The 54,661-nt window shown below is 74.0% G+C and carries 50 protein-coding genes and 1 riboswitch (1 of these 51 cut by a window edge); of the genes, 25 read left to right on the top strand and 25 right to left on the bottom strand.

Annotation, left to right across the window (positions count from 1 at the left end):
* Together ACIQVZ_RS12455 and ACIQVZ_RS12450 are read right to left on the bottom strand one after the other, a co-directional pair.
* Positions 1 to 158, bottom strand: partial view of an FMN-binding negative transcriptional regulator gene (locus tag ACIQVZ_RS12455; RefSeq protein WP_402449250.1) — the start only. It extends 496 nt beyond the left edge of the window; the window shows 158 of its 654 coding nt (coding positions 1-158); its start codon is at positions 156 to 158; its stop codon lies beyond the left edge, outside the window.
* A 14-nt stretch (positions 159 to 172) separates the two neighbouring features.
* The gene (locus tag ACIQVZ_RS12450; protein WP_350879037.1) at positions 173 to 844 is read right to left on the bottom strand and encodes a pyridoxamine 5'-phosphate oxidase family protein; all 672 of its coding nucleotides are present in this window, start codon (positions 842 to 844) and stop codon (positions 173 to 175) included.
* A 34-nt stretch (positions 845 to 878) separates the two neighbouring features.
* Between ACIQVZ_RS12450 and ACIQVZ_RS12445 the strand changes: the two genes are divergently transcribed.
* Positions 879 to 2,216 (top strand): aminotransferase class I/II-fold pyridoxal phosphate-dependent enzyme, encoded by a 1,338-nt coding sequence (locus ACIQVZ_RS12445; RefSeq protein WP_402449248.1) that lies wholly within the window; start codon positions 879 to 881, stop codon positions 2,214 to 2,216.
* A gap of 225 nt (positions 2,217 to 2,441) precedes the next feature.
* A complete protein-coding gene (locus tag ACIQVZ_RS12440; RefSeq protein ID WP_402449246.1) occupies positions 2,442 to 3,659 on the top strand; it encodes a GDSL-type esterase/lipase family protein in 1,218 nt (405 codons plus the stop codon).
* Between the two features lie 126 nt (positions 3,660 to 3,785).
* Here ACIQVZ_RS12440 and ACIQVZ_RS12435 read toward each other — a convergent pair whose 3' ends face one another.
* A complete protein-coding gene (locus ACIQVZ_RS12435; RefSeq protein WP_402449244.1) occupies positions 3,786 to 5,144 on the bottom strand; it encodes an NAD(P)/FAD-dependent oxidoreductase in 1,359 nt (452 codons plus the stop codon).
* Between the two features lie 169 nt (positions 5,145 to 5,313).
* Here ACIQVZ_RS12435 and ACIQVZ_RS12430 point away from each other — a divergent pair, with 169 nt between their 5' ends.
* The 4 genes from ACIQVZ_RS12430 to purB all read left to right on the top strand — a co-directional run bounded on the left by ACIQVZ_RS12430 (position 5,314) and on the right by purB (position 8,622).
* A complete protein-coding gene (locus ACIQVZ_RS12430; protein ID WP_402449241.1) occupies positions 5,314 to 6,069 on the top strand; it encodes a HipA family kinase in 756 nt (251 codons plus the stop codon).
* Positions 6,066 to 6,482, top strand: a complete 417-nt coding sequence (locus tag ACIQVZ_RS12425; protein WP_363585292.1) for a DUF3037 domain-containing protein — start codon at positions 6,066 to 6,068, stop codon at positions 6,480 to 6,482. Before ACIQVZ_RS12430 ends, ACIQVZ_RS12425 begins: the two co-directional genes overlap by 4 nt.
* Positions 6,483 to 6,601: 119 nt before the next feature.
* Positions 6,602 to 7,054: a MarR family transcriptional regulator gene (locus ACIQVZ_RS12420; RefSeq protein WP_350879043.1), complete on the top strand. Its 453-nt coding sequence runs from the start codon at positions 6,602 to 6,604 to the stop codon at positions 7,052 to 7,054.
* Positions 7,055 to 7,191: 137 nt separating this feature from the next.
* Positions 7,192 to 8,622: an adenylosuccinate lyase gene (gene purB / locus ACIQVZ_RS12415; protein WP_350879044.1), complete on the top strand. Its 1,431-nt coding sequence runs from the start codon at positions 7,192 to 7,194 to the stop codon at positions 8,620 to 8,622.
* Positions 8,623 to 8,629: 7 nt separating this feature from the next.
* On the opposite strand, the gene ACIQVZ_RS12410 is transcribed toward purB, so the two are convergent.
* On the bottom strand, positions 8,630 to 10,162 hold the full coding sequence (locus ACIQVZ_RS12410; protein ID WP_402449238.1) for an MFS transporter: 1,533 nt from the start codon (positions 10,160 to 10,162) through the stop codon (positions 8,630 to 8,632).
* A gap of 312 nt (positions 10,163 to 10,474) precedes the next feature.
* Positions 10,475 to 10,657: riboswitch (cyclic di-AMP (ydaO/yuaA leader) on the top strand.
* Positions 10,658 to 10,659: 2 nt separating this feature from the next.
* Here ACIQVZ_RS12410 and ACIQVZ_RS12405 point away from each other — a divergent pair.
* Positions 10,660 to 11,619, top strand: a complete 960-nt coding sequence (locus tag ACIQVZ_RS12405) for a LysM peptidoglycan-binding domain-containing M23 family metallopeptidase (protein ID WP_350879046.1) — start codon at positions 10,660 to 10,662, stop codon at positions 11,617 to 11,619.
* Positions 11,620 to 11,883: 264 nt separating this feature from the next.
* On the opposite strand, the gene ACIQVZ_RS12400 is transcribed toward ACIQVZ_RS12405, so the two are convergent.
* Positions 11,884 to 12,603: a DUF2470 domain-containing protein gene (locus tag ACIQVZ_RS12400; protein WP_350879047.1), complete on the bottom strand. Its 720-nt coding sequence runs from the start codon at positions 12,601 to 12,603 to the stop codon at positions 11,884 to 11,886.
* 179 nt (positions 12,604 to 12,782) lie between these two features.
* On the opposite strand from ACIQVZ_RS12400, the gene ACIQVZ_RS12395 reads away from it, so the two are divergent.
* Positions 12,783 to 13,997, top strand: coding sequence for an MFS transporter (locus tag ACIQVZ_RS12395; protein ID WP_350879048.1), 1,215 nt, complete (start codon positions 12,783 to 12,785; stop codon positions 13,995 to 13,997).
* A 78-nt stretch (positions 13,998 to 14,075) separates the two neighbouring features.
* Here the strand turns inward: ACIQVZ_RS12395 and ACIQVZ_RS12390 are convergent, their stop codons facing one another.
* Genes ACIQVZ_RS12390 through ACIQVZ_RS12380 form a run of 3 tightly spaced genes read right to left on the bottom strand, consistent with a single transcriptional unit; the run spans position 14,076 to position 16,418 of the window.
* Positions 14,076 to 14,501, bottom strand: coding sequence for a RidA family protein (locus ACIQVZ_RS12390; protein ID WP_350879049.1), 426 nt, complete (start codon positions 14,499 to 14,501; stop codon positions 14,076 to 14,078).
* Positions 14,502 to 14,527: 26 nt separating this feature from the next.
* On the bottom strand, positions 14,528 to 15,277 hold the full coding sequence (locus ACIQVZ_RS12385) for an IclR family transcriptional regulator (protein ID WP_350879050.1): 750 nt from the start codon (positions 15,275 to 15,277) through the stop codon (positions 14,528 to 14,530).
* Between the two features lie 37 nt (positions 15,278 to 15,314).
* The gene (locus tag ACIQVZ_RS12380; RefSeq protein ID WP_402449236.1) at positions 15,315 to 16,418 is read right to left on the bottom strand and encodes a sugar kinase; all 1,104 of its coding nucleotides are present in this window, start codon (positions 16,416 to 16,418) and stop codon (positions 15,315 to 15,317) included.
* A gap of 126 nt (positions 16,419 to 16,544) precedes the next feature.
* On the opposite strand from ACIQVZ_RS12380, the gene ACIQVZ_RS12375 reads away from it, so the two are divergent.
* From ACIQVZ_RS12375 to ACIQVZ_RS12355, 5 genes are all read left to right on the top strand, one after another.
* The gene (locus ACIQVZ_RS12375) at positions 16,545 to 17,846 is read left to right on the top strand and encodes an amino acid deaminase (protein WP_402449234.1); all 1,302 of its coding nucleotides are present in this window, start codon (positions 16,545 to 16,547) and stop codon (positions 17,844 to 17,846) included.
* Positions 17,846 to 19,465 (top strand): amidohydrolase family protein, encoded by a 1,620-nt coding sequence (locus ACIQVZ_RS12370; protein WP_402449232.1) that lies wholly within the window; start codon positions 17,846 to 17,848, stop codon positions 19,463 to 19,465. Before ACIQVZ_RS12375 ends, ACIQVZ_RS12370 begins: the two co-directional genes overlap by 1 nt.
* Entirely contained in the window at positions 19,462 to 20,103 is a 642-nt protein-coding gene (locus ACIQVZ_RS12365; RefSeq protein WP_208869124.1) for a bifunctional 4-hydroxy-2-oxoglutarate aldolase/2-dehydro-3-deoxy-phosphogluconate aldolase, read from the top strand. The genes ACIQVZ_RS12370 and ACIQVZ_RS12365 overlap by 4 nt, the downstream gene beginning before the upstream one ends.
* A 174-nt stretch (positions 20,104 to 20,277) precedes the next feature.
* On the top strand, positions 20,278 to 21,858 hold the full coding sequence (locus ACIQVZ_RS12360) for an alpha-amylase family glycosyl hydrolase (RefSeq protein WP_402449230.1): 1,581 nt from the start codon (positions 20,278 to 20,280) through the stop codon (positions 21,856 to 21,858).
* Positions 21,859 to 22,031: 173 nt separating this feature from the next.
* Positions 22,032 to 23,084 carry a hypothetical protein gene (locus tag ACIQVZ_RS12355; protein ID WP_402449227.1) on the top strand — a complete coding sequence of 351 codons (1,053 nt, stop codon included), beginning with the start codon at positions 22,032 to 22,034 and terminating at the stop codon, positions 23,082 to 23,084.
* A 290-nt stretch (positions 23,085 to 23,374) separates the two neighbouring features.
* Here the strand turns inward: ACIQVZ_RS12355 and ACIQVZ_RS12350 are convergent, their stop codons facing one another.
* On the bottom strand, positions 23,375 to 24,907 hold the full coding sequence (locus tag ACIQVZ_RS12350; protein ID WP_402449224.1) for an APC family permease: 1,533 nt from the start codon (positions 24,905 to 24,907) through the stop codon (positions 23,375 to 23,377).
* Positions 24,908 to 25,085: 178 nt separating this feature from the next.
* On the opposite strand from ACIQVZ_RS12350, the gene ACIQVZ_RS12345 reads away from it, so the two are divergent.
* The gene (locus tag ACIQVZ_RS12345) at positions 25,086 to 25,868 is read left to right on the top strand and encodes a FadR/GntR family transcriptional regulator (protein ID WP_402449223.1); all 783 of its coding nucleotides are present in this window, start codon (positions 25,086 to 25,088) and stop codon (positions 25,866 to 25,868) included.
* Between the two features lie 43 nt (positions 25,869 to 25,911).
* Here the strand turns inward: ACIQVZ_RS12345 and ACIQVZ_RS12340 are convergent, their stop codons facing one another.
* From ACIQVZ_RS12340 to ACIQVZ_RS12325, 4 genes are all read right to left on the bottom strand, one after another.
* Positions 25,912 to 26,688: a (2Fe-2S)-binding protein gene (locus tag ACIQVZ_RS12340; protein ID WP_402449464.1), complete on the bottom strand. Its 777-nt coding sequence runs from the start codon at positions 26,686 to 26,688 to the stop codon at positions 25,912 to 25,914.
* Positions 26,689 to 26,831: 143 nt separating this feature from the next.
* A complete protein-coding gene (locus ACIQVZ_RS12335) occupies positions 26,832 to 28,415 on the bottom strand; it encodes a metallophosphoesterase family protein (protein WP_350879062.1) in 1,584 nt (527 codons plus the stop codon).
* 502 nt (positions 28,416 to 28,917) lie between these two features.
* A complete protein-coding gene (locus ACIQVZ_RS12330) occupies positions 28,918 to 30,582 on the bottom strand; it encodes a peptide-N4-asparagine amidase (RefSeq protein ID WP_402449221.1) in 1,665 nt (554 codons plus the stop codon).
* Positions 30,583 to 30,772: 190 nt separating this feature from the next.
* Positions 30,773 to 31,675, bottom strand: coding sequence for a LysR family transcriptional regulator (locus tag ACIQVZ_RS12325; protein WP_350879065.1), 903 nt, complete (start codon positions 31,673 to 31,675; stop codon positions 30,773 to 30,775).
* A gap of 137 nt (positions 31,676 to 31,812) precedes the next feature.
* Between ACIQVZ_RS12325 and ACIQVZ_RS12320 the strand changes: the two genes are divergently transcribed.
* Together ACIQVZ_RS12320 and ACIQVZ_RS12315 are read left to right on the top strand one after the other, a co-directional pair.
* Positions 31,813 to 32,796 (top strand): pseudouridine-5'-phosphate glycosidase, encoded by a 984-nt coding sequence (locus ACIQVZ_RS12320; protein WP_402449218.1) that lies wholly within the window; start codon positions 31,813 to 31,815, stop codon positions 32,794 to 32,796.
* Positions 32,797 to 32,799: 3 nt separating this feature from the next.
* Positions 32,800 to 33,678, top strand: a complete 879-nt coding sequence (locus tag ACIQVZ_RS12315; RefSeq protein WP_350879067.1) for a PfkB family carbohydrate kinase — start codon at positions 32,800 to 32,802, stop codon at positions 33,676 to 33,678.
* Positions 33,679 to 33,779: 101 nt separating this feature from the next.
* Here the strand turns inward: ACIQVZ_RS12315 and polX are convergent, their stop codons facing one another.
* A complete protein-coding gene (gene polX / locus ACIQVZ_RS12310; protein ID WP_402449215.1) occupies positions 33,780 to 35,549 on the bottom strand; it encodes a DNA polymerase/3'-5' exonuclease PolX in 1,770 nt (589 codons plus the stop codon).
* A gap of 317 nt (positions 35,550 to 35,866) precedes the next feature.
* Between polX and ACIQVZ_RS12305 the strand changes: the two genes are divergently transcribed.
* The 3 genes from ACIQVZ_RS12305 to ACIQVZ_RS12295 all read left to right on the top strand — a co-directional run bounded on the left by ACIQVZ_RS12305 (position 35,867) and on the right by ACIQVZ_RS12295 (position 38,720).
* On the top strand, positions 35,867 to 36,571 hold the full coding sequence (locus tag ACIQVZ_RS12305) for a hypothetical protein (protein ID WP_402449213.1): 705 nt from the start codon (positions 35,867 to 35,869) through the stop codon (positions 36,569 to 36,571).
* Positions 36,572 to 36,684: 113 nt separating this feature from the next.
* Entirely contained in the window at positions 36,685 to 37,338 is a 654-nt protein-coding gene (locus ACIQVZ_RS12300) for an ArsR/SmtB family transcription factor (RefSeq protein WP_402449212.1), read from the top strand.
* Entirely contained in the window at positions 37,335 to 38,720 is a 1,386-nt protein-coding gene (locus ACIQVZ_RS12295) for an MFS transporter (protein WP_402449210.1), read from the top strand. The genes ACIQVZ_RS12300 and ACIQVZ_RS12295 overlap by 4 nt, the downstream gene beginning before the upstream one ends.
* Positions 38,721 to 38,797: 77 nt before the next feature.
* Here the strand turns inward: ACIQVZ_RS12295 and ACIQVZ_RS12290 are convergent, their stop codons facing one another.
* Positions 38,798 to 40,027, bottom strand: coding sequence for a GNAT family N-acetyltransferase (locus ACIQVZ_RS12290; protein WP_402449208.1), 1,230 nt, complete (start codon positions 40,025 to 40,027; stop codon positions 38,798 to 38,800).
* 110 nt (positions 40,028 to 40,137) lie between these two features.
* Entirely contained in the window at positions 40,138 to 41,076 is a 939-nt protein-coding gene (locus ACIQVZ_RS12285) for a DMT family transporter (RefSeq protein ID WP_402449206.1), read from the bottom strand.
* Between the two features lie 304 nt (positions 41,077 to 41,380).
* Here ACIQVZ_RS12285 and ACIQVZ_RS12280 point away from each other — a divergent pair, with 304 nt between their 5' ends.
* Positions 41,381 to 41,644 carry a dsRBD fold-containing protein gene (locus ACIQVZ_RS12280; protein WP_350879075.1) on the top strand — a complete coding sequence of 88 codons (264 nt, stop codon included), beginning with the start codon at positions 41,381 to 41,383 and terminating at the stop codon, positions 41,642 to 41,644.
* Positions 41,645 to 41,702: 58 nt separating this feature from the next.
* On the opposite strand, the gene ACIQVZ_RS12275 is transcribed toward ACIQVZ_RS12280, so the two are convergent.
* Together ACIQVZ_RS12275 and ACIQVZ_RS12270 are read right to left on the bottom strand one after the other, a co-directional pair.
* Positions 41,703 to 42,050: a hypothetical protein gene (locus ACIQVZ_RS12275; protein ID WP_350879076.1), complete on the bottom strand. Its 348-nt coding sequence runs from the start codon at positions 42,048 to 42,050 to the stop codon at positions 41,703 to 41,705.
* Between the two features lie 119 nt (positions 42,051 to 42,169).
* Positions 42,170 to 43,093: an AEC family transporter gene (locus ACIQVZ_RS12270; protein ID WP_402449204.1), complete on the bottom strand. Its 924-nt coding sequence runs from the start codon at positions 43,091 to 43,093 to the stop codon at positions 42,170 to 42,172.
* 108 nt (positions 43,094 to 43,201) lie between these two features.
* On the opposite strand from ACIQVZ_RS12270, the gene ACIQVZ_RS12265 reads away from it, so the two are divergent.
* On the top strand, positions 43,202 to 43,681 hold the full coding sequence (locus ACIQVZ_RS12265) for an HD domain-containing protein (protein WP_402449202.1): 480 nt from the start codon (positions 43,202 to 43,204) through the stop codon (positions 43,679 to 43,681).
* A gap of 202 nt (positions 43,682 to 43,883) precedes the next feature.
* Here the strand turns inward: ACIQVZ_RS12265 and ACIQVZ_RS12260 are convergent, their stop codons facing one another.
* Complete coding sequence (locus ACIQVZ_RS12260; RefSeq protein ID WP_350879079.1) at positions 43,884 to 44,258, bottom strand: transglycosylase SLT domain-containing protein; 375 nt, start codon at positions 44,256 to 44,258, stop codon at positions 43,884 to 43,886.
* A gap of 531 nt (positions 44,259 to 44,789) precedes the next feature.
* A complete protein-coding gene (locus ACIQVZ_RS12255) occupies positions 44,790 to 46,376 on the bottom strand; it encodes a carboxyl transferase domain-containing protein (protein ID WP_402449200.1) in 1,587 nt (528 codons plus the stop codon).
* Between the two features lie 291 nt (positions 46,377 to 46,667).
* Here ACIQVZ_RS12255 and ACIQVZ_RS12250 point away from each other — a divergent pair, with 291 nt between their 5' ends.
* Entirely contained in the window at positions 46,668 to 47,060 is a 393-nt protein-coding gene (locus tag ACIQVZ_RS12250) for a ribonuclease (protein WP_402449198.1), read from the top strand.
* Positions 47,061 to 47,198: 138 nt separating this feature from the next.
* Here the strand turns inward: ACIQVZ_RS12250 and ACIQVZ_RS12245 are convergent, their stop codons facing one another.
* Positions 47,199 to 48,017 carry an MOSC N-terminal beta barrel domain-containing protein gene (locus tag ACIQVZ_RS12245; protein WP_350879081.1) on the bottom strand — a complete coding sequence of 273 codons (819 nt, stop codon included), beginning with the start codon at positions 48,015 to 48,017 and terminating at the stop codon, positions 47,199 to 47,201.
* A gap of 124 nt (positions 48,018 to 48,141) precedes the next feature.
* Here ACIQVZ_RS12245 and ACIQVZ_RS12240 point away from each other — a divergent pair, with 124 nt between their 5' ends.
* Positions 48,142 to 48,813, top strand: a complete 672-nt coding sequence (locus ACIQVZ_RS12240; RefSeq protein WP_402449195.1) for a TetR/AcrR family transcriptional regulator — start codon at positions 48,142 to 48,144, stop codon at positions 48,811 to 48,813.
* Between the two features lie 232 nt (positions 48,814 to 49,045).
* On the opposite strand, the gene ACIQVZ_RS12235 is transcribed toward ACIQVZ_RS12240, so the two are convergent.
* Positions 49,046 to 49,729 carry a response regulator transcription factor gene (locus tag ACIQVZ_RS12235; protein WP_350879083.1) on the bottom strand — a complete coding sequence of 228 codons (684 nt, stop codon included), beginning with the start codon at positions 49,727 to 49,729 and terminating at the stop codon, positions 49,046 to 49,048.
* The gene (locus tag ACIQVZ_RS12230) at positions 49,726 to 50,925 is read right to left on the bottom strand and encodes a sensor histidine kinase (protein ID WP_402449192.1); all 1,200 of its coding nucleotides are present in this window, start codon (positions 50,923 to 50,925) and stop codon (positions 49,726 to 49,728) included. The genes ACIQVZ_RS12235 and ACIQVZ_RS12230 overlap by 4 nt, the downstream gene beginning before the upstream one ends.
* A gap of 254 nt (positions 50,926 to 51,179) precedes the next feature.
* On the opposite strand from ACIQVZ_RS12230, the gene ACIQVZ_RS12225 reads away from it, so the two are divergent.
* Positions 51,180 to 51,575 (top strand): helix-turn-helix domain-containing protein, encoded by a 396-nt coding sequence (locus tag ACIQVZ_RS12225; protein WP_402449190.1) that lies wholly within the window; start codon positions 51,180 to 51,182, stop codon positions 51,573 to 51,575.
* A 28-nt stretch (positions 51,576 to 51,603) separates the two neighbouring features.
* Here the strand turns inward: ACIQVZ_RS12225 and ACIQVZ_RS12220 are convergent, their stop codons facing one another.
* Entirely contained in the window at positions 51,604 to 52,815 is a 1,212-nt protein-coding gene (locus ACIQVZ_RS12220) for an alpha/beta hydrolase family protein (protein ID WP_402449188.1), read from the bottom strand.
* Between the two features lie 385 nt (positions 52,816 to 53,200).
* Here ACIQVZ_RS12220 and ACIQVZ_RS12215 point away from each other — a divergent pair, with 385 nt between their 5' ends.
* Positions 53,201 to 53,758: a universal stress protein gene (locus ACIQVZ_RS12215; RefSeq protein ID WP_350879087.1), complete on the top strand. Its 558-nt coding sequence runs from the start codon at positions 53,201 to 53,203 to the stop codon at positions 53,756 to 53,758.
* A gap of 30 nt (positions 53,759 to 53,788) precedes the next feature.
* On the opposite strand, the gene ACIQVZ_RS12210 is transcribed toward ACIQVZ_RS12215, so the two are convergent.
* On the bottom strand, positions 53,789 to 54,511 hold the full coding sequence (locus tag ACIQVZ_RS12210) for an alpha/beta hydrolase family protein (RefSeq protein ID WP_402449185.1): 723 nt from the start codon (positions 54,509 to 54,511) through the stop codon (positions 53,789 to 53,791).
* Positions 54,512 to 54,661: the final 150 nt, after the last annotated feature.

Below are 54,661 nucleotides of genomic sequence, written 5' to 3'. Positions count from 1 at the left end.
ATCTCGCCGCGTTCGGCGTCCAGCAGGAAGTGCGTCGGGACGAGCACCGGGCCCTCGCCCGGTCCGCCGTTGGCGGCGAGCAGGCCGAAGTCGCGGCCCTCGGCCAGCCAGGCGCGCCACTCCTGTTCGTCGCCGCGGTCCCAGGATCTGATCAGCATCGGCCGGCCCTCCGTCAGCGGGGGTAGCCGCGCAGGTGCGCGGGCAGCGGGACGGTGGTGGAGGCGGCCGGCTCGGGGGTGCCGTGCACGGTGGTGACCGGGATCAGGCCGGACCAGTGGGGCAGGTCGAGGTCCTCCGGGTCGTCGTCGGCGCCGTCCGCGCGGGTCTTGGCCGAGACCTCGTCCAGGTCGAGCCGGAGGACGGCGGTGGCGGCGAGTTCCTTGGCGTTGGCCGGGCGGACCTCGGTGGAGCGGCCGGGGATCGCGTGGTCGACCAGCGCGGCCAGCGCGACGTCCAGTTCCTCGGGGTCGGTGACCTGGTGGGCGGTGCCGTGCGCGATGACCGAGCGGAAGTTGACCGAGTGGTTGAACGCGGACTTGGTCAGCACCAGCGCGTCGACCAGGGTGACGGTGAGGCAGACCGGCAGGCCCTGGTCGGCGGAGGCGTTGCGTAGCGGACGGCTGCCGGTCGAGCCGTGGACGTACAGCCGGCCGCCGACGCGGGCGTAGATGGTCGGCAGGACGACGGGGGCGCCGTCGGCGACGAAGCCGAGGTGGCAGATGTAGGCGTGGTCGAGGATGTCGTGGATCGTCTCCTGCTCCCAGGTGGCGCGGTCCTTGTAGCGGGTGGGGGTGGTGCGGGGGGTGCGGGAGTAGCTGGCGGAGCCTTCTGAAGGAGCCGACATGACAACCTCTATGTACTAGTGCATAATTTGCTTTGTGCTAGGAGACTATCCGCTGAAAGGGCGACGCGCCAGCGAAATCGCGTCCCACATCGAACAGGGCGTGAGCACCGGGCGCCTCGCCCCCGGAACCGCGCTGCCCCCGCTGCGCGACCTCGCCGCCGAACTCGGCGTCAACCCCAACACCGTCGCCGCCGCCTACCGGCTGCTCCGCGACCGCGGGGTGATCGAGACCGCCGGCCGCAAGGGCAGCCGGATCCTCCCCAGGCCCGCACTCACCCCGCGCGACCAGATCCGCGTCCCCGTCCCCCCGCACGCCCGCGACCTGTCCGGCGGCAACCCCGACCCGGCGCTGCTGCCCGACCTCGCCCCGGCCCTCGCGGCCGCCGCCGGGGCCGCCCACGCCGAGCCCGTCCTGTACGGGCACCCGGCCATCGACCCCGGGCTGCTCGCGCTCGCCCGCGCCTCCTTCGAGGCCGACGGCCTGCCCGGCGGCCCGATCGCCGTCGCCTCCGGCTCGCTCGACACCATCGAGCGCATCCTCGCCACCCGGCTGCGCCCCGGCGACGCCGTCGCCGTCGAGGACCCGGGCTGGGGCAGCCTGCTCGACCTGCTGCCCGCGCTCGGCCTGCGGCCCGCGCCCGTCCGGCTGGACGACGAGGGCCCGCTGCCCGACTCGCTCGCCGCCGCGCTGGCCGACGGCGCCCGCGCGGTGGTGGTCACCAGCCGGGCGCAGAACCCGACCGGCGCCGCGCTCACCGCCCGCCGGGCCGAGGAACTGCGGGCCGTCCTGGCCGAGCACCCCGGCGTACTGCTGATCGAGGACGACCACGGGCACGGCATGGTCGACCAGCCCTACCACTCGCTGGTGGGCGCCGGTGCGCGGCACTGGGCCGTGGTGCGCTCGGCGGCCAAGGCGTACGGCCCGGACCTGCGGCTCTCGGTGGCCGTCGGCGACCAGGACACCATCGGACGGGTCGCCGGACGGCTGCGCCTGGGCGCCGGCTGGGTCAGCCACCTGCTCCAGCGCGCCGTCGCCGAACTGTGGCGCACCGACGCGGTGCCGGTCGCCCGGGTGGCCGGCGTCTACCGGGCCCGCCGGGACGCGCTGCTCGGCGAACTCGCCGCGCGCGGCATCGAGGCGCACGGCGAGAGCGGGCTGAACGTGTGGGTGCCGGTGCCGGACGAGACCTCCGCGTTGGTGGCGCTGGTGCAGCGCGGCTGGGTCGCGGCGCCCGGCGCGCGCTACCGCGTCCAGTCCCCGCCCGGGCTGCGGCTCACCGTGGCCCAGTTGGAACCGGCGGACGCGCGGCGGCTGGCCGAGGACCTGGCGGCCGTGCTGGGGGCGGGCGGGACCGGTTCGCGGCTGGTGTGAACCGGGCCGCGCCGGTCCGGTTCGACCCCCGCGCCGCGCCGGTCTGAACCCGGTGCTCCGCTGGTCTGAACCCGGCGGTAACAAAGCGGGAAACCTGATGCAGATACCTAGCGGTAACCAGTGCGCGCATGTCATGTTCATCGCGCCACCGGCCGGCGGCCCACCCTCACCTAGGCGTCTCCCCGTCCCCACCGCACGGGGAGACCGAGCCGCAGGAGTTCCGCCGTGCCCGAAAACAGTTCGAGCATCACCCGCAGCGCCCCTCGACTCCGCCGACGGCTGCTCACCGCGGCCCTCGCCCTCCCGCTGGCCGCCGGCGGCCTGATGGCCGGCGGCCTCGCCACCGCCGCGTCGGCCGCAGCGGCCCCCTCCGTACCCCTCGCCGCGCCGGCCGGCCCCACCGCCAGCGTCACGCTCGGCGACAGCTACATCTCCGGCGAGGCCGGCCGCTGGATGGGCAACGCCGCCGGCACCAGCGGCAGCCGGGCCGGTACCGACCGCGCCTGGAACGGCAGTTCCGCCGACGCCTCCCGGATCTACGGCCCCACGGCCGCGAGCGGCTGCGACCGCTCCGACGTCGCCGAGGTGCTCAGCGCCTCCACCGGCGCGCAGAACGAGATCAACCTGGCCTGCTCCGGCGCCGTCACCGCGAACATCTTCCGTGCCGCCAGCGGCGGCCAGACGCTCAAGGGCGAGGCCCCGCAGGCCGACCAACTCGCCACCGTGGCACGGCAGAACAACGTCAAGCTGATCACGCTGTCGATCGGCGGCAACGACCTCGGCTTCGGCGGCATCATCTCCAACTGCGTCCAGGACTACCTCATCTGGTACTCCTACTGCCACGACTCCGCGCAGTCCTCGATCGACTCGAAGATGCCCACGGCGATGGCCGGGGTCGGCAAGGCGATCGACGAGATCCGCGCGGTGATGGCCGGGGCCGGCTACGCGCAGGGGGACTACCGCCTCGTCCTGCAGTCCTACCCCTCGCCGATCCCGCGCAGCGCCGAGATGCGCTACCCGGAGAGCGGCTGGACCCGCTCGAACACCGGCGGCTGCCCGTTCTGGGACGGCGACGCCGACTGGGCGCGCGACTCGATGGTGCCGCAGATCTCCAAGTCGCTGGCCGGGGTCGCGGCGTCCAAGGGCGCCCAGTTCCTCGACCTCTCCGACATGCTGCAGGGCCGCGAGGTCTGCTCGACGGCCACCCGGCAGCCGACCGCCACCGCCGGACCGTCCGCGACCACCAGCGAATGGGCGCGCTTCCTGGACGGCGGCCTCAACTCCACGCAGGGCGTGCTGCAGGAGTCGATGCACCCCAACTACTACGGGCAGCAGGCGCTCGGGCGCTGCCTGACCCTGCTGTGGGGGCAGAGCAGCGGCGACTACGCGTGCCGCAACACGGCGGGGCAGGACGCGAGCGGGATGTACCTGGCGGCGCGGTGACGCCGTGACGTCGTGGCGCTCGGCTGTCGTGACGCCGTGACGCCGTGACGCCGTGACGTTGTGGCGCCGTGACGCGATGCCCGGCGCCCGTTTCCGGACCGGTTCCGGAGGCGGGCGCCGGGTGGCTCAGCCCTTGGCGAGCAGGGCCTGGGCGTGCGCCCGCACCTGATCCTTCGTCAAGTACGAGTCGGTGTACTCGAAATCGCGCATCCGGGCGGGCTGTCGGGCGAGGAATCCGGTCCGGACGAAGTCGTCCCCGGCGGTCGCGTTGAGCAGCCAGTTGGCGCTTACCCGGAACTTGGCCGCGTTGGTGCGCATCGCCATCAGGTGGTAGCCGCGGGCCACCAGCTGGGCCGGCACCCCGTGCAGCTCCACGCCGAGCGGCTTGGACACCGCGTCCTTGCCGCCCAGGTCGACCACCAGGCCCAAGTCCTTGTGGTAGTAGGGCTCCAGGGGCTGGTTGCGGAGCGCGGCGATCACGTTGCCGGCCACCACGCGGCCCTGCCGGGCGGAGTGCTGGGCGGTCGGCGGGCAGACAGCGCCGTCGCCCTTGGCGAGGTCCGGCACGGCGGCCGCGTCGCCCAGCGCGAACACGCTCTCGAACTGCGGCACCCGCATCTCCGCCGTCACCGCGAGCCGGCCGCGGACCGTCTCCGCGTCCAGCGTGCCGATCAGCGGGCTCGCGGTCACCCCGGCGGTCCAGATCAGCGTGCGGCAGGGCAGCACCCGGCCGTCGGTGAACTTGACCGACTCGGCGCCGACTTCGGCCACCGAGACGCCCAGCGACACCTCGATCCCGCGGCCGCGCAGCACCTCCAGAGCGGCCAGGCCCAGCGCGTCGCCCAGCTCCGGCATCAGCTTCGGGGCGATGTCGATCAGATGCCACTTGATCTGCCGGGTGTCCAGGCGCGGATAGCGGTGGGACGCGGCGGTGGTCAGGCGTTGCAGGCAGGCGGCCGTCTCGGTGCCCGCGTAGCCGCCGCCGACGACCACGAACTGGAGCCGGGACTCGCGCTCCCGCTGGTCCAGGGTGGCCGAGGCGAGGTCGAGTTGGGCGATCACGTGGTCGCGGACGTAGGCCGCCTCGGCGAGCGTCTTCATCCCGCGGGCGTAGTCGGTCAGGCCGGGGATGTCGAAGGTGCGGGTGACGCTGCCGGGGGCGAGGACCAGGTAGTCGTACTTCTGCGCCACCACCTCGTCGGTGATCTTGCGGACCACGCACACCTTGGAGGCCGGGTCCACGCCGATCGCGCCGCCCGGAACGATGTGGGTGCGGCGCAGCGTGCGGCGCAGGGAGACCGCGACCGACTGCGGGGTCAGCACGCCGGCCGCGACGTGCGGCAGCAGGGGCAGGTAGAGCTGGTAGCTGAACGGTGTGACCAGCGAGATCTCGGCCTCCGACGGCGCGAGCTTGCGTTCGAGTCGGCGTGCGCACTCCAGGCCGGCGAAGCCACCGCCCACGATCAGGATCCGAGGTCGTTCCATCGCTCATCCCTTTGCCGTGCAGGTCGTAACCGCGAAGGCCCCCATTGCTGTCCGCCACACTCGCACGGAGCAGCGGGGGCTGCCACCGGGGTGGGGCGGATGGTGGAGGGGCGGACGAGGGAGTACGGAGGGGAGGAGGTGACGGGTCGGCACCGATAGGCTGTCGTGCGTGCTCCCCGAGGTGACGGCGGTCCGTTATGTGACGCCACTGCGAGAAGGCGGCTCGATGCCGGGCCTGGTCGAGGCCGACGACCGGCGGCTGTACGCGCTGAAATGGGTCGGCGCGGCGCAGGGCCGGAAGGCGTTGGTGGCGGAGGTGCTGGCCGGGGAGTTGGGCCGGCGGCTCGGGCTGCCGGTGCCGGAGCTGGTGACGGTCGACCTGGATCCGGTGCTGGCCCGCAGCGAGCCTGACCAGCAGGTCCAGGACCAGATGCGGGCCAGTGGCGGGACCAACCTCGGGATGGCCTTCGTCAGCGGCGCGCTCAACTTCGACCCGCTCTGCTTCGAGGTGGATCCGGAGCTGGCCGGCCAGGTGCTCTGGTTCGACGCGCTGATCGGCAACGTCGACCGCTCCTGGCGCAACCCCAACCTGCTGGTGGCGACCGGCGGGCTGCGGCTGATCGACCACGGCGCGAGCCTGATCTTCCACCACCACTGGGCGGGCGCCGCCGCCTGGGTGCGCCGCCCGTACGACGCCTCCGACCACGCGCTGCTGCGGGCCCGGCCGGACCTGACGGCCGCCGACAAGGCGCTCGCGCCGCTCGCGGAGGCCGCGATCGAGGGCGCGGTGGCGAGGATCCCGGAGGTCTGGCTGCTGGACGAGCCCGGCTTCGACTCGCCCGAGGCGCTGCGCGCCGCGTACCGCGCCCAGCTGACCGGCCGGTTGGCCGGTCCGCGCGACTGGCTGCCGGAGGTGCCCGCATGACCGAGCCGAGGACGCCCGCGCTGCCGGCCGCCGTCGAGTTGCACGACTACGAGTACGCCGTGATCCGCGCGGTGCCGCGGGTGGAACGCGGCGAGTGCGTCAACGTCGGGGTGCTGCTGTACTGCCGGCAGAACGGGTACCTGGCCGCGCGCACGCACCTGGACCAGGCCCGGCTGCTGGCGCTCGACCCGGTGGCGGACGTGAACGGGGTGCGGCGGGCGCTGCACGGGATCGAGGCGGTCTGCGCCGGGGGGCCGGAGGCCGGCCCGGCGGCGGGGGACAGTCCGGGGCAGCGGTTCCGCTGGCTGACCGCTCCGCGCAGCGCGATCGTCCAGCCGGGGCCGGTGCACACCGGGCTGACCGCGGACCCGGACCCGGAGCTGCGGCACCTGTTCGATCAGCTGGTGCTCTAAGCTCTGTCGACCGGCCGGAGGCTTCGTCGACCGGCCGGCGCTGCAGTTCCGGTCAAGCCGTCGACGGTTGCCGTGGTCAAAGCTTGAGTTGCTGAAGCACTTGGCCGTACGCTGAGCCCATGGGTTCGACAGCGACGACGACCGTACCGACCAACGCCGAGTTGATGGAAGCGTTGGCCGCCGTCGGCGCCGCGTATTTCCAGGACTTCGCGGCGGCCGCGGCCCGGCACGGGCTCTCCTCCTCGCAGGCCAAGGCGCTCGGCGCGGTACAGGAGCCGGTGCCGATGCGGGCGCTGGCCGGACGGCTGGGCTGCGACGCGTCCAACGTCACCGGGATCGTGGACCGGCTGGAGACGCTGCGCCTGGCCCACCGGGAGGCCGCCGCGGGCGACCGCCGGGTGAAGATCGTCGTGATCACGGACGAGGGCCGGGAGATCTTGAACCGCATCCGCGGCGAGATGGCCCGCACCCACCAGGCGTTCGAGGCGATGACCGACGAGCAGCGGATCGCGCTGCACTCGATCTGCGCGCAGGTCCTGCCGGTACTGGCCGGCCGGGCCGCCGCCCAGTGAGCCGACCGGCAACGGACCGCGCCGCGCCCGGCGGGAACCGTCGGGCGGGCCCGGTCGGAGCCGTCCGCTCCGGCCCGGGCCGGAGCCGCCCGATGCGCCGACGTTCCGGCTGACCTCGGCTGTTAGGCTTGCGAAGCGTGAGCGCGAAGCCCCAGATCCCCAATGTCCTGGCCTCCCGGTACGCCTCGGCGACCCTGGCCCAGCTGTGGTCCCCCGAGCACAAGGTGGTCCTTGAGCGCCACCTGTGGCTCGCCGTCCTGAAGGCCCAGCAGGACCTCGGTGTCGAGGTACCGGCGAACGCCGTCGCCGACTACGAGCGGGTGATCGACCAGGTCGACCTCGGCTCGATCGCCGCCCGTGAGCGGGTCACCCGCCACGACGTGAAGGCCCGGATCGAGGAGTTCAGCGAGCTCGCCGGCCACGAGCAGATCCACAAGGGCATGACCTCCCGGGATCTGACCGAGAACGTCGAGCAGCTGCAGATCCGCCAGTCGCTGGAGCACGTGCGCGACCGCACGGTGGCCGTGCTGGTCCGGCTGGCCCGCCTGGCCGCCCAGCACTCCGAGCTGGTCATGGCCGGCCGCTCGCACAACGTGGCCGCGCAGGCCACCACCCTGGGCAAGCGCTTCGCGTCGATCACCGACGAGTTGCTGGTCGCCTTCCGGCGCCTGGAGGAGCTGATCGCCCGCTACCCGCTGCGCGGGATCAAGGGCCCGGTCGGCACCGCCCAGGACATGCTGGACCTGCTCGGCGGCGACACCGACAAGCTCGCCGAGCTGGAGCGCCGGGTCGCCGGGCACCTCGGCTTCGACAACGTGCTGATCAGCGTCGGCCAGGTCTACCCGCGCTCGCTGGACTTCGAGGTGCTCACCGCCCTCGTCCAGCTGGCCGCCGCGCCGTCCAGCCTGGCCAAGACCATCCGTCTGATGGCCGGCCACGAGCTGGTCACGGAGGGCTTCAAGGAGGGCCAGGTCGGCTCCTCGGCGATGCCGCACAAGATGAACACCCGCTCCTGCGAGCGCGTCAACGGCCTGGCCGTCATCCTGCGCGGCTACGCCTCGATGACCGGCGAGCTGGCCGGCGACCAGTGGAACGAGGGCGACGTCTCCTGCTCGGTGGTGCGCCGGGTCGCGCTGCCGGACGCCTTCTTCGCCTTCGACGGCCTGCTGGAGACCTTCCTGACCGTCCTCGACGAGTTCGGCGCCTTCCCCGCCGTGATCGAGACCGAGCTGGACCGCTACCTGCCGTTCCTCGCCACCACCAAGGTGCTGATGGGCGCGGTGCGCGCGGGCGTCGGCCGGGAGACCGGGCACGAGGTCATCAAGGAGCACGCCGTCGCCTCCGCGCTGGCGATGCGTGCGGGCGCCCGCGAGAACGAGCTGCTGGACCGGCTGGCCGCCGACGAGCGGATCCCGCTGGACCGGGCCGGGCTGGACGCGCTGCTGGCCGACCGGCTCTCCTTCACCGGTGCGGCCGGCGCCCAGGTCGCCGAGGTGGTCCGCCAGGTGGAGGCCGTTGCCGCCGCCTACCCGGAGGCCGCCAAGTACGCGCCGGCCGACATCCTCTGACGGCACGTCAACTGACTGAGGGCCCTGCCGCCGATCCGGTGGCAGGGCCCTCGTCCGTGTGGACGTGGCCCGGGTCGAGCGGCGGGGTGGTGCCGCAGGCCCACTCGCAGTCCGGCTCGGCCACCGGACGGTCCACCGGCGCGAGCACGTTGCCGCGGACGGTGGCGAAGGCCGTCAGCCCGCCGGCGACGAGCAGCCCGGCGCAGATCAGCATCGCGGTGCGGAAGGCGGAGTCCACCGCGGACGGCACCCGGTAGGCGTCGCCGCTCAGCCCGGCGAGCGCGGGCAGCGCGGCGACCGCGAGCAGCCCGGCCGCGCGGGCGGCGGCGTTGTTGACGCCGCTGGCGATGCCCGCGTGCCGGACCTCGACGGCGGCCAGCACCGTCGCCGTCAGCGGCGCGACCAGCAGGGTCATCCCACTGCCCATGACCGTGACGGCGGGCAGCACGTCCGCCCAGTAGGAGGAGCCGGGGCCGGTGCGCAGCATCAGCAGCACCCCGGCGGCGCACAGCAGCGGACCGACGGTGAGCGGGATCCGGGGGCCGATCCGCTTGCCGAGCCGCCCGGCGCGCGCCGACAGGGTCAGCATCAGCACGGTGATCGGGACCAGGGCGAGGCCGGAGACCAGCGGGGAGAAGCCGGAGACGATCTGCAACTGCACGACCAGCAGGAAGAACACCCCGCTGAACGCCGCGTAGACGCAGAGGGTGACCAGGTTGACGGCGGTGAACAGCCGGGAGGAGAAGAGGCCGAGCGGCAGCATCGGCTCGGCGGCGCGGCGCTCGACCGCGATGAAGGCCGCGCCGAGCAGCAGGCCGGCCGCGCCGGTGAGCCAGACCGCGGGGGACAGGCCCTCCCCGGCGGCGGTCAGCGCGTAGGTGATCGCGCCGAGGGCGAGCGCGGCGAGCAGTGCGCCGGGGACGTCGAAGCGGCCGACGGCGCTCTCGTTCCGGCTCTCGGGGACGAAGCGGGAGGTGACCGCGATCACGGCGGCCGCGAGCGGCAGGTTCAGCAGGAAGATCCACCGCCAGCCGGGGCCGTCCACCAGCCAGCCGCCGAGGAAGGGGCCGACCGCGGCCGACACCCCGCCGAGGCCCGACCACAGGCCGACCGCCGCCGAGCGGTCGTCCGGGTGGAAGACGGCCTGCAGGATGGCGAGCGAACCGGGGGTGAGCAGCGCCCCGCCGATGCCCTGGACGGCGCGGGCGGCGATCAGCACGTGGATGGTGGGGGCGGCGGCGCAGGCCGCGGAGGCGGCGGCGAACCAGAGCACGCCGATCAGGAAGACCCGGCGCCGGCCGTACCGGTCGCCGAGCGCGCCGCCGAGCAGGATCAGCCCGGCCAGGGTGAGCAGGTAGGCGTTGAGCGTCCACTGCAGGGACGCGAGGGAGGCGCCGAGATCGGCGCCGATGCGGGGCAGCGCGACGTTCACCACGGTGCCGTCGAGCAGCGCCATGCTGGAGCCGAGCACTGTCGCGAGGAGGACCCAGCGTCCCCGTGAGGTGCCCAGGCGCAGTGTTCCTGCTTCGGAGGTGGCCACGGGCCGATCCTGCGCCCGCGGGGCGTACGTGACAAGGGTCACCGGGGGGTGTGTCGGTGGGTGCGCGGTGCGTGAGCGGGTGGGTGCGCAGCGGTGGCGGAGTCGGCGCAGCGTCGTGGATCAGTGGCGCCGGGTAAATGGATTGTGTACGTACGGTGCAGCCGATCATTCGGAGGGTCACCGCAGCTCGGGGGGTCGTTGCCGGTTCAAGTGATCGACATTGCTTCACCCGAACGGATGGGTTTTAGTTCAGCGACCGCCCGGCCAGTCCGGACGGATCCACCGGGTGGAACGCCGAATCCTGCCGCTGCCCGGTGGCTCGCACCGAACTCTGTACGGCAGGAGCGGGGGACCCACAGGTAAGTCGCCGGACCGGAATCGGCACGCTTTCGCGTACCCGGATCCAGGGCCGGCTAGGGGTGAAGCCGCATGTGCGGCCGGGCAACTCCAGCCCGAACCCGACAGCTCACCTCGCAGGCGTCGGAGAGGAAAATTCCATGCCTGCACAGGCTCGTCGTATCGCCCTGCCCCGCGCCGCCCGCATCGGGATCGCCACCGCCGTCACCGGTGTCTCCTTCGCCCTGCCGCTCGTCACCGCGATGAGCGCCCAGGCCCACCCCGCGCCGGCCGCCGCGGTCACCGCCGCCCCGGCCGCCGCCTCCGCCGACCAGGCCCAGGCCCCGTCGCAGGAGAGCTACCGCGTCGTCAGCGGCGACACCCTGTCCCGGATCGCCGACGCCCAGCACGTCGACGGCGGCTGGCAGGCGCTGTACGACCACAACCGCGAGGTCGTCGGCGGCAACCCGGACCTGATCTTCCCCGGTCAGCAGCTCGTGATCGCCGGCCAGGCCGCCCCGGCCAAGCCCGCTGCCCCGGCGAAGCCCGCCCAGCCGTCCGCCCAGGACGCCGCGCCGGCCACCACCGCCGCCAAGCCGCAGGCCCAGCTGGAGGTCAGGACCGAGACGGCCAAGCCGTCCGCCCAGCTCCAGACCCAGCTGCAGACCGCCGCGCCGACCACCGCGGTCACCGCCGTGCCGGTCGCCGCCGCCTCGGCCTTCGTCGCCCCGCTGGCCAACCCGAAGCTGGGCACCGCGTACGGCGTGGCCGGCTCGATGTGGGCCTCCGGCCACCACACCGGCCAGGACTTCGTCGCCTCCACCGGCACCCCGCTGCGCGCCGTCGGCAACGGCGTCGTGGTGAAGGCCGGCAACGGCGGCGCCTACGGCAACGAGGTCGAGATCAAGCTCGCCGACGGCCACTACGCCGAGTACGCGCACCTGTCCTCGATCGGCGTGAAGATCGGTCAGGCCGTCAAGGCCGGACAGCAGATCGGCCTCTCCGGCGCGACCGGCAACGTGACCGGCCCGCACCTGCACTTCGAGATCCGCAACGGCTCGGAGTACGGCTCGGACATCAACCCGGTCGCCTACCTGCGGGCCCACGGCGTCGCGCTCTGACCCGTGCCGGATGTGCCGGACGCGCCGGGTGTACCGGATGTGCCGGATGAGGAACCACCGCTGCTACGAGGCGAATCGACCGCCCGGGATGGTCATGTCGGGTGACCGCTCGACCGGGTGATCGCCGCAGCAGTGGACATGGGCGCGGGACACGCCCAGGCCGGCCCGGCTCGCGAGACTTCTCTCGCGAGCCGGGCCGGCCGCTGTCGTTTCCGGGCCTTCTCGGGCGCGACCGGGGCGAGTCGACGGCTTCGGTGGGCCGGTTCAGAGTCGGTGGGCGGGCAGCCCGTGCTGGGCGGCGGTCAGCAGCTCGTGCATCCGCTGCCCGAAGTCCTCGGTGTCGGCGGCCGGTTCGGGGAAGACCAGGCGGACGTCGCGGTGGCCGTGCGGGTGGTCCAGGCGCAGGACCAGGCCGTGGCGGTCCAGGGCGAGCGGGCGGACCTCCGGGTGCTGGGCGAGCAGGTCCGGGTCGAGCAGCCGGGTGAGGAGGGCGAGGGCGTCGGCGTGGTCGTCGGCGAGGTGGGTGAGCATGGCGGCCTCGTAGCGGGCCAGCGGGTCGGGCGTGGCGAGGGCGAGGTCGTCGGCGGTGAGCGCGCCGGTGCCGTACGGGGTGGAGAGGACGGCGTGGGCGACGTCCACGCGCAGGTGGACGCTGAGGCCGTCGTCGGCGAGGTGGGCCAGGTGCAGTCGGCCGGCCAGGGTGAGGCGGGCGCGGATCCGGTCGCGGACGGCGACGGGGGAGATGTCGGTGACGTCCAGGACGACGGCGAGTCCGTCGGTGGCGCGGGCGGCGGCGGAGGCGAGCGGGTCGCCCAGCGGGGCTCGCAGGCGCAGTCGGGAGCCGTGGACGGAGACCGGGGTGTCGAGGTCGTGGTGCTCGCCGCAGGCGCGGACGGTGAGCGAGGAGGTCGCGCTGAGCAGGCTCTGGACGCGCTCGGCGGTGGTGGGTTCGGGCACCTCGGCGTCGCCGGCGGGCAGGCTCATGACGGACCTCCAGTTAGTTAGGTGAGCCTAACCTAATATCCGCTTGAGGGTGTGGCAAGTGGCGTGGCCAGGGTTGCTGCCGCCAGGGATAGGCGGCGCTTGCAAGTATCTGTGGATGTCTCGTATTGTCGACGCCGGTAGTTGCATGCACAACGGTTCTCTCCGGAAAGCGGTCCCTCATGCCCCTCGCGCTCCTGGCGCTGGCGATCAGCGCCTTCGGTATCGGCACCACCGAGTTCGTGATCATGGGCCTGCTGCCCGAGGTCGCCGGCGACTTCTCGGTCTCCATCCCCACCGCCGGTCTGCTGATCTCCGGCTACGCGCTCGGCGTCGTGGTCGGCGGCCCGCTGCTCACCGTCCTCGGCACCCGGGCCCCCCGTAAGGGCATGCTGCTGACGCTGATGGGCCTGTTCGTGCTGGGCAACCTGATCGCGGCCGTGGCTCCCGCCTTCGGGCTGCTGATGGTCGGGCGGATCGTCAGCGCGTTCGCGCACGGCGCGTTCTTCGGCATCGGCTCGGTCGTCGCCGCCGACCTGGTCGCCCCGCACAAGCGGGCCGGCGCCATCGCCCTGATGTTCACCGGCCTCACCGCCGCCAACGTGCTGGGCGTCCCGATGGGCACCCTGCTCGGCCAGCACTTCGGCTGGCGCTCCACGTTCTACGTCGTCGCCGGGCTCGGCCTGCTCGGCCTCGCCGGAATCGCGGCGCTGGTGCCCGTCCAGCCGCGGGCCGGCGCCGCCCGGCTCGGCCCCGAACTCGCCGCCTTCCGGACCCTGCGGCTCTGGCTCGCGCTCGCCATGACCGTGCTCGGCTGGGGCGGCATCTTCGCGATGTTCACCTACATCACGCCGATGATGACCGAACTGGCAGGCTTCGCCCCGAGCAGCGTCACCTGGCTGCTCTTCCTGTTCGGCGTCGGCCTGTTCGTCGGCAACCTGCTGGGCGGGTGGTTCGCCGACCGCGCGCTGATGCGCAGCCTCACCGTGATCCTCGCGGTGCTCGCGGTGCTGCTGTTCGCCTTCACCTTCGCCGCGCACAGCAAGCCGGCCGCGATCGTCCTCATCCCGCTGATCGGGCTGTTCGGCTTCGCGACCGTCGCGCCGCTGCAGAAGCGGGTCATGGACCAGGCGGCGGGCGCGCCGACGCTGGCCTCGGCCGCCAACATCGCCGCGTTCAACCTGGGCAACGCGCTGGCCGCCTGGCTCGGCGGGCTGGTCATCTCCGGCGGTCTCGGCTACGACGCGCCGAACTGGGTGGGCGGGCTGCTCACCGCGGTCGCCCTCGGTGTGACGGTGTTCGCGGCGGCGCTGGACCGGCGCGGCGCGGCGGGCGAGGGACGGGTCGTGGCGCGCTCGGGCGCCCCGGCCGAGCGGGGCGTGCCCGCGGGGAGGTGAGCGAGGGGGGACGGCGCAGGGCCCGGACGCCTGGTGCGCGTCCGGGCCCCCGCGGTGGTCGGGCTGCTCGACGGTGTCTCAGGCGACGACGGCCTGGGCGTCGATCTCGACCAGCATCGGCTCCTGCGGCAGCTCGACGAAGATCGTGGTGCGGCAGGGCTTCACGCCGCCGGGCTTGATGTTCTCGTCGATGAACTCGGCGTACACCTCGTTCATCAGCGGGAAGTCCGCCCGCTTGGTGAGGTAGACCCGGAACATCACCACGTCCTCGATGGTGGCCCCGCCGGCCTCGACGATCGCCTTGACGTTCTCCAGCGTGCGCCGGGTCTGCGCCTTCACGTCGCCGTGGTACAGGTACTCGCCGGTCGCCGGGTCCTGCGGGCCCTGGCCGGAGACCTGGAGGATCGGGCCCTTGCGGACGCCCTGGGAGAACATCCAGGCGGGGGCGGGGGCGCCGTCGGTGCGGATCTCGGTCTTGTCGCTGGTCGGGTGCTGCTCGTTCATGGGGTTCCTCACGGTCTGACGGTTGATCAGTTGTGGTCCGGGCGGCCGCAGTCGGCCGAGATGGCGCGGGTGGTGGCGAGCAGCTGCGGGAGGAGGTCCAGCACCTGCTCGTAGGGGAGGACGACGTCCGGCACCGAGATGGACGCGGCGGCGACGACCTGGCCGCTGGCGTCCCGGATCGGGGCGGCCACGCAGTTGATGAACGCCTCGTGCTCGGCGTGGTCCTGCGCCCAGCCCTGGACGGCGACCTTCTCCAGCTCGGCGAGCAGCGCCTCGGGCGTGCCGAGGGTGCGCGGGGTGTGCGGGGTGAAGTCGATCCCGGCGACCACCCGGCGGCGTTCGGGCAGCGGCAGGTCGGCCAGCAGCACCTTGGAGACGGCGGCGCTGTGCAGGGCGGCGCGCAGGCCGATCCGGGAGTACATCCTGACCGGGTGCCGGGAGTCGAACTTGTCGATGTAGACGACCTCGCCGCCCTCGTAGGCGGCCAGGTGCACGGTCTGGCCGGTGGTGGCGTTCAGCTCGGCCAGGTGCGGGGCGGCGATCCGGCGGACGCCGCGCTGTTCCAGGGCGAGGCCGGAGAGGGCGAAAAGGCCGGCGCCCAGGTGGTAGCGGTAGGCGGCGTCACGGTAGACGAACCGTTCCTCCTCCAGGCTCTGGAGCAGTCGGAGCACGGTCGTCTTGTGGACGCCGAGCACCTCGGCCAGCTGGTCGAGGGAGCGCTCGCCCTCGCCGAGTTCGGCGAGGAGGCGCAGGGCGCGGGTGACGGTCTGGCTCATCGTGCTCCGCCGGGGTCGTTCGGGCTCGGGTTCGTGCTCATTGTGCCCGGGCCCGCCGGGTGCCACGGGACCGGTCCGGGGGGACGGCCGGGCCGGTGATGCCCTCCACCGAGACCCGGGTGGCGGCCCAGTCGGCGGGCGAGGCGTCGAGCAGCGCGGCCACCACGGCGGCGGGCGGCAGTTCGGCCTGGTCGCCGTGGGCGGTCAGCGCGCAGGCGGCGCTCAGGTGGCCGAGCCGCAGCCGGCGGCGCTGGTCCAGGCCGCGGACGGTGCCGGCCAGGTAACCGGCGGCGAAGGCGTCGCCCGCGCCGGTGGCCTCGACCACCTCGACGGCCAGGGCCGGTTCGCTCACCGCCGTGCCGTCCCGCTCCAGGGCGGTGACCAGCCGGGCGGCGTCCTTGACCACCACGGTGGCCGGGGAGGCGAAGCGGCGGCGCAGCGCGGTCGGCTCCCCGGTGCCGAACGCGGCCTCGGCCTCGTCGGCGCCGATCAGCAGCAGGTCGGCGGCGTCCAGCAGCGGCGGCAGGACGGCCGGGTCGCGGTCGCGCCAGAGCGCGGGGCGCCAGTTGAGGTCGAAGCTGACGGTCAGCTCCGGGCGGCGGTCGGCGAGCAGGGCGCGCAGCAGCGCCAGGCAGTCGTCGGAGAGTGCGGCGGTGATGCCGGACAGGTGCAGCAGGCGGGCGCCGGACAGCAGCCGGACGGCCGCCGGGTCGGCCAGCAGGGCGGGGGACAGCGCGGCCGCCGCGGAGCCGCGCCGGTGGTAGTGCAGCCGGCTGCGGCCGGGGCCGAGGTCGTGGTGGTGGCCGGTGGATCCGCCGACCTCCTTGAGGTACAGGCCGGTGGGGCGGTGCGGGTCGACGGCGACCGCCGAGACGTCCACGCCACGGGCGGCGACCTCGGCGAGCAGCCGGCGGCCGAAGCCGTCGTCGCCGACCCGGCTGATCCAGGCGGTGGGCACGCCGAGCGCGGCCAGCGCGCCGGCCACGTTGGACTCCGCGCCGCCGACCGACAACCGGAAGTTCTCCACCGCCTCCAGCGGGCCCGGCCGGTCCGGCAGCAGCACCGCCATGGACTCGCCCACGCACACGGCCGTCGGGGAAGGACCGGGGCGGGCCGGGCCCGGGGTGTCCTGTCGCGGCATCTGCTGGGCTCCTCCGTCTGCGGCGGCCGTTCCGTTGACCGTGATCCGGCGCCGATGCTAGAACCGTCATGCCAACATGTGCAACCCTCATTGCACATGTTGCAACACGGCAGATGGAGGAAGACGGTGGAGCAGACCTTCGCAAGCATCGGCACCGGGCCGGGCATCGACGACGGCGCGGTGGCGGCCCTCGCCGACGAGACGCTCGACTGGCGGTTCAAGGCCGCCCCGCCGGAGGCTTGGGGGCACTCCGTCCGCGACTGGCTGGCCACCGGACCCACCCTCACCGGGCTCGGCACCCCGCTGCTCACCCTGGACGGCGCCGCGCTCGACCACAACCTCCGCACCATGGCCGACTGGTGCGCCAAGGCCGGGGTCGCGCTCGTGCCGCACGGCAAGACCACCATGGCGCCCGCCCTCTGGCAGGCGCAGCTCGCCGCCGGCAGCCACGGCATCACCCTCGCCAACCTGCCGCAGGTGCGCGTCGCCCGGGCCTTCGGAGTCGAGCGGATCCTGCTCGCCAACACCCTGCTCGACCCGGCCGGACTGGCCTGGATCGCCGCCGAACTGGCCGCCGACCCGGCGTTCGCCTTCGTCTCCTGGGTGGACTCCACCGAGAGCGTCCGGCTGATGGACGAAGCGCTGCGCGCCGCCGGGGCCCAGCGGCCCGTCGAGGTCCTGGTCGAACTCGGCGGCCCCGGCGGGCGCACCGGCGCCCGCGGCGTGGACGCGGCCGTCGAGATCGCCGCCGCCGTGCTGCGCGCCCCCACCCTGCGCCTCGCGGGCGTCGGCGGCTACGAGGGCGCGCTCGCCCACGACGCCACCGCCGACGGGCTGGCCACCGTCCGCGACTACCTCAAGGCGCTCGCCGACCTGCACGGCCGGCTCGCCCGCGCCTACCCGGACGGCGCCCGGCCGATCGTGACGGCCGGCGGCAGCGCCTACTTCGACCTGGTCGTCGAGGAACTGGCAGGCCTGCCGGAAGCCCTCGTGGTCCTGCGCTCGGGCGCGTACATCGCCCACGACGACGGCTTCTACCGGGGCATCTCGCCGCTGGTCCGGGGCGCCGGCGCCACGCCGTTCCGCAGCGCGCTGCACGGCTGGGCCCGGGTGGTGTCCCGGCCCGAGCCGCAGCTGGCCCTGCTGGACGCCGGCAAGCGCGACCTGCCCTTCGACGAGGGCCTGCCCGAGCCGCAACGCGTGCGCGGCGGAGCCGAGTTGACCGGCACCGCGGCCCGGATCACCGCGCTCAACGACCAGCACGCCTTCCTGCGCGACGCGGGCGACCTCGCCCCGGTCGGCGCGGTGCTGCGGCTCGGCGTCTCCCACCCGTGCACGGCCTTCGACAAGTGGACCGCGATCCCGGTGCTCGACTCCGCCGACGCGGCCGAGCCGAAGGTCACCGGGCTGATCAGGACGTTCTTCTGATGGCGGGCGGCAGAGCGCCCGACACCGTCTTCCGGGGTGCCACCGTCGTCGACGGCACCGGCGCGGACCGCTACCGGGCGGACGTGCGGATCGCCGACGGGCTGATCACCGGGATCGGCCCCGGCCTCGACGCGCCGACGGTGGTGGACGCCGACGGGCTCGTCCTCGCCCCCGGCTTCATCGACATGCACGCCCACTCCGACCTCGCTCTGCTGCTCGAACCCGAGCACCCGGCCAAGGTCACCCAGGGCGTCACCTGCGAGGTCCTCGGCCAGGACGGCCTGTCCTACGCCCCGGTGGACGACACCACCCTGCCCGCGCTGCGCCGCCAACTGGCCGGCTGGAACGGCGACCCGGAGGGCTTCGACTGGGACTGGCGCGGCGTCGCCGGCTACCTGGACCGGATCGACCGCACCGGCGTCGCCGTCAACGCCTGCTACCTCGTCCCGCACGGCTCGCTGCGGATGCTCGCCATGGGCTGGGCCAACCGGCCGCCCACCGCGGCCGAACTCGACCGGATGCGCCAGGAGTTGGCGCAGGGCCTGCTGGACGGCGCGGTCGGCATGTCCAGCGGCCTCAGCTACACCCCCGGGATGTACGCGGACACCGCCGAGCTGGTCGAGCTATGCACCGTGGTCGCGGCCTACGGCGGCTTCCACGCCCCGCACCAACGCTCGTACGGCAAGGGCGCGTTGGAGGGATACGCGGAAATGGTGGAGATCGCCCGGCGGACCGGCTGCGCGCTGCACCTGACCCACGCCACGATGAACTTCGGCGTCAACCGGGGCCGGGCCGGCGAACTGCTGGAACTGGTCGACCAGGCGCTCGCCGACGGCGTCGACCTCACCCTGGACAGCTACCCCTACCTGCCCGGCTCCACCACCCTGGCCGCCCTGCTGCCCAGTTGGGCCACCGAGGGCGGTCCGGCGGCGACGCTCACCCGGCTCGCCGACCCGGCCGCCCGCGAGCGGATCCGGTACGAGGTGGAGGAGAAGGGCAGCGACGGCTGCCACGGCGTCGTCACCGACTGGGCGACGATCCAGATCTCGGGCGTCCGGACGGCCGAGCTGGCGCGGGCGGTCGGCCGGACCGTCGCCGAACTCGCCGCCGAGCGTGGCCACAGCGGGACGGAGGTCTTCCTCGACCTGCTGCGCCGCGACGAACTGGCCACCACGATCCTCCAGCACGTCGGGCACGAGGAGAACGTCCGGGCGATCATGCGCCACCCGGCGCACACCGTCGGCAGCGACGGACTGTTGGTCGGCGCCCGGCCGCACCCCCGCGCCTGGGGCACCTTCCCCCGCTACCTCGGCCACTACAGCCGGGAGTTGGGCGTGCTGACACTGGAGGAGGCGATCGCCCGGATGACCGGCCGGCCCGCCGCCCGGCTCGGGCTGCACCGGCGCGGCCGGATCGCCCCCGGCCACCACGCCGACCTGGTGCTCCTCGACCCCGAGAAGGTCCGGGACGCCGCCACCTTCGAGCACCCCCGGCTGCCCGCCGAGGGCGTCCAGCACGTGTACGTCAACGGCACCGCCGTCGTCCGGCAGGGCCGCACCACGGGCGCCCGGCCCGGGCGCGCCCTGCGCCGCACCGACCGAGGAACCAGATCCCTGTGAATCCCCCCTCCGTGAACCCCCTCGCCGACCTGCGGGACGACCCGGTGATCGCCGTGGTCCGCGCGCCCCGCATCCCGGACGCGGCCGCGCTGTGCGCCGCGCTCGCCGACGGCGGCATCAACTGGACCGAATTCACCTACACCACACCGGAGGTGACGACGCACCTGCGGCGTGCCGCGGACGCGGGCTGGCGGGTCGGCGTGGGCACCGTGCTGACCGCCGAGCAGGCCGAGCGCGGGGTCGCGAGCGGGGCGTCCTTCCTGGTCACCCCCGGCTGCCGGCCCGAGGTCGCGCAGGCCGCCCGGGCCGCCGGGGTGCCGGTGGTGCTCGGGGCGCTCACCCCGACCGAGGTGGCCCGGGCGGTGGACCTCGGGGCCGCCGCCGTGAAGATCTTCCCGGCCAGGGCGTTCGGCCCCGGCTACTTCAAGGACCTGCGCGGCCCGTACCCGGACGTCCCGCTGGTGGCCTCCGGCGGGGTGAACGCGGGCAACGCCGCCGACTTCCTGGCGCACGGCGCGCTCGCGGTCTGCGCGGGCACGGACGTGGTGCCGCCGGATGCGGTCGCGGCGGGGGACTGGGCGGAGATCACCCGGCGGGCCCGGGCGTTCACCGCGGCGTGCGCGGTGGCGCGGGCCTGAGGTCCGGCGGGCGGCGGGGTGTGCCGGGGCGGTCGGTCGGCGAGTTGTCGGGGCGGCCGTCGGCGGGCTGTCGGCGCGGCCGGGGATGGGCGAGAATCGTGCTCCCCAGCCCCAGCCCCAGCCCCGGCCCCGCCGGTGGCCCCGGCCCCCGGATCCGGCAGGAGGACCCACCCCATGACCTCGCCCCGCCCCGGCCCCGACTGGCTGGCCGACGCCGTCCTGTACCAGATCTACCCGCAGAGCTTCGCGGACTCCAACGGCGACGGCATCGGCGACTTCGCCGGCATCGCCGCGCACCTCGACCACCTCGCCTGGCTCGGCGTCGACACGGTCTGGCTCAACCCCTGCTTCGCCTCCCCGTTCCGCGACGCCGGTTACGACGTCGCCGACTACCTCGCCCCGGCCCCGCGCTACGGTGCCACCGAGGACCTGGTCTCGCTGGTCGAGGCCGCCCGCCGCAAGGGCATCCGGATCCTGCTCGACCTGGTCGCCGGTCACACCTCCGACCGCCACCCCTGGTTCCTGGCGGCCGCCGAGGACCAGGCCGACCACCGGTACATCTGGTCCGACCAGCGGGTGGACGGCTTCGTCGCCTCGCCCGGCAGCCGCCCCGGCTGGTACCGGCCGAACTTCTTCGACTGCCAGCCCGCGCTCAACTTCGGCTACGCGCGCCCGAGTTCCGAGGAGCCCTGGCGCCAGCCGGTGGACGCCGAGGGCCCGCGCGCCAACCGGGCGGCCCTGCGCGACATCATGGCGCACTGGCTCGGCCTCGGCCTGGCCGGCTTCCGGGTCGACATGGCCTCCTCGCTGGTCAAGGACGATCCGGGCCTGGTGGAGACCGCCAAGCTGTGGACCGGACTGCGGGACTGGCTGGACCGCGTCCACCCGCAGGCCGCGCTGTTCGCCGAGTGGGGCGATCCAGCGGCCGCCGTCGCGGCGGGCTTCCACGCGGACTTCTTCCTGCAGTTCGGCGGCGCCGACCACGGCCTGGCGTTGCGCTCGCTGTGGAACAACGGCGCCGGCACGGTCGAGGAGTTCTGGCAGCAGGGCCCGTGCTACTTCGAGGCCGAGGGGCGCGGTACCCCGCAGGTGTTCCTGGACGCCTGGCGCGCCGCCGCCGAACCGACCGAGGGCGTCGGCCACATCGCCCTGCCCACCGCCAACCACGACTTCTCCCGGCTGGCCACCGGCCCGCGCACCGACGGGCAGCTGGCCGCCGCCTTCGCGTTCCTGCTCACCTGGCCCACCCTGCCGGCCGTCTACTACGGCGACGAGATCGGCATGCGCTACCTGCCCGGGCTGCCGGACGTCGAGGGCAGCGTGCTCGGCCCGCGGTACAACCGGGCCGGCTCGCGGACCCCGATGCAGTGGGAGCCGGGGCCGGCGGCGGGCTTCTCCAGCGCGCCGCCCGAGCGCCTCTACCTGCCCGTCGACCCGGACCCGCGGCGCCCGGACGTGCTCTCCCAGCGGGCCGATCCGACCTCGCTGCTGCACACCGTCCGGCGGCTGATCGCGCTGCGCCGGGCGCATCCGGGGCTGGGCGCCTCCGGCGGGGTGGAGGTCCGGCACGCCGGGTACCCGCTGGTGTACACCCGGGCCGGACGCTACCTGGTGGCGGTGAACCCGCGCCGGGAGCCGGGGGCGGTGCGGCTGGAGCACGGCGGGGTGCGCCCGCTGGAGGTGCGGGGCGTGCGGGTGGCGGACGGGGAACTGCGGGCGGACGGCTTCTCGTACGGCGTGTTCGAGCTGTCCTGAGTGCTCGGCCGTGCCCCCCGCTGGGGCGGCCGGCTTTCGATCGGCGTCAGGTAGTTGTAAGCTACATCCAAGATGGTTGCATTTACCACCTGATGTGGGCGCATTCGGCACCCCTCATGGTTGTATTTGCCACCCATCTCGACTCGATGCCACCGGAGGACGGTACGAACGCCATGAGCACACCCCAGACCCCCGCCGCAGCGCCCACCCTGGGGCACTCGCTCAAGCACCTCGCCCTCCACCTGATCACCCCGCTGCTGATGTGCCTCGGCATGGCGCTCGCCTACCAGGGAGCCTTCCACCAGCCCGAGCCGCACCACCTGAAGGTCGCCGTGGTCGGCACCACCCCGCAGGCGCGGGGCCTGGCAGAGGCGATCCAGGCCAAGGCCGGGGCGGCGGTCGACGTCCGCACCCTGCCCGACCGGGCGGCCGCCGAGCAGCAGATCCGCGACCGCGACCTGGTGGGGGCCTTCCTCCCGGATGCCAGGAGCCCCGAACTGCTCGTCGCCAAGGGGAACTCGGACACCTCGGCGGTGGCCGCCACGGCGGTGTTCGGCAACGTCACCGACCGGCAGGGCGTGCCGCTGCACGTCACCGACCTCACCATCCCGGCCGAGGGCGACCCGACCGGCCAGGGCCTGTTCTTCCTGCTGGTCGCGCTGAGCATCGGCTCCTACGCCAGCGTCGCCGTGATCGGCGCGGCCGGCGCCGGGCTGAGCATGCGGATCCGGGCGCTGGTCGGCGTGGCGGTGTCGCTGGTGGTGAGCGTGATCGGGATCGTCACCGCCGGACCGGTCTTCCACGTGGTCGACCACGACCTGGCCGCGGTGTGGGCGCTCGGCTGGCTCTACTCGGCGGGCGTCGTCCTGATCGGCATCGGCCTGCACAGCTTCCTGAAGAAGTGGACCACCCTGGCCCTGATGGTGCTGTTCGTGATGCTGAACTTCACCAGCTCCGGCGGCGTCTTCCGGCCCGAGCTGCAGAACGGCTTCTTCGGCGCGCTGCACGGCTTCTGGACCGGCGCCGGCTTCCTGGAGGGCGCGCGCAGCATCCTGTACTTCGACGGCGGCGCGGGCCTCGGCGGGCACGTCGTGACCCTGGTGGTCTGGCTGCTGCTGGGCGGGGCCGCGCTGGTGGCCGCCGCGCTCTACGAGGGGCGCGGGCGCCGGGCGGTGGAGGGCCCGGTGGAGGCCGAGGAGGAGATGGCGGAGGCGGTCGCGGTCTGACCGCACCGCACGCGAGTGCTTCACCCGCCGTCGAGGGCATCGGCACCGGGTGGGGACCGGCGGCCCGCGCCCGGCTCTGGACAGGCCGGACGCGGGCCGGTTTCGCGGCTCAGGTTCGTGAGTCCGGGCTCATGGCTCAGGTTCCGTACCTCAGGTTCCGTGACTCAGGTTCCGTGGCTTCGGGTTCATGGCTCAGGGTTCATGGCTCCGGGCTCAGGGCGCGCTGTCGGGGCGCCCGTCGTCCGGGACGCGGCCGAAGGCGGCGACGGGGATTCCTCCAGGGGTGAGGGTCACCGGGCGTCCCCGGCGGGGGCCGTCGCGTCGCCGGACGGGGCGTCGCCGCGCAGGTGCGGGCGGGCCAGCAGCAGGTAGAGCCCGCCGGCCGCGAGCACCGCCGCGGCCGAGAGCAGCACGAGGTAGTCGTCGTACCAGGCGGCGTCCGGGGTGCGGCCCCAGCAGATGTTGACGATCGCGGCGAGCCCGTACACCAGCGCGCCGATGTTCACCGCCAGGCCCCAGCGGCCGAGCCGGAAGTCCCCGCTCGGGCGCCAGCCGCGCAGCCGGGCGCGCAGGGCGGCCAGCACCACCATCTGGAAGGCCAGGTAGATGCCGATGCTGGAGAAGGAGATGATCTTCGTCAGGGCGCCCTCGGAGAGCGCCGAGGCGCCGACGATGATCACGCCCGGCAGCGCCGCCGCGAGCAGCAGCGCGTACGGCGGCACCCGCAGGCGGTCCGAGACGGTGGCGAGCAGCCGGCTGCCCACGATCATCCGGTCCCGGGCGAAGGAGTACGCCAGCCGGCTCGCCGCCGCCTGGAGGCTCAGCACGCAGGACAGGAAGGAGATCAGCACCACGCCGATCACCACCCGGGCGCCGGTGGCGCCGAACGCGTCGTGCAGCACCGAGGCCACCGGGTCCTTGTCGTCGCCGGAGACCACCGCGCCGATGTCCTGGATCGACATCACCAGCGCCAGGCTGACGCCGATCGCCGCCGCGCCGCCGACGTACAGGGTGCGCCGCATCGACTTGGGGATCTGTCGACCGGGGTTCGGCACCTCCTCGGCGACGTCGCCGCACGCCTCGAAGCCGAAGAAGAGGAAGACCGCGATCAGCCCGGCGGCCAGGAAGGCGTCGGTGTACGAGCCGCCGTCGCCCGCGCCGAAGCGGTCGAAGACCACGCCGAGCCCGTGGTAGCGGTGGGTCAGCAGCAGCCAGGCGCCGACCGCCAGGGCGCCCAGCAGCTCGGCGGCGAAGCCGAACACGGCCGCCGCCGACAGCACCTTGGTGCCGCCCAGGTTGATCACGGTGGCCAGCAGCAGCAGGCCGAGCGCGCACCAGACGGTCGTCGCGGTGCTCGGTTCGACGCCCAGCAGCGCGGCCACGTACGGGCCGGCGCCGTAGGAGACCGCCGCGATGGTGGACATCAGCGCCAGCAGGTACACCCAGCCGGTCAGCCAGCCCCAGGTGCGGCCCCAGAGCCGGCGCGCCCACGGGTACACCCCGCCCGCCACCGGGAACTGGGCGACCACCTCGCTGAACACCAGCGCCACCAGCAACTGGCCGACCCCGGCGATCAGGAAGCTCCACACCATCGGCGGGCCGGCGGTCGCGAGGGAGGAGGCGAAGAGTGTGTACACGCCGACGACCGGGGAGAGGTAGGTGAAGCCGAGGGCGAAGTTCGCCCAGAGGCTCATGTCGCGTTTGAACTCGGAGGCGTAGCCGAGGGCGGCCAGCCGTGCGGCGTCGGCGTCGGCGCCGATGTCGGGGCCCTGAGGGGGGAGGGGGTCGGTCGGGGAGGTGGCACGTGCGCTGGCATCGGTCATGACCTGCTCCTGCTCCTGGGAACGTGGCGTGACGCGTGAGGGCTTACCGGGGGTGGTGCTCGGACCGGGATCGCGGGAAAACATACGAGATCGGGTTTCTACCGGCAAGGGTGCGTGCCCGACCGGGGGTACCCTGCCGGAAGCACCCAGTCCGACGGTGATCGAGGAGAGGGTCGGCGTGGCGACGATCGGGAGCGCGACCCCGCTGCTCAGCGCCGTCCTCGCGCCGCTGACCGACCTCGGCCGCGCCGATGCCGTGGCCCGTCGGATCAGCGAGGCGATCGCCCTCGGCCTGGTCGCCGACGGGGATCAACTGCCCAGCGAGAACGACCTCTCCGACCAGCTCGGCGTCGCCAACGGCACCGTCCGCGAGGCGCTCGCCCTGCTCCGCGAGGCCGACCTGATCGAGACCCGGCGCGGCCGCAACGGCGGCAGCTTCGTCCGCACCCCCGCCGAGGGCTCCGAACGCCTCCAGCTCGCCCGGCTGCGCGACCTCGCCACCGTCGACCTGCGTGACCTCGGCGACGAGGAACTGGCCGTCTCCGGCACCACCGCCCGGCTCGCCGCCGAACGCGCCCCCACCGACCTCGCGCCCCGGCTCACCCGGCTGGTGCACGACCTGCGCGACGCCGCCGGGCCCGCCGAACAGCGCCGCGCCGACGCCCGCTTCCACATCGAACTCGCCGTCGCCGCCCAGTCCGTGCGCCTCGCCCGGCTCGCCGTCCGGCTCCAGGCCGAACTCGGGCCGCTGCTCTGGCTGCCCGCACCGCACGGCCCCGACCAGGAACGGTTCGCCGAGCAGCACCGGGAGATCCTGGTCGCCGTCCTGGCCGGCGACGCGGCCGGGGCCCGGGCCGCCGCCGAGGTGCACACCGTCGCCTGCGTGCACCACCTGGTGCGGGGGCACCTCCGGCTGGCGGACGAACGGCTGGCGGACGAACGGCTGACGGCTGACGGGTGAGGGGTGACGGGAGGCTCGGATATGACCTGCACTCCTGGATGTATCAGTCCCGCCGTGGTGCGGGCGGCCGGGTGAAGCAGCAGTCGCCGCAGACCCCGGCGCCCGGCCCCACCCGGTAGTACAGGCAGCAGCTGGTCCGCCGGAAGGCGGCGCCGTGCGGACCGGTCCGCAGCGTCCCGGTACCGGCCAGCGGCGGGCGCGCGAGCAGCTCCGCGACCAACGCCCTTGCGGGGACCGGCGCGTGGGCGTCCAGGACCCGCAGCGTACCGGCCAGGGCGGAGGCGGCGTTGCCCGTCAGCAGCCGGGCGGAGAGCGGGGCGGCGGACCGCACCGCCGCCGCCAGCGGCTCCAACTGGCCCACCAGGACGGCCTCGTACAGCTGGTCGGCGAGCGGGAGCGAAGTGGGGAGCGAAGTGGACGACGGAGCGGGGACCGGGGGCTCCGGCGGCGTCCAGAGGTCGAGCGGCCCCTGGTCCGGGATCCGTACCCAGGCGTGCTCCAGCGTCGGGACCGTACCCAGCAGGACGGCCGCCCCGAGGCCCACCGACCAGAACCGGGCGGCCAGTCCGAGGTGCAGGATCGACGCGGCGACCCGGGGCTCGGCGGTGCCGAGCCGCTGCGCCACCACCCGGATCCGCCGGGCCAGCGGCGCGTCCGGCCCGGTGCCGTACAGCTCGGGCAGCGGCCGGAAGCCCGGGGGCGGCCCCGCGCCGGGCGTGGCGGGGGTGTCGAGCGCGAAGTACGGGCCGACGGCGGCGAGTCGGCCGTAGTCGGGGCGGTCGGCGCTTCCTTTGCCGTCGGTGGGGCGGTCGACGGGCATCGGGCGGGCCTCCAGGGCGTTCAGGGTGTTCAGGCGTTCGGTGTGATCGGCGTGATCGGTGCGTTCGGGCGCGCGGAGGAACGGTACCGCGCCCGGCGGGGTGGCGGCCGGTGAGCGCGCCACCCCGCCGGGCGCGGCCGGGGTCAGCGTCCCCGGCCGCCGCCGCGGGCGCCGCGCGGGCGGGTGAGGGTGAAGCGGTCGACGGGGACGAGGTCTCCGTACGGGCCGCTGACGGAGTAGTACGTGACGTCGATGGTGGTCCGGCCGCCGCGCTCGCCCGGGTCGACCTCGAAGGCGGCGAAGCCGTACGGGTTGTCGGCGTCGCGGAAGGCCGACCAGGGGGCGTCCTCGATCACGTACTGCGGGGGTCGCTTGCCGGTGGCCGGGTCGACGGCGCCGACGCCGGTGATGACGCGGGCCTTGGCGGGTTCGAAGAAGAGGCCGTTGGAGGGGGCGGAGGTGCCGCCGCCGCCGATCACCATGTGGACGGTGCCCCGGGTGGTGTCGATGGTCCGGGTGTCGGTGGCGACCGGGACGGGGGTGCGGGTGTCGGTCTGCTGCTGGCCGCGGATCGGGTGCGAGCGCTCGTAGTGGTGCTCGTGGCCGCAGACCACCAGGTCGACGCCGTACTTGTCGAACAGCGGCACCCAGGTCTCGCGGATGCCGAGGTCGGCGCCGTTGAACTTGTCGGCGGTGGAGATGACGACCTGGTGCATGCAGACCACGATCCAGTCGATCTCGGGGTTCGCGTTGGCGGCGGCCAACTCCCGTTCCAGCCAGCGCTGCTGGGCACCGCCGGAGTAGCCGTGGACATAGGAGTCGCCGGCGTCCTGGTAGGCGACGTCGTCGTTGTTGAGGCTGATGACGCGGACCGCGCCGGCGGTGAACGCGTACCAGAGGCCGTGCAGTTCGTCGTCGGAGCCGGACGGGGGGAGGTCGAAGTAGGCCTGGTAGGCGCCGTAGCCGGTCGGGCCGTTGCCGCGCTCGTTCTCGTGGTTGCCGGCGGCGGGCATCCAGGGGCGGTGGCGGGCGGAGCGGGTGTTGTTCTCGAACCAGTCGGACCAGGTGCGGACCCGGTCGGTGGCGAGGTTGGCGTAGCAGAGGTCCCCGTTGACGAGGTGGAACAGCGGGGCGATCCGCTCGACTCCGGCGGTGGTGTCGCCGGCGGCGGGGCTGCCCAGGTTGTCGTTGGCGTAGCCGTTGGCGGTCTTCTTGCCGAGGGTGGGGGTGCCCTGGTCGCCGAAGCTGGTGAAGGTGAAGGCGGCCCGGCCACGCGGGGCGGTGCGGACGGTGCCGAGCTCCGGCGTGGCGCCGTCGTGGACGGCGGCGTACACGTAGTCCGTGTCGGGGCGCAGGCCGCTCAGCCGGGCGTGGTGGATCTGGACCTCGGTGCCGGACTTGGCGTCCCGGTAGGTGCTGGTGTCGGCCTGCACGCTGCGGCCGAAACCGCCGTTCGAAGTGCCGTACCGGACCCGGGGGTTGCCGACCGAGGCGGTGGTGTGCCAGGAGACCACGACCTCGCGCGAGGCGTCCGAGCCGAACTGGAGGTGCAGCCCGGCGACGCGCGGGGCGCCGGAGCGGTCCGGCCGCTCCAGCAGCAGCGGGGAGGCGGCGGCGGGCGTGGCCGCGATGCCGGAGAGGGAGACGGCGCCGCCGAGACCGAGACCGGTGGCGCCGGCCAGGATGCCGCGCCGGCTGACGGGCGGATGTTCACTGGAAGCGTTCATGGCCGCCAGCCTCACCGGGCGTCGGTGAACCGCGCCGGGGCCGCGACGTGAACTTCCCGCCGGGCCGCATCGGCGGCGGACGGGGAGAGCCGGGTCGAGCCGGGTCGGCATCGCCGTCCAGGCCCGGGAGATGGGCGACCCGGTGCCGCGGTGACGGCTGCCGCGGCGGTGGGCCCCGCGGGCACGGGCGCCGCCGTGGCGGGCCCTGTCGCGACGGACGCGTCCACGGAGCCGAGGGGGCGCTCCGTGGACGCGGGGAACCTACGAGGCGGGGGTGGCCTCCGGACATCGTGTCCTCCGGCCGGCAGTTCGATCGTCGACCGAGGTAGTACCAGTGGCAGACCCTGATCCGTCTCGATCTGTCACCACTGCCTCCTGCGGTCGAACTCCTTCAGCTGCCTCGCAGGTCCACCTCCCATCATGCGCTTCCCACGCCGTGTGCACCAGGGGTCAACCGCCCGAAATCGGACGGATTTCGCAAGTCGGGAGGTTCGGGGCGGTGCTACGGCTTCGGCCAGCCGTCGACGAAGGAGAGCGTGCGGTGGTACGGCCCGTCGGGCCCGGTGCTGCGGTAGTCCTCGGTGCTGGTGCCGGTGCGGACGGTGGAGTCGCCGTCGTGGCGGCGGGCGGTGGGGCGCAGGGTGTGGTCGACGGTCGAGCGCTCGGTGACGTGGCCGCCGGTGGCTGCGGTGGTCTCGCGGTGGTAGCCGAGGTCCATGGCGGTGCTCTGGTCGGTGTTGCCGGCGGCGTCGTGGGTGACGCGGTAGGCGACGTCCAGCGGTTCGCCCTCGCGCACGGTGGTGGTGCGGTGCGGGCCGCCGCCCCAGGTGGCGGTGGTGCGGGTGAGGTCGGTGCGGTTGTGCAGGGTCACGTCGTTGCCGCTGTCGCGCAGCTGCTGGGCGGAGCGGAAGGCGAGGTCGTCGCGGACCTCGGTGGTGATCCGGCCGTGCGAGGTCTGGACCCAGCCGCGGGCGAGGTCGTGCCGGCCGGCGGTGACGGTCCAGTCGCCGCTGCCGCCGCCGTGGTCGGTGAGCCGGGTGTCGGCGGCGGCCTCGGGGGCGACCCGGTGGTCGGTGAGCCGCCCGGTGGTGCGGGCGGCGCCGTGGTCGACGTCGGCGAAGAGGTTGACCTGGCCGGTCCAGGTGTCGTTGTTCTGCGCCTCGGTGGCGTTCACCGCGATGCCGACGGTGTGCGGGCGGCCGTCGAGCAGCAGTCCGACGTAGGGGGTGAGGTCGAGCCGGTAGGCGGGCAGGTCGAAGGCGAAGACGCCGGGGACGGGCCGCCAGAGCAGCGGGTCCCACCCGCCGGTGTAGATGACGGGGTAGGGCCAGACCGCGCCGGCCGTCCGCCCGTCGACGGTGAGCCGCAGTTCGCGGAACGGGCCCTTGCCGCAGGAGCCGAGGCCGGGGTTGGCGCTGACGAAGGCGTCGGGCGCGGAGGCGTAGGCGAACTCCTCGCAGGCGCCGCCGCCCCGGGTGTAGACCTCGGCGGTGAGGCGTTCGAGGTTCTGCGGGAAGGTGAGTTCGCGGGTGGCGGCGGGGGCGGCCTGGGTGAGCGCGAACGGCCCGGTGGTGAGCAGGCGGTCGGCGGCGCGGGCGGCCGGCCAGTGGTCGTTCGCGGTGTAGAAGGTGACGCTGGCGCTGATGGTGAAGACGCCGGTGTAGGTGGCGTCGGTGACGTTGGCGAGGTCGAGGGAGAACGGCTGCGGGCCGGCGGCGAACAGCGGGGCGTAGCGGGTGAGATCGTGCTCCAGCTTCCATTCGATGCCGTCCTTGGACGGCTCGGGGGTGGAGGACAGCAGCACCTGGACGCCGCCGACGCGGGCGCTGAAGATGCGGTCGAACTGCCGCCCGGCGACCTGCCCGTGGAGGTCCAGGACCACTGCCGACCAGGGCCCGGCGCAGTCGGCGGGCGGGGTGAGGGTGGTGGTGTACGGGGTGTCGGGCGGGTTGCCGTACCCGTTGCGGAACTGCTGGTCGTGCATCACCTCGACGGTGCAGGAGCGGGTGTCGGGGCGGGTGAGCGGCCGGGTGACGGTGACCGGGTCGTGGTAGTCGGTGCCGAAGTCGGCGTGGGCGGGGGCGGCGGCGGTGAGGGTGCCGGCGAGGGTCAGGGCGGCGGCGCCGAGGAGGCGGGCGGCGCGGCGAAGCAGCGGGCGGACGGCCAAGGCTGGTCCCCAGGGGTCGGGCGGCCGGCGGGCGCTGCCGCGGGCCGGGTGGGCGGTCCGGGCATCCTTTCGGCGGTGGCATGCCAGCGTCAAGGATTCGCCCGAGGGGCGCTTGGAGTGCCCGGCGTGACCCGTCACGAGTGGCCGGGTCCTGTCCGGCCGGTCCGGGCCCGGCAAGATCGGCCGGGTCCTAGTCGGCCTCCAGGGCCGCCGCCTCCTGGCGGATCAGGTCGCGCAGGGTGGCCAGCCGGGGCCGGCGGTCGTCCAGCCGCCACTGCATCTCCAGCGGCAGGGTGGCCCGGCCGTCCAGCCGGACGGTGGCCACGTCCTCGGTGAGGTGGCCGGTCATCGAGCCGGGCACCAGCGAGAACGCGCGGTTGCGGGCGAGCAGGTAGAGCCGGGAGCCGACGATCCGCGGCGGGCTGACCAGCACCGGCGGGTCGACGCCGTGGTCCGCGCACAGGCCGAGCACGTGGTCGTAGTAGCGCGGGTGCTGCTCGCGCGGCCACAGCAGCAGCGGCAGGTCGCGCAGTTCGCCGAGGCGCACGCTCGTCCGGCCGGCCAGCGGGTGGTCCCGGCCGAGGGCGACCCGCACCGGCTCGTCGGCGATCCGCTCCAACCGGTAGCCGGCCACCTCGTCGAGGAAGCGGCCGAGGCCGATGTCGGCGAGTTCGGCGGCCAGCGCGGTGGAGACCTGGCCGGTGTCGACGGCGACCTCGGCGGTGGTGAGTGCGGGCAGCTCCTGTTCGGCGCGGCTGACCACGGCGGGCAGCAGCCGGTTCACCACGCTGGGGGAGGCGACGATCCGGGCCGTCCCCAGCCGGGACTCCTCGTGCAGCCGCACCCGGGCCAGCAGCGTCTCGGCGTGCCCGAGCAGCCGGGCGCTCTCGGCGGCCATCACCTCGCCGGCCTCGGTCAGCGCCACCGAGCGGCGGCTGCGGTCGAACAGCTCGACACCGACGGTCCGCTCCAGCCGGGCGACCTCCTGGCTGACCGTCGGCTGGGAGATGTGCAGCCGTTCGGCGGCCCGTCCGAAGTGCAGTGTCTCGGCGACGGTGAGGAAGACCTCAAGCTGACGCAAGGTGAAGCCCATGGCCCAAGCCTAAGCCAACTCATAGGTCTCAGCCTATGGAAAGCCCCAGGACTCATTCTGGATTCCGATGCGAACCGTCCATACGCTGAGCGACACGTTGCCCCACCGCAGTGGCATCTCAACAGAGAGATCCGACCATGACCGGACTGCCCCCCAGCACCCCCGAAGCCGCCGGCTCCGCGCCGGACACCCGTTCCGCGCGGGCCATCCACGTCTCCGCGGAGGTCGCGCAGGCCGTGGCCGACGGCCGGCCCGTGGTCGCGCTGGAATCGACCATCTTCACCCACGGCCTGCCGCGCCCCCGCAACCTGGCCGTCGCGCTGGAGGCCGAGCGACAGCTGCGCGAGGCGGGCGTCGTCCCGGCGACCATCGGCGTGCACGCGGGCGTGCCCACGGTCGGTCTGAGCACCGAGCAGATCACCGAACTGTCCGCGACGGATGGCCTGGACAAGGTGAGCCTGCGCGACCTGCCGGTGGTCGCCGCGCTCGGCCGCCACGGCGGCACCACCGTCGCCGCCACCGCCTTCCTCGCCCACCGGGCAGGCATCCGGGTGTTCTCCACCGGCGGCCTCGGCGGCGTCCACTTCGGCGCCTCCGAGAGCTTCGACGAGTCGGCCGACATGACCACCCTGGCCGCCACGCCGGTCACCGTGATCAGCGCGGGCGTGAAGTCGATCCTCGACATCCGGGCCACCCTGGAGCGCTTCGAGACCTTCAACATCCCGGTCATCGGCTACCGCACCCGCAAGTACCCCGGCTTCTACGTCACCGACTCCGGACACGAGATCAACTTCAGCGTCGAGTCGCCCGAGGAGGCCGCGCGGCTGATCGAGGCCCGCGACCGCCTCGCCCTGCCGCAGGCCGTCCTGATCGCCAACCCGGTGGACCCCGCCAAGCAGCTGCCGCCGGAGGAGCTCGACGGCATCCTGGAGCGCGCCTGGGCCGAGGCCGAGCGCCAGGGCGTCACCGGCAACGCCTCCACGCCGTTCCTGCTCGACCACATCCAGCGCGACACCCACGGCCGCAGCCTGGAGGTCAACGTCGAGGTCTACCGGGGCAACGTCCGGCTCGGCGGCCAGATCGCGACCGCGCTGGCGGCCGCCGCCCGCAGCGGGGCCTGACCCGTGCTGGGGGTGCTCGGCGACCTCGTCGAGGACATCGTCGTCTGGGTCGACGGCCCGCTGCGGCACGGCACCGACTCCAGCGCCCAGGTCTTCCGGCGGCGCGGCGGCAGCGCGGCGAACGTGGCGAGCTTCGCCGCCGGTCAGTACCCGGCCCGGTTCATCGGCTGCGTCGGCGCCGACCCGGTCGGGGACGGCATCGTCGCCGAGCTGACCGGGCACGGCGTGGACGTACGGGTCGCCCGGCGCGGCCAGACCGGCAGCATCGTGGTCCTGATCGACCAGACCGGCGAACGGACCATGCTGCCCGACCGCGGCGCGGCCAAGCTGCTGGACCGGGTGCCGGACGAGTGGCTGGCCGGCCTGACCCACCTGCACGTGCCCGCCTACTCCTTCGACGGCGATCCGGTCGGCCGCTCCGCGGTGGACGCGCTGGCGCGGGTCCGGCGGGCGGGCGGCACCACCTCGGTGGACGCCTCCTCGACCGGCATGCTGGAGCAGTACGGGCGGGAGCGCTTCCTCGCCCTGCTGGCCGAGTTGGCGCCGACCTTCGTGTTCGCCAACCGGTCCGAGGCGGAGTACCTGGGCCTGCTGGTGGGCGGGCGGCCGGGACCGGAGCGGGCCCGGCTGGCGGCCACCACCGTGGTCACCAAGGCGGGCGCCGAGGCGACCACCGTCGACGTGCCCGGGGACGCGCCGTTCACGGTGCCCGTGCCGCCGGTGAGCGAGGTGCGCGACCTCACCGGCGCGGGGGACGCCTTCGCGGCAGGATTCCTGGCCGGCTTCCTGGAGGCCGGTGACCTGCATCTGGCCGCCGGACTCGGGCACCGCAGCGCGGCCCGGGTGCTGGCCACGCCGGGGGCCTCGTTCGCGGAGCAGTGACCGCAGGGCTGTATCGGGGTGGGCTCGGGGCGGCGTCGAGCTGACCGTACGGTGGGCGGCCCCGAGCGCGGGGGCCGCCCGCCGGGTGCCCGGTGGGCCGCTCAGCGCAGCGAGTCCTTGCGGAGGAAACGCTTCAGCCGCTGCCACGGCCAGGTGTTGATCACGTCCTCGGCGGTGAGCCAGCCGCGCTGCGCCGTGCCGATGCCGAAGCGCGGATAGGCGAGCTGCCCGGTGGCGTGGGCGTCGCTGTCGATCGCGAAGCGGACGCCGTGCCGCTTCGCCCGCAGGACGTCCTCGTCGCGCAGGTCGAGCCGCTGCGGGGAACTGTTGATCTCGATCGCGGTGCCGGTGCGCGCGGCGGCCGCGAACACCGCGTCCAGGTCGACGTCGATCGGGCCGCGGCGGCCGATCCTCCGGGTGGTGAGGTGGCCGATGACGTGCACGTGCGGATTCTCGCAGGCGCGGATCAGCCGGCGGGTCTGGGCGGCCCGGTCGGCGGTGAAGTGCGAGTGCACGGAGGCCACGCAGACGTCGAAGCCGGCCAGGAACCCGGGCGGCCAGTCCACCCCGCCGTCCGGGCCGATGTTCAGCTCGGTGCCGTGCAGGAGGCGCAGCTTCCGGTGGCGGTCGGCGAGTCGGCGCAGCTGCTCGCGCTGGGCGAGCATCTTCTCGTCCGTCATCCGCTGCATCACCAGGTCCGGGGCGTGGTCGGTGACGGCGTAGTAGGAGTAGCCGCGGGCGGCCGCGGTGTCGATCATCTCCTCCAGGGTGGCCAGGCCGTCGGTCAGGTCGGTGTGCGTGTGCAGGTCGCCGCGCAGATCCGACTCCTGGACCAGGTCGGGGAGTTCACCGCGCAGGGCGGCCTCGATCTCGCCCCGGTCCTCGCGCAGCGGCGGCGCGATCCACGGCAGGCCGAGTGCCGCGTACACCTCGTCCTCGGTCGCGGACGCCACCTTGGCGCCGCCGGCGCCTTCGCCGTCCGCCGCCTCGCCGTCCGCCCCCTCGGCGGCGGTTCGGAACAGGCCGTACTCCGAGAGCTTCAGCCCGGCCCGGACGGCCATCGTGCGCAGCCTGATGTTGTGCGCCTTCGACCCGGTGAAGTAGACGAGTGCCGCGCCCCAGTCCTCCTCCGGGACGACCCGCAGGTCCACCTGCACACCCCCGGTGGTGCGCACCGAGGTCTTGGTCGGACCGCTCACGATCACCTCGGCCACGTACGGGAGTCCGGTGAGCGCGGCCATCAGCGGGGCGGAGTCGGCGGCCGTCGCCAGCACGTCGACGTCGCCGACCGTCTCGCGCATCCGGCGCAGCGACCCCGCGTACGCGCAGCGGGTGCAGCCGGGCACGGCGGACAGCGCGGCGACGAGCTGCTCGGCCAGTTCGGTGGCCGCGTCGAGCAGCGTGCGGCCGCCGGAGCGCCGCAGCAACTCGATGCCGTGCAGGATCTTCTCGCCGCTGCGCTCGCCGAAGCCCGCCACGCCGGACAGCCGGTCGGAGCGGACCGCCTCGGCCAGGTCGTCGACGGAGGCGATGCCCAGGTCGCGGTGGAGGGCGAGGGCGCGTTTGGGGCCGACACCGGGCACGGCCGTCATCTCCCGTACCCCGGACGGGACTTCGGCGCGCAGGGTCTCCAGGGCGGCGATCCGTCCGGTGGAGAGGTACTCGGCGACCTTCTCGGCGGTGGACTTCCCGACGCCGGGGATCTGCTGCAGGCCCTTGACGTCCAGGCCGGCGACGTCCTCGGAGTGGCCGCCCACCGCGCGGGCGGCCTTCTCGTAGGCCCGCGCCCGGAAGGCGTCCCCGCCGGTGATGTTGATCAGGTCGGCGTACTCCTGGAGCAGCTCCCGCACCTGGTCGTTGAGCCGGGGCATGGGGCCAGTCTAGGGGGGTCTCCGGGCTCCGGCCCGGGCGGCGGACCTCCGGGCGGGCGAAGGGAGTTCGTGAGGCCCGGCCCCGCGCCGGCGGCGCCGCGTCGCGGGCCCCGGATGGGCCGGTGGCCGGGCCTGCCCCGCCGGTCGGCGGGTGTGGCACCGGCCGACCGGCGGGGGTGGTGCCCGGTTCGCGTCCCGGAGCCGGATTGTCACCCGAACGAGTGAGGTGCAGGCTGACAGCAGGGCCTGGGAAGCGGCCCGCGCCGGTCGGCCGCGGCACTGATGACGGCCGCCGGCGATGCGCGAGGGGCAGGGCGATGGCAAGCGGGAAGCTCTGGGGCTATGTCGCATCGGGGGCCAGGGCGCTCGGCGCCCTCGGCGGGCCGGGTGGCCCCGGCCGCACGGGCGGGCCCGGCGGCGCGGTGGCGGGCGAGGAACCGGGACCGCTCCGACCGGGCGAGATGGCAGGGCCCCGGGCGCTGTCCCGGCCGGAACTGGAGCGCGTCGAGTGGACCGGCCGGCAGGCCGGCTGCGAGCCGCAGGCGCGGCACGCCCAGGTGGCCGAGGTGGTCCGCAAGGTGGTGCGCGGCGGCGGCCGGGCGGCGGCGGTGACGACCCGGCTGGCGCCGGGGCTGCCGGTGGTGGCCGCGGATGCCCGGCGGCTGGAGGCCGCGCTCGCCGGCCTGGTCGACCACGCGATCCGGCGCAACCCGCCCGGCGGGCGGGTGCTGGTCCGCGCCGAGGTGGCGGGCGGGCCGGGCGCGGCCGCGACGGCCCTGCGGGCGGCCGGGTTGAGCGGGGCGGCGCGACCGCGCGGGCGGGTGGAGATCCGGGTGGCCGACCGGGGGTCGTCCGAGCTGCCCGGGGCGCGGGAGTGGCTGCTTGCGGGCGCCCGCGCCGACGGGCCGGTCGGGCCCGCCGTGCACAGCCTGGTGCTGGCGGCGGGCGGGCGGCTGGCGGTGGAGGCCACGCCGGGCGGCGGGTTGACGGTGGTGCTGCTGCTGGTGGTCGCGCACGACTGACGGACGACTGACGAACGGCTGGCGGACGGCTCCCAGGGCTCCGCTCTTCACCGCAAAGACTTCTTCGCAAAAAACCCTTTGCAAAGATGTCTTTGCGGTTCTACGCTCCTGCCATGACCGATGAACGCGGCTGGATGCACAGCGATGACCCGCACATCGTCCTCACGGCCAAGGGCATGCGGGCGATGGCCCACCCCGTGCGTATGCAGGTGGTCGGGCTGCTGCGCAAGCACGGCCCCTCCACGGCGACCAGGCTTGCCGAGCAGTTGGGGCTCAACTCCGGGGCGACCAGCTACCACCTCCGCCAGCTCGCCGCCGCGGGCTTCGTCGAGGAGGATCCCGAGCGCGGGAACGCCCGTGAGCGGTGGTGGCGTTCGGCCCACAAGTTCACCGTCTGGACGGGTGACGACATGGCCGACGAGGAGCCCGACACGGCCGTCGGCTTCCTCCGGTCCGTCCTCACCGCCCACGCCCTGGTCGCACAGCGGTCGGTCGACGCCTTCGAGACGATGCCGCGGGAGTGGCGCAAGGCGGTCGGCCTCAGCGACGTGCTGTTGCAGCTCACCCCCGAGGAGGCCGAGCAACTGGCCGCTGATCTGTCCGCGGTGGTGCGGCGCTACCGCGCGCTGGATGCGGAGGGGCCGGCCCCGGAGGGCACCGAGCGGGTCTCCGTGGTCGTCCACGTGCTGCCCGACGCGAGCGTCGGCGCCGACGCTGGCACCGACAGCGACAGCGACACCGACACTGGTGAGGCGGGGTCCCGATGACCACCGTCGCCGACGCACCCGCGCGCAGCCTCCGGCCGTTAGTCGGGGTGCTCTCCGCGATGGCCGTCTCCATCACCGGGACGCGTGTCTCGGCCATCGCCCTGCCCTGGTTCGTCCTGGCCACCACCGGCAGCGCCACCATGACCGGCCTGGTCGCCTTCGCCGAGATGGCGCCGTACGTGCTGGTCAAGGCGCTGACCGGGCCGCTGGTCGACCGGCTCGGGCCGCGGGTGGTGTCCTGGACGACGGACTTGGTGAGCGCCGTCGCGGCCGGGCTGGTCCCGCTGCTGCACGCCCTGGGGCTGCTGCCGTTCGGGGTGCTGCTGGCGATGGTCGCGGTGATCGGCGCGATGCGCGGCCCGGGGGATCTGGCCAAGTCGGTCATGGTCCCGGAGGCCGCCGACCGCGCCCGGGTGCCGATGGAGCGCGCCACCGGTCTCTCCGGCGTCACCGAACGGCTGGCCTCCACGGTCGGCCCGGCGGTCGGTGGCGGCCTGGTCGCGCTGATGGGCCCGCTGGCCGGGCTGGCGCTCAACGCCGCCACCTTCGCCCTGGGGTCCCTCGTCATCGCCTTCGCCCTGCCGCGCGGGATGGGGCGCGCGGCAACCCCGGCACCCGCTGCCGAGCAGGCCGCCGAGGCCGAGGCCGGAGCCGAGTCCGGGGCCGGGGCCGAACCGGCGGGTTACTGGCGGATGTTCCGCGAGGGCTTCACCTTCCTGCGCTCCGACCCGCTGCTGCTCACGGTGACGGTGCTGGTCGGCATCACCAACCTGCTCGACGCCGGGTTCATCACGGTCCTCCTGCCGGTCTGGGCGCGGGAGTCGGGGAACGGCCCGGCCGCCATCGGCCTGACCGGCACCGCCGGGGGGATCACGGCGGTCGTCGGCAGCCTGATCGCGGCGGCCATCGCCCACCGGCTGCCCCGCCGGACGGTGTTCTTCGCCGGCTACCTGCTCGTCGGGGCCCCGCGCTTCCTGGTGCTCGCGTGCGGCGCGCCGCTGTGGGTGGTGCTCACGGTCTTCGCGGTCGGCGGCTTCGGCGGCGGTTTCCTCAACCCGATCCTCGGCGCGGTGCTCTTCGAGCGGGTGCCCCGCCACCTGCTCGGCCGCGTCCACGCCCTCGGCGACTCCCTCGCCTGGGCCGGTATCCCGCTCGGCGGCCTGCTGGCCGGCGCAGCGGTCGGCCTCGTCGGGCTGATACCCACCCTGATCGCGGGCGGCGCCGTCTACTTCGCCTCCACCAACCTGGCCGGGTTGCGGCCGGAGTGGCGCGAGATGGACCGCCGGCGCGGCCGGACGGGTACCGCCGACGAGGCGAAGCCCGAGCCGGGGACAGAGCCCGAGCCCGAGCCTGCGCCCGCGCCGGTCCCGGCACGCCCGTAGGCCTGTCGCGCAGGGGCGGCGAGGCGAGCGTGCGGCCGGAACCCGTCGGTCAGAACCAGTCCGTCAGAACCAGCCGGTCAGAACCAGTGCAGGCAGTGCGGGGCGCGCTCGGCGCCGAAGAGGGCGTCGGCGAGGGCGGCCGCGCCCGGGCGGTGGGCCCGGATGTGCCCGGCCCGCACGAGCGTGCTCGGGGTGGTGCCGCCGAGGTAGACCGAGCCCAGGTCGCTCACGTCCAGGGACAGGTCGGGCTCCCGGTCCGTCGGGACGCACTCGGCCTTCCCGTCCCGGACGGTCAGCAGATAGCGGCCGTGCTCGCCGAGGAACGGGTCGTCGACGTCGAGGACGAGCTCGCCGTCCACGAACCAGCCGCGCGAGGTCAGCGCCCGCGGGACGTCCAGCAGCCGCACCCAGAGCCAGTCGGTGCTGCTGCTCCCCTCGCCGGCGTTGAAGTCCGCGAGCTGCCAGCGCAGCGGGTGGTCGGACGGAACGTGCTTGAACACGACCTGCGAGACCAGGTCGTGTTCGAGCGCGAACCGGGCCAGGGCCGTGGCGACGGCGTCGTCGGTGGCGATGGTCTCGTCGACCGTCAAGGTGCCGTCGTCGAGCGAGTAGCTGGCGTAGCCGTCCGGGACACCGCTGGCATCCCGGTGGACGGCGACGTAGCGCGAGGCCGAGGAGACCGGGGGCCGGCCCGCGCCCAAGGCCCACCAGCGGTGCGGCCGGGACAGCGCGCCGGGCTGCGTGCGGCGGTACCGGTCGTAGACCGCTTCCAGGATCTCGCCGCACTCGGCCCGCCGCAGCAGCTCGATCGAGCCGGCGCCCGGGCCGGGCGCCGCGGTGTCGGCCGTTCCGCGCGCCCGGGGGAGGGCGAAGGCGGCCCGGTGGCGCGGCACCGTCAGCCGCTGCGTGTAGGTCGCCGGTCCGTAGCCGAACCTGCGGTAGATCACGGCCTCGGAGGCCAGCAGCACGGAGAGGAACTCCCCGCGGGCCCGGAACCCGGCGAGCTGGCGCCGCATCATCGCGGTGAGCACGCCCTGGCGCCGGTGCGAGGGCAGGACGCCGACGCCGGTCACCCCGCTGGTGGGGACGATGGCCTCACCGGGCAGGGTGAGCTCGAAGGTGTACGCGCCGGCGGTGCCGACGGGCCGCCCCTCCGCCGTCACGGCGAGCAGGTTGCGGTCTATCTCGGCCGCCGACCACCAGAGCCCGCCGCCGTCGGTCGGGGTTTCCGGGAAGAGCCCGAACGCGGCATGGAGCGTGTCGACGTAGACGTCGAGGTCCTGATCGGTTGTCGGACGGATCTCCATCGCTGCCGTTTCCTCCCCTGGATGACGACGGCACCACGGCTCGGGTGCCCCGCCACAGTGCAGCGTCGACCCGTGGCCCGGTCAAGCGAATTACGGTCCGGCGCCGGTGGTCAGGCCGGACCGTCTCCCGGACGGCCTCCGGGGCCTTCCTCGGGCCGCTCGTCCTGCGGTGGCGCCCCGACGCTCTCCAGGGTTTCGCGGACGCTGCCCGGCATCGCCGGGTGGCGGCCGATCACGATCACCCCGACCACGATGGCCAGCAGTCCGGCGCACTGCCAGGCCAGCGCACCCGGCGTCACCCGCAGCCGGTCGCCGAGGAAGCCGACCGCGCAGGCGATCCCGGACAGCGGCTGGGCGGCGGTCAGCGCCGGCAGGGACATCCGCAGCGGCGCGGCCTCGAAGGCGCTCTGCACCAGCAGCAGCCCGACCACGCCCGCCGCCACCACCGCGTACGGCTGCCAACTGCGCAGCACCGCGTCCAGCCCGCTGTGGTCGAGGCGCTGCGTGGTGGTGCGGGTCAGCGCGTCCTGGAGGCCGTAGAGCAGGCCGGCGGCGAGGGCCAGCAGGGTGGCCTCCTCGAACAGCGGCAGCCGCCGGGCCAACGAGACCAGGAGCAGGGTCAGCCCGACCACCGTGCCGACCACCAGCCAGTGCCGCAGTTCCCCGGCGGGCGCACCGCCGCCGGTGGGCCGCCCGGCCACGATGAACGCCGTCACCCCGAGGCCGAGCAGCAGCACCCCGGCCCAGCCCGAGCGGCCGAGGGTTTGGCGGGTGAGCACCCGGGAGAGCGCCATGGCGAACAGCAGGTTGGTCGCGAGCAGCGGCTCGACGAGCGACACCTCGCCCTGGTTGAGGGCGAGCGCGGACAGGATCAGTCCGCACACCATGAACCCGGTGCCGAGCAGCCACTCGGGCATCCGCATCAGGTCCAGGAGCAGCCGCCAGTGCAGCAGGTCGGCACGGGGCGCCCGCTGCGCCGCGTGCTGCTGGAGGACGAAGCCGAGGCCCAGGCAGCAGGCGGCACTGAGGGCGAGGAGGAAGACCGCCACGGAGGGACCACCCGGTTGTCACTGCCCGCGCCGCGCCGGCGGGTCCGGGTTCGGTCGGCGGTCGCGGCGCGCTTCCGTCAGCGTACCGCCGGGGCGGCGACGCGGCCCGGCCGGCGGCGGAGAGCAGCCGGGGCCGGGAGATCCGGGGCGGGCGAGCCGGTTCCGGGGCCGGGTCCGCAGCCCCGGGCCGGGCCCGCTTGCCGCCACCGGCCGGACGGGCGCACGCTGGTGTGAGCGGCCGCCACGGCTCACCGTCCGTGCCGGTCCGGACAGGCGCGAGGGGGCCGCTGCCAGGAGGTGTGGCATGCACAACCAGTGGGACGTGGAGCTGAGCTTCGAGGAAGACGGAGTGCACACGGCGTGCGAGGCCAGGCTGATCGGTGCGCGGGCGCCGGGCTTGCGCGCCCACGGGGAGTCGATGAAGAGCACGGACGACCGCCCGCTCGCCAGGATCGGTGAGGAGGTCGCGGCCTCCAGAGCCCTGGAGGAGCTGTCCCGCAAGCTGCGGGCGCAGGCCACCGGGGAGATCGACGACGAAGGACACCGCCCGGGGTACCTGATCTACTGACCCCCGCCCCCGTCGGCCGTCCCGCCCCCGCACGGGACGGCGCGGGACCATATGGGCGTCAGAACCAGGTCTCGCCGTAGTGCGGCCCGGGGTGGTCCTCGCGCAGCAGGCAGATGTCGGGGTCGCGCGGCGGCTCCGGACCCTCGTACGGGCCGACGGCCGGGCAGCGCGGCCCGACCTCGACCAGGTACTCGGGCCAGGACGCCCAGTGCAGGTCGTAGCCCACGCCCTGGACCAGCGCGGAATGGGTGCCGCCGTGCCCGCCGGCGAGGTCGCAGCGCAGGCGCGGATCGATCAGGAAGGCACCGCGCGGAACGGTGTTGTAGTGGTCCACGTCCGCCTGCGGCAGCGTGACGACGGACGGACAGTGGTGGAACTCTGCGGAACGAAGGTCCGGTTGGCTCATGGGCGCCAGCATTCCACCGGGAGTCCGGCGAGGGCCCCGGTTCCCCGCTTTTGTACGGCTCGCGGGGGACAACTGTCGTGCCGTGTACGGGTGGTCGTCACCTCTCCGGGAGGCTCCGGCTACGCGGCGAGGGACCAGCTGATCGCCGACAGGGTCGCCATCGAGGCCAGGGTCGACCAGAGCACCGAGTCCCGGGCGAGCCCGGTGCCCTGGCCGTACTCGCGGGCGTAGACGTAGACGTTCTGCGCGGTGGGCAGGGCGGAGAAGAGCACCACGGTGAGGAGTTGGTGCGCGGGGAGGTGGAGCAGCGGGCCGGCCACGGCGAAGGCGACCAGCGGCTGTATCAGGGTCTTGACCGCGACGGTCAGTCCGACCTCGGCGCGGAGCGAACGGCCGGTGGCCGGCGGGCGGTTGTGCAGCGACATGCCGAGGGCGACCAGGGCGGTCGGCACGGCGGCGCCGCCGAGCAGTTCGCAGGAGCGGTTCAGCTCGGCGGGCAGGTGCAGCCCGCAGGCGGAGGCGGCGGCGCCGAGCGCGGTGGCCAACAGGATGGGGTTGCGCAGCGGCAGGGTGAGCAGGGCCCGGCGGCCGGCCGCGCCGCCGTCGAGGACGGCCAGCACGGCGGGCGTGACCACCAGGATCTGGAACAGCACCACCGGTGCGACGAAGGAGGCGTCACCGAGGAGCTGCATCGCCACCGGGATGCCGAGGTTGGCCGAGTTGACGTACCCGCAGGCCATCGCGCCGATCGCCAACTCGCCGGTCCTGCGCCGGAACAGCAGGCGCCCGGCGAGCAGTCCGAGGCCGATCGAGACGACGGTGCCGGCGGTGAAGGCGAGCATCGAGGGGTTGGCGAAGTGGTCCAGCGGGGTGCGGACGATCATCAGGAACAGTGAGGCCGGCATCGCCACGTGGAAGACGAACCGGTTGAGCACCGGCTCCGCGTGCGGCCCGAGCAGTCCGGTCCGGCCGACCAGGTAGCCGATCCCGGTCAGCGCCCAGATCGGGGCGAATCCGGACAGCAGGGGGTGCAGGGCTGGCATGGTTCCTCGGATCGCTCGGACGGTCTGCCGGGTGGGCCGGGGGTCTCCCGCCCCGGGGCAGTAAACCAGTGAGCGTGAACGGGGAGACCACGGGCCTACGATGAGCCGATGGAGCCCGAGAACGCGCCGGTGGAACCCGAGTACCTGAGCCTGGCCGAGGTGGAGGCGATCGCCCGCCGCGCGCACGAGGGGCAGGTCGACAAGAACGGCCACCCGTACGGCGAGCACATCGCGGCGGTCGCCCACGGGACGGCCGCGCGCGGTGGCAGCGACGCCCAGATCGCGGCGGGCTGGCTGCACGACACCGTCGAGGACGACCGGTTGAGCCGGGAGTGGCTGGCGGGGGCCGCGTTGCCCGGGGCCACCAAGGCGATCGTGGACGCGCTCACCCGCCGCCCCGACGAGCCGGTCGAGGCGTACACCGCGCGGGTCCTGGCCGTGCCGGGCGCGCTGCTGGTCAAGCGTGCCGACCTCGCCCACAACTCGGACCCGGTCCGGCTGGCCGCGCTGGACGCCGCGACCGCCGAGCGGTTGGCCGCCAAGTACGCGCGGATGCGGGAACTGCTCGGGCTCACCGGCGAGCTCTGAGCGGCGGGGCGCGGCCCGGGCGAGCGACTGGAGGCGTCGCGCGACCTGCGAGAGGAGTGCGGGAACCACGAGAGGGCCCGGGCCACGCGGATCGCGCGGGCCCGGGCCCTCTGGGGTCACCCCGGTGATCCCTGTCCGACCCCCGGGGTGAGGGGGGAATGGTCAGGATGCGGGTGGAGTCCGGTGAGCCGAGGTGGTCGGCTTAGTACCAGTGGTTGGCCTGCCAGAAGGTCCAGGCGGCGTTCGGGCTGCCGTAGCGGGAGTTCATGTAGTCCAGCGCCCACTTGATCTGGGTGGTCGCGTTGGTCTTCCAGTCGGAGCCGTGCGTCGCCATCTTGGAGCCCGGCAGCGCCTGGGCCAGGCCGTACGCGCCCGAGCTGGCGTTGGTCGCGGTCACGTTCCAGCTGGACTCGTGGGCGATGATCTGGCTGAAGGAGGCCAGCTGGTTCGCCGGGACGATCTGGGCGGCCACGGCCTGCGGGGACAGGGTGGCGGCGTTCGCGGTGGCGGGCAGCACACCCGCGCCCAGGGCGGTCAGACCGGCGGCGCCGGCGAGAATCGCGGCGGAAGTGCGCATACGGAGCTTGAAAGTGGGCATCTAGAACAGGACCTCAATCAGGTTGGGCCGGGTCGCGCCCCGCCTTGGACCATGGCCGGACAGGGGCCGAAATGGTCGTGGGGCGTGACCTGGCAGTAAGTCGCTACCGGCGGGACAGGTGCCGGTGCGGCTGACGACTGAGCCATTGTTGGCATGCCGGATCGGGCGTCGCCAAGACCCCCTTGTTACGACCCCCGGTCGTACGGGGGGCGGTCGCCGTGGATTCGAAGGGTCAGCTACGCGGAGCGCACCGACCGCCGCTGACCTGCGCGAACACCCCGTTGGCGGGGCGGGGCACGGGTGCCCGGAAGCTGCCACTACCGCCCGTCGTGGACCGCATTCCGGTGTGAGCGCACTCACCGTTTGGGCCGCTGCGGCCATCACCCGCCGGTCTGCGGCCGGCACGTTGGGTACAGACGATCTCGCCCCCGTTGAGACCGGCGCCACACCCGCCGGGGCCCGGGGGCGAGCGTCGGGCCCCGACGGGGACCGGCAGGCTCCCGCCGACGTTCAGCGAAGGTCGCCGAGCCGGCGGTGACGCAGGGCCCGCGCCGCGAGGCGGTCCGGCTCCGGCAACGCCGCCAGCCCGCCGAGCGCGGCACCCACCGCCCGTCCCAGCCGCGCGCAGAACGCCTCCGGCTCGTCCGCCGCGTCCGGCCGCTCCTCGACCACCTCGTCCACCAGCCCGACCTGCGCCAGGTGGCCCGCGCCGATGCCCTGGGAGCGGGCCAGCTCGGCGGCGTGCCCGCCGTCCCGGTGGACGATCGCGGACGCGCCCTCCGGTGGCAGTGGTGCCAGCCAGGCGTGCCCTGCGGCGAGCACCCGATCGGCCGGGAGCAGCGCGAGTGCGCCGCCGCCCGAGCCCTGGCCGAGCAGCACCGCCAGGACGGGCGTGCGCAGCGCCAGCAGGGTGGTCAGGCAGTGCGCGATCTCGACCGCGATCCCGTCCAGCTCGGCCTGCGCGGACAGTTCGGCCCCGGCCGTGTCGACGACCGTGACCAGCGGCAGCCCCAGTTGCTCCGCCACCCGCGCGGTGCGCCGGACGGCCCGCAGGTCGGCGGCGGTGAACGGGCGCTCGTGCTCCGGGGTCTGCCGCTGCTGGCCGACCACCAGCACCGGCCGACCCCCGAGGACGGCGAGGGCGCGGACCAGTGCGCCGCCCCGCCCGCCGGGGGCGTCCAGCAGCACCAGTTCCTCGGCGGTGTGGCGCAGCAGCTCGCGGGTGCCCGGGCGGTCGGGGCGACGGGTGCGGCGGACGGAATCCCAGGCGTCGGGGTGTTCGGCGGCCCCGTCGGGAGCGGGAGAGGGGTCGGGGGTGCTGGTGCCGGCGGTGTCCGCGCGGCCCGGGGCGGGCGCGGTGGTGGCGAGGACGGCGAGCGTGCGGCGGACCAGCTCGCGCAGGTCCTCGGGCGGCACGACGGCGTCCACCAGGCCGCGTCCGGCGAGCGTCTCCGCCCGCTGTACGTCCGGGGGCAGTTCCACGCCGCGCAGTTCCTCGTACACGCGCGGGCCGAGGAAGCCGAGCCGGGCGCCCGGCTCGGCGAACACCAGCTGGCCGAGCGTGCCCCAGGAGGCGAAGACCCCGCCCATGGTCGGGTTCCGTAGATAGGTGAGATAGGGGAGACCGGCCGCGCGGTGCGCCTGGACGGCGGCGGTGATCCGCAGCATGCACAGGAAGGCCGCCGACCCCTCCTGCATGCGCGTCCCGCCGGAGACGGGCAGGGCGAGCAGCGGCAGCCGCTCGGCGGTGGCGCGCTCGACGGCGCGGGTGATCCGCTCGGCGGTGGCCACGCCGATCGAGCCGCCGAGGAAGCCGAACTCGGAGGCGACCAGCGCCACCGGTCGCCCGCCGACCAGGCCCGCGCCGGTGAGGACGGCCTCGTCGAGATCGGTGCGTGCGCGGGCCCGGTCGAGCGAGGCGCGGTAGCCGGGGTCGGCGGGCGGGCCCCCGGGCGGCTCGTCCCAGCGCTGGAAGCCGTCCGGGTCGACCAGCAGTCCGATCAGCTGCCGCGCGGTCAACGGTGCGCCCGTGCCCGTGGCCGGGTGGGTTCCCGTGCCCGTGCCCGCGCTCGTTTCCGTGTTCGTCCCCGTGTTCATGCCCACTCCGTCAGCGGTCGTTCCGGTCCGACATGATCCGTCACTCTATGCGGCGCGACTGGAGCGGGGAGCGAACGTGTGGAAGCTGTGAGGAGGCCGACAGCGGTCGGGTCGCTAGTTCGACGGCGGTCGACCCATGGGGTGTCCGGGCGGTTCGTGGACGGCGCCGGCCGGGCTCGGGTCGGGGCCGGGATACGACTCAAGTCGCTGGTCAGACAGGTGAGTTACCCGTCGGTTAATAGTTTGTCGCAGGCCTTCCGGAGTTGTCGGTGGCTGGTCACACTGGTGGACATGACCCGCACTCTACGCGCGTGGAAGACCCGCGCTGCCGCCGTCACCGCCGTCGCCCTGATGACCCTCGCGCCCGTCGCCGTCGCCACCGAGGCGCACGCCGACGTGAGCGGCACGGTGTGTCTGTCCGCCCTCCCGCCCGAGGCGACCGACACCCTCAACCTGATCGCCACCGACGGGCCGTTCCCGTACTCCCAGGACGGCGTCGTGTTCCAGAACAGGGAGCACGTCCTGCCCAGCCAGTCCAACGGCTACTACCACGAGTACACCGTCATCACGCCCGGCGCCCCGACCCGCGGCACCCGTCGGATCATCACCGGTCAGGCGGTCCAGGAGGACTACTACACCGGTGACCACTACGTCACGTTCTCGCTGATCGACCAGGGCTGCTGACACGCACCCCACACCCCTTCCGGCCCCGGCGCACGTCTCCGCCGGGGCCGCCGGAACGCAGGGGCCGCCGGAACGACGGGCCCGGCGGATCGCCGAGAGGCGACCCCCGCCCGCCCCGGCGGCCCGCCGCGACCGGCCTCAGAGCTCGGACGGCCCCCAGGCGTCCACCACCAGCTCGTCCCCGACCCGCAGCGTGCCGGGCCGCAGCACCGCGAACTTGCTGCCGAACGCGACCCCGCCGACCGCCGCCCGGCGGTAGCCGGCCAGCGTCCGCAGCGGCTCCGGACCGGCCTTCGCGCCCGTCGACTGGTCGACCAGCGTCACCGAGCAGCGGATCGCGAGCTTGGCATAGGCCAACTCGGCGCCGCCCACGGTGATCCGGCGGGTCAGGTCCTCGGTGTGCGGTTCGTCCCAGCCGTCCACCACCAGGTTCGGGCGGAACCGGTCCGCCGACAGGGGGAGTCCGCCGCTCAGCGCGTTGAAGCGATCCAGTGACGCGCGGGACAGCAGGTGCACCGCGCAGCTGTCGGCGTAGCCGGACGTGCCCGGTACCAGCCCGTCCGTCACCCGGTCGTGCTCCGGTGGCACCCGGACCAGCCGGCTGCGGACACCCAGCACTCCGGACAGCCAGCCGGCCACCTCCTCGCCCTGGTCGATCCCGAAGAACGGGGCGCCGAACAGCCGCACCGCTCGGCGCGGCCCCTCGGTGTCCACGGCGACGGCCACCGGCTCCACGCCCGGGGCGTCGAGGGTCAGCCGGCGGCCGTCCTCCCCGACCGCCGGGCGGACCGTGGCCAGCAGAGGGTCCCGGCGCTGGGAGCGGAACACCCCGTCCTCGTCCACCACCATGAACGCCCGGTCGTGGGCCAGCCCCGCCGGAGTCAGCTCCGCCCGCGCCACCTCGACCCCGGCACACCCCTTCACCGGGTAGTACCGCAACTCCACCACTTCGGCCATGGCCGCCCCCTCGACTCGCCGCAGCCCTGCGCGGGCCGCTCCGGACCCCTCGCGGAATCAACGCCTGCGTAGGGTAGTTGACCGCCGCCCGACCGCCCGCCCCCGGGATTGCTAGGGTCGGGACATGGCATCGAGCAGCGCGAACCCCCCGGGAAGGCTCCGGCGCGACGCCCAGCGCAACCGCGACCTGCTGCTCGCCGCCGCCCGCGGCATGTTCTCCCGGCACGGCCTCGACGTTCCGCTGGACCAGATCGCCAAGGAGGCCGGCGTCGGCAACGCCACCCTCTACCGCCACTTCCCGACCCGCGAGGCGTTGATCGGCGAGGTGTTCGCCGACGCCGCCGTCGGCCTGGCCGGGGCCGGCGAGGAAGCCCTCGCCGCCGAGGACGCCTGGACCGCCCTCGAACGCTACTTCGAGCGCATCTTCGAACTCGTCGCCGCCGACCGGGGCATCAACGACCTCGTCACCCAGGCCATCCCCACCATCCCCGGCATGATCGAGATCAGCCGCCGGAACGCCGCCACCGTCGGCGCCCTCATCGCCCGCGCCCAGCACCAGGGCACCATGCGGCGCGACGTGGTCACCATGGACCTGCTCTTCCTGCTCGGCCCGCTCTGCCGCGCCCTGCCCGCCACCACCGACCTGCGCCCCGACCTCTGGCGCCGCTACCTCGCCCTGCTCCTCGACGGCTTCCGCGCCCAGGCCACCCACCCGCTGCCCGTCCCCCCGATCGGTGAGGAACACCTGGACCGGATGTTCGCCGACCTCTGGGAAGCCGAACCACCGGAGGCGTAGGCGCGCCGTTCCACGCCGGGAAGAGGTCGGCCTTCGCCTTCACCAGTGCGGCGCCGCGTTGATCCTTCGGGGGTTGCCGGTCCGATCCTCCTCGACCCCGGAAGCGGGCTACGACGCTCTCGGCCTTCTGCCCGAGGTGACCTCCGGCAGAGGCCCGGGTGCAGGTGGGTGAGCCGGCGCAGCCCGCGAACGCGGCGAACTCGTGGTCGGCGATCGTTCTTCTCGTCCTGCCCTACCGTCTGCGCGGCACGAGTCCGGTGTCGAAGGCGATGATCGCCAGGTGGACGCGGTCCCGAGCCTCGAGCTTGGCGAACAGACGCGCGACATGGGTCTTCGCCGTCGCCGCGCTGATCACCAGCCGCTCGGCTATCTCGGTGTTCGACAGTCCCTGTCCGACCAGTGCCAGCACCTCGCGCTCCCGGTCGGTGATCTCCGCGATGAGGCTCGAGTCCGCGGCGGGCTCGGCGTCCGGTTCGGGGGCCGCGGGGCCGGATGTTCCGGCGAAGTCCGCGATCAGCCGTCGGGTCACGCTCGGCGCGAGCAACGCCTCGCCGGCCGCCACCACGCGGATCGCGTCCAGGATCGCGTCCAGGGCCATGCTCTTGAGCAGGAATCCGCTGGCGCCGGCGCGCAGTGCGCCGTAGACGTACTCGTCGTCGTCGAAGGTCGTCAGCACCAGCACCTTGGGCGGGTCCGGTTCGGCGGTCGCCTGCCGGGTCGCCTCGATCCCGTCCATGCCCGGCATCCGGATGTCCATCACCACGACGTCCGGCCGCAGCTCACGTACCAGGCGCACCGCCTCGCGGCCGTCGCCGGCCTCGCCGACCACCTCCAGGTCGGCGGTGCTGCCGATCAGGATCCCGAGCCCGACCAGCATCAGCGGCTGGTCATCGACCAGCAGCACCCGCACGCTCATGCCGGGAGCCTCGCCGTCACCCGGAATCCGCCCTCCGGACACCGGCCCGCGCTGAACTGGCCGGACAGCAGCGACACCCGCTCGCGCATGCCGAGCAGGCCGAAGCCGCTCCCGCCGGCCGCGGAGTGCCTCGGACGGCCCGGCCCGCCGGAACCGTCGTCCCCATCGTCCACCACCTCGATCCTCACTCCTTCCGGCTCGTAACCGACCGCGACCCGGCACGTTCGCGCCCCGGAGTGCCGCACCACGTTGGTCACCGACTCCTGGATGATCCGGAATGCCGACAGTTCGATCTCCGGCGGCAGTGGACGCTGCTCGCCCTGCCAGGTCACGTGGACCCGCACCCCGGCGTCGGCCGTGCGTTCGGCGAGTAGCGGGACGTCGGCCAGGCTGCCGGCCGGCGCCAGCGGAGCGGCCTGCGGCATGGCGTCGTCCGGCTCGGCGCGGCGTAGCGCCCCGAGCATGCGCTGCAGCCCGAGCAGGGTCTCCCGGCTGGTGGTCTCGATGCCGCACAGCGCCTGCCGCGCCTGCTCGGGCTTGGTCTCCACGACCCGCGCCGCCGCTCCCGACAGCACCGTGATGATCCCGATGCTGTGCGCGACACTGTCGTGCAGTTCGCGGGCGATCCGCAGCCGCTCGGTCACGACGGCGCGGGCCGCCCTCTGCTCGTGCAGGGCTTCGAGGTACTCACGGCGTTTGCGATACACCCCCCCGAAGACCCACGCGACCGCGAACCACAACGCGAGCGCCCCGGCCCACTGGGCCGCGTCGCCGACGGACTGCCCGGGGGCGTGGATGTCGTAGACGAACACGGCCGCGACGCAGGCGACGGAGCCGACGGCGGCGGCAGCCTTCGGCCGCCGGGCGGCGAGGTACCCGCCCAAGGCGACGAGCAGGACGAACATGACAACGGGCCGCGCGCCGAAGGCGTCGCCGAGGACTGATTCGCCCAGGATCACCGCGAAGACGGTCGCCGGCAGGCGGCGCACCAGCAGAACCGGAAGGGCGAGTACGACGCACAGACCCAGCATCTGGACGGGTTCGAGGCCGGGGAACCGGAACAGGCCGTACTCAGGGGTCGGCATTGTCAAGGGGAGCATCAGCGCGTAGAAGCAGGCGGTGGTCAGCACCACGGCCGGTGACGTCAGCCAGGTCACGCGCTTCGATGTCGAGAGACGCTGGAGAGGCTCTTCCATGCGGAGATCGTATTCAGTGGCGTCGGCTCTGCGCGTCGTCCCGGGGATGTACGCACCGGTACACCGCCGGGCCGATGGCCTGGGGAGAGGTGCATTCGCCAGCCGACGCGATGGATCATGGTCCGTTCCTAGGTTCATGGCCATGACGAATCCGTCGGTGATCGCTCTCCAGGACGCGACAAAGGTGCAGCGTGCTTCGGTGGTCCTGGCACTGGCCGAGGGAATGTCGAACGCCGCCACGGGCCGCGCGGCAGGTGGACACCGTCCGCTCCTGGCGCAAGCGGTTCACCGCCGAGCGGCTGGCCGCGCTCGTCGACCGGCCCCGGCCGCTGGGGCGGCCCCGCTTGTCCGCCGAGGACAAACTGCAGGTCATCGCCGCCGCGACCGCCCGACCGCCGACCGGCCCGGCCGCCCCGGGCAGCACCTGCCGGGAGTTCGAGTACATCCACCACACCCCCGAACACACCGCGCGGCGCGGCCAAGTCGAACTGTTCTTCTCCACCCTGACCCGGCGTCCACTGCGCCGCGGCCAGTTCGCCTCCCGCGACGAACTGGCCGCGGCCGTCGACACCTTCGTCCTGGCCTTCGACGAACACGACGCCGGGCCCTACCGCTGGACCTGCGACGGCAGCCCGCTCAAAGCCGCATGAACCCCCGAAGGATCAACGCGGCGCTGTCCTAGGGCTGGAAGAGTACTTCCGGATTGTTCGGCGAGGGGCCGTCCAGCAGCGGACTGTGGATCCCCTTCAGCGTCTGGTCGAAGAACGCCGTCACGTACTCGCGGGTGATCGCCATCCCGCGTTCCGGGGAGAGGGGCGCCGTCGGGAACCCGGCCTGCTCCTGAAGCAGGTCCCCGTCGGAGAAGCTGAAGTGGTCGGCGCCGGTGACCGTCAGCCACTTCTTGTAGCCGCCGAGGGCGGCCCAGGCCCGGTCCCACACGATGCCGTCGCCGCTGCCGGGCGTGTGGCTGTCGGCGATACCCAGCATAAGGAACGGCCGGTCGATCTGGCCGGGCATCGGGACCGGGTGGAAGGTGCCGTCCATGTTCACTCCGGCCCGTACGCGCGGGTCGGCGATCATCGTGTCGGCGGCCGCCGCTCCGCCGAGGGAGTGTCCGGCCATGCCGATCTCGTGCTTGTCGATGAGGTGTGCCAGGGGCCACGCGGTATTGCCGTGCGTCAACTGGTCGATCACGAAGGACACGTCCCGCGCGCGGCTGACGGCTTCGGCGTCGAAGTCGATCCGCGTCGGGTCGTCGCAGATCGCGCACGGCGGCGTCTGGCCGTTCGCCAGCGTCTCGCCGCTGTCCTCGTAGGTGTGGCCGACGAGCGCGACGACGTAGCCGTGACTGGCCAGGTCGGTCGCGAGCGAGGTGAGCATCATGCGCGGGTTCTCGGACGCGGGTGAGAGGACCACCAGCGGATGCTTGCCGCGCTGCGGCCGCGCGCCGTCGAAGGCGTGAGTGGTGACGCTGGAAAGGCTCTCCGGGGTGACGCCGGAGCTCGCCGGCATGTTCCGGCGCTGGATGATTCCGGCTGCCTCGGCGAGGGTCATGTAAGGGGCCGGAGTCCCGGTCCCGGGGACGGCCGGGTAGACCATCGTGACGGTCAGTTGGCGGGGACCGGATGACGGCACCCACGGGTCGGGACGGCTCGCGTCGGTGAGGTGGATGACGTCCTCGCCGGCGGCGGAGGGGCCGGTCGGCGCGGGGAGCGTGCCTTGGAAGGACCGCGTGGGCGCGGTGGCCGTGGCCGGTGCGGTGTCGAACGCGTGCGTGGTCACCGGTGTGGCCGACGGTGTGGTCGTGGCGGCGAACCCGGCGCCGGTTCCGGTGACGAGGGCGGCGAGCGTCAGCACCGCGACAGCGCTGATACGGCGATTGCGTTTCATGGGATCGACGCTAGGTTCCGCAGCTCCGTATCGAATCAGCCCATGGATGTAAGCATTCTGGTGTCGTTCGTAGCCCCCGCGAGGTACGGGAGTCACCCGCCGGGAGTATGTCGTGCGGCGCGGGGTTCCCTTCGCCGGCATCGTCTAGCGCCACCTTCGTCCTGGCCTACGACGAACACGACGCCGGGCCCTACCGCAGAGCTGGCCGACCACCTGGAGGCGTACCGGACCGTGTTGTAGCGACCCCGGGGCATCAGGGACACGTACGGAACACCCGCGCGCGCGTCAGAGGCGTGTCAACGGGCACCGGAGGTGCGGCGCCGGCCCGCTTTGCTGGAGGACGACAGCACGGCACGGCGGTACGGACCGAGAGGCGGGGCGAACCATGGCGGACAGCGAGATATCCGGCGCGGACGAGGCGGCGGAGCGGGCCGACCGCGCGGGCCGGATCGTCGTCGGCGTCAGCGGCTCGCTCGGCAGCCTCGCCGCCCTCCACCACGCCGTCGCCGAAGCCCACCGCACCGACGCCGAGGTCCTCGCCCTCCTCTGCTGGACCTCACCCGGCGAGGAGATCGGCTACCGCCGCACCCCCTGCCCGGCCGCGATCACCGCCGGCCGCGACGCCGCCGTCGCCCGGCTCCGGCAAGCCCTCGACGAGGCCTTCGCCGGCCGCTACGCCGGAGTCCGGCTGCGCTGCCAGGCCGTCCGCGGCGACACCGGACACACCCTGGTCCGCTTCGCCGACCACCCCGACGACCTGCTCGTCCTCGGCGCCGGCAGCAGCCGCGGCTGCCTCTCCCGGGCGCTGCGCCCCTCCGTCACCGCCTACTGCGTCCGGCACGCGAGCTGCCCCGTCCTGGCCGTCCCCCGGCCTCCTCTGCAGCGCGACCTGGAGGCCATGGAGCGCGGCCACGGTCTGCGCTCCCTCGTCGCGGGGCGGTAGGCCGCGCGTTGTGCCCGCGGCGCCGTCCACCTACGACAGCCCGGCGGCCTGGGCGAGGACGGCGGCGGTCCGGCGGCCGGCGCGCAGCCGCGCTTCTGCGGTGGTGGGGAGGCAGCGGTCCGCCTCGGCGTCGTACACGGTCATGATGACGCCCGCATGGTCGGTGGCGGGTTCGAGAACCCGTACCGCCGACATCTGCTTTGTCAGAGCAGCGCTCAGTTGCCGGGTGTGCTCGATGTCCAGCACCCCGTCCTCCGTGCCGTGGACCAGCCAGAGCGGCACGGGCGAGGCCTGCTCGGCGAGCAGGCCGAGGGGGGCGTCCCCGGTGGTGATCGCCGGGCGGGCGTAGCTGGAGGCGATGCCGACGGCGGCGATGGGACGTTGCTCGGCGGGGGTGTCCGGGTGGGTGGCCACGGCTACGGCCTCCCGGCCGCCCAGTGACCAGCCGGCCAGGACCAGGCGGTCCGGGTCCCCGCCGTGCGCGGCGGCGGTGTGGCGGGCGTGGGCGAGCGAGGCGAGCAGTTCGGCGCGGCCGCCGTCCGGCCGGTCGGAGCGCCAGTCCGGGACGAGCACCAGCAGGCCGAGCCCGGCGGCCTCCCGGGCGAGCGGCCGCAGCACGTCGCGCTCGTCGGGGCCCCGGCCGTGCCACAGCAGTACGACGGGCGCGGGCCCGGCGGTGCCGGCGGGCGGGCGGTGCACGTCCATGAGCCGTCCGTCGGCGTACGGGATGGCCTCGGGTTGAGCGCTCGTCATGCGGGGTTCGCCTCCGGTTCGGTGCCTGATCACGGAGCTGGTACTGTACTTCTCGTCGCGAGGGAGATGATTCCTCGTCAGGCGTCAGTGGTGCTACCAGAGCACGTCCTACTTTCAGTAGGAAGAGTCCGTGCGATCCGGGCCTGGCGC

The sequence above is a fragment of the Kitasatospora sp. NPDC098663 genome (genome assembly GCF_044760075.1).
Taxonomy (GTDB): domain Bacteria; phylum Actinomycetota; class Actinomycetes; order Streptomycetales; family Streptomycetaceae; genus Kitasatospora.
Note: the sequence above shows the minus strand (reverse complement) of the source record. Positions and strands in the feature narration are given on the sequence as shown.

What these genes read in the sequence shown, in the direction of transcription:
- ACIQVZ_RS12305 (WP_402449213.1), top strand. Translation starts at nt 35,867, where the DNA reads ATGGCAAGCGGGAAGCTCTGGGGCTATGTCGCATCGGGGGCCAGGGCG.
- ACIQVZ_RS12220 (WP_402449188.1), bottom strand. Translation starts at nt 52,815, where the DNA reads ATGAAACGCAATCGCCGTATCAGCGCTGTCGCGGTGCTGACGCTCGCC.
- ACIQVZ_RS12350 (WP_402449224.1), bottom strand. Translation starts at nt 24,907, where the DNA reads ATGACCGATGCCAGCGCACGTGCCACCTCCCCGACCGACCCCCTCCCC.
- ACIQVZ_RS12290 (WP_402449208.1), bottom strand. Translation starts at nt 40,027, where the DNA reads ATGGAGATCCGTCCGACAACCGATCAGGACCTCGACGTCTACGTCGAC.
- ACIQVZ_RS12335 (WP_350879062.1), bottom strand. Translation starts at nt 28,415, where the DNA reads ATGAACGCTTCCAGTGAACATCCGCCCGTCAGCCGGCGCGGCATCCTG.
- ACIQVZ_RS12295 (WP_402449210.1), top strand. Translation starts at nt 37,335, where the DNA reads ATGACCACCGTCGCCGACGCACCCGCGCGCAGCCTCCGGCCGTTAGTC.
- ACIQVZ_RS12240 (WP_402449195.1), top strand. Translation starts at nt 48,142, where the DNA reads ATGGCATCGAGCAGCGCGAACCCCCCGGGAAGGCTCCGGCGCGACGCC.
- ACIQVZ_RS12360 (WP_402449230.1), top strand. Translation starts at nt 20,278, where the DNA reads ATGACCTCGCCCCGCCCCGGCCCCGACTGGCTGGCCGACGCCGTCCTG.
- ACIQVZ_RS12425 (WP_363585292.1), top strand. Translation starts at nt 6,066, where the DNA reads ATGACCGAGCCGAGGACGCCCGCGCTGCCGGCCGCCGTCGAGTTGCAC.
- ACIQVZ_RS12320 (WP_402449218.1), top strand. Translation starts at nt 31,813, where the DNA reads ATGACCGGACTGCCCCCCAGCACCCCCGAAGCCGCCGGCTCCGCGCCG.
- ACIQVZ_RS12215 (WP_350879087.1), top strand. Translation starts at nt 53,201, where the DNA reads ATGGCGGACAGCGAGATATCCGGCGCGGACGAGGCGGCGGAGCGGGCC.
- ACIQVZ_RS12235 (WP_350879083.1), bottom strand. Translation starts at nt 49,729, where the DNA reads ATGAGCGTGCGGGTGCTGCTGGTCGATGACCAGCCGCTGATGCTGGTC.
- ACIQVZ_RS12245 (WP_350879081.1), bottom strand. Translation starts at nt 48,017, where the DNA reads ATGGCCGAAGTGGTGGAGTTGCGGTACTACCCGGTGAAGGGGTGTGCC.
- ACIQVZ_RS12265 (WP_402449202.1), top strand. Translation starts at nt 43,202, where the DNA reads ATGGAGCCCGAGAACGCGCCGGTGGAACCCGAGTACCTGAGCCTGGCC.
- ACIQVZ_RS12395 (WP_350879048.1), top strand. Translation starts at nt 12,783, where the DNA reads ATGCCCCTCGCGCTCCTGGCGCTGGCGATCAGCGCCTTCGGTATCGGC.
- ACIQVZ_RS12390 (WP_350879049.1), bottom strand. Translation starts at nt 14,501, where the DNA reads ATGAACGAGCAGCACCCGACCAGCGACAAGACCGAGATCCGCACCGAC.
- ACIQVZ_RS12230 (WP_402449192.1), bottom strand. Translation starts at nt 50,925, where the DNA reads ATGGAAGAGCCTCTCCAGCGTCTCTCGACATCGAAGCGCGTGACCTGG.
- ACIQVZ_RS12420 (WP_350879043.1), top strand. Translation starts at nt 6,602, where the DNA reads ATGGGTTCGACAGCGACGACGACCGTACCGACCAACGCCGAGTTGATG.
- ACIQVZ_RS12255 (WP_402449200.1), bottom strand. Translation starts at nt 46,376, where the DNA reads ATGAACACGGGGACGAACACGGAAACGAGCGCGGGCACGGGCACGGGA.
- polX (WP_402449215.1), bottom strand. Translation starts at nt 35,549, where the DNA reads ATGCCCCGGCTCAACGACCAGGTGCGGGAGCTGCTCCAGGAGTACGCC.
- ACIQVZ_RS12435 (WP_402449244.1), bottom strand. Translation starts at nt 5,144, where the DNA reads ATGGAACGACCTCGGATCCTGATCGTGGGCGGTGGCTTCGCCGGCCTG.
- ACIQVZ_RS12275 (WP_350879076.1), bottom strand. Translation starts at nt 42,050, where the DNA reads ATGAGCCAACCGGACCTTCGTTCCGCAGAGTTCCACCACTGTCCGTCC.
- ACIQVZ_RS12380 (WP_402449236.1), bottom strand. Translation starts at nt 16,418, where the DNA reads ATGCCGCGACAGGACACCCCGGGCCCGGCCCGCCCCGGTCCTTCCCCG.
- ACIQVZ_RS12325 (WP_350879065.1), bottom strand. Translation starts at nt 31,675, where the DNA reads ATGGGCTTCACCTTGCGTCAGCTTGAGGTCTTCCTCACCGTCGCCGAG.
- ACIQVZ_RS12355 (WP_402449227.1), top strand. Translation starts at nt 22,032, where the DNA reads ATGAGCACACCCCAGACCCCCGCCGCAGCGCCCACCCTGGGGCACTCG.
- ACIQVZ_RS12210 (WP_402449185.1), bottom strand. Translation starts at nt 54,511, where the DNA reads ATGACGAGCGCTCAACCCGAGGCCATCCCGTACGCCGACGGACGGCTC.
- ACIQVZ_RS12385 (WP_350879050.1), bottom strand. Translation starts at nt 15,277, where the DNA reads ATGAGCCAGACCGTCACCCGCGCCCTGCGCCTCCTCGCCGAACTCGGC.
- ACIQVZ_RS12270 (WP_402449204.1), bottom strand. Translation starts at nt 43,093, where the DNA reads ATGCCAGCCCTGCACCCCCTGCTGTCCGGATTCGCCCCGATCTGGGCG.
- ACIQVZ_RS12250 (WP_402449198.1), top strand. Translation starts at nt 46,668, where the DNA reads ATGACCCGCACTCTACGCGCGTGGAAGACCCGCGCTGCCGCCGTCACC.
- ACIQVZ_RS12340 (WP_402449464.1), bottom strand. Translation starts at nt 26,688, where the DNA reads ATGCCCGTCGACCGCCCCACCGACGGCAAAGGAAGCGCCGACCGCCCC.
- ACIQVZ_RS12370 (WP_402449232.1), top strand. Translation starts at nt 17,846, where the DNA reads ATGGCGGGCGGCAGAGCGCCCGACACCGTCTTCCGGGGTGCCACCGTC.
- ACIQVZ_RS12280 (WP_350879075.1), top strand. Translation starts at nt 41,381, where the DNA reads ATGCACAACCAGTGGGACGTGGAGCTGAGCTTCGAGGAAGACGGAGTG.
- ACIQVZ_RS12400 (WP_350879047.1), bottom strand. Translation starts at nt 12,603, where the DNA reads ATGAGCCTGCCCGCCGGCGACGCCGAGGTGCCCGAACCCACCACCGCC.
- ACIQVZ_RS12405 (WP_350879046.1), top strand. Translation starts at nt 10,660, where the DNA reads ATGCCTGCACAGGCTCGTCGTATCGCCCTGCCCCGCGCCGCCCGCATC.
- ACIQVZ_RS12260 (WP_350879079.1), bottom strand. Translation starts at nt 44,258, where the DNA reads ATGCGCACTTCCGCCGCGATTCTCGCCGGCGCCGCCGGTCTGACCGCC.
- ACIQVZ_RS12300 (WP_402449212.1), top strand. Translation starts at nt 36,685, where the DNA reads ATGACCGATGAACGCGGCTGGATGCACAGCGATGACCCGCACATCGTC.
- ACIQVZ_RS12450 (WP_350879037.1), bottom strand. Translation starts at nt 844, where the DNA reads ATGTCGGCTCCTTCAGAAGGCTCCGCCAGCTACTCCCGCACCCCCCGC.